Consider the following 55529-nt stretch of genomic DNA (forward strand, 5'->3'; position numbering starts at 1 on the left):
GTAGCTGTAGGAGTCGCGTGCCGCGGCCAGATACGGCCGGTGCCGCGACAGTGTCTCCAGGATGTCGAGGTCCGCCAGCGGGAGGCCGTTGTACTTGTCGGCCTCGCTGAACCACAGCGCCTGCAACTCCTCGAGCCTGTCGGGGTGTTCGGCGGCGAGATCCCGGCACTGGCTGCGGTCTTCGGCGATGTGGAACAGCTCCCAGCGATCGCGGTCGAAGTGCGACCAGCCGGCAGGCGACGCGGCGTGCACGGTGTTGGCGAACCACCCCCGGTGCCAGATGCCGCGGGTGCCGAGCATCGCGTAGAACTGGGTGTCCTTGCCGGTTTCGGCGGCCGGGTCGTCCAGCGCGGCGCGGAAACTGATGCCGTCCAAAGGTATCTGCGTCACGCCCTTCACCGTGTCCGGTGGCGTGATGCCGAGCAGGTCGTACACCGTCGGGGTGACGTCGCAGACGTTGGCGTAGTGGTCGCGCACCTCGCCGTGCGCGGCGATGCCCGCGGGCCACGAGACGATGGCGGTGTCGGCGATGCCGCCCTCGTGTGAGGCGTAGCGCTTGAACAGCTTGTAGGGCGTGTTGAACGCCATCGCCCAGCCGATCGGGTAGTGGTTGTAGGTCTGCGGGCCGCCCAGCCGGTCGAGGAACCGCATGCCCTCCTCGGTGGTGTCGATGTAGCCGTTGAAGAACTTGACCTCGTTGACCGAACCGTTCGGTCCGCCTTCACCGCTGGCCCCGTTGTCGGAGATGACGACGACGATCGTGTTGTCGAGCTGGCCGGACTCCTCGAGATAGTCCAGCACCCGGCCGATCTGGGCGTCGGTGTAGCTGAGGAACCCGGCGAACACCTCGGCCATCCGGCTGAACAGCCGCTGCTCGTCCGCGCTCAGCGAATCCCAGGGCCGCACGGTGTCCTGCTCGGGCCATGGCTGCCCGTCCGGACCGGTCACGCCGCGGTACGGGTTCATCGGTGACAGCTCGGTGTCGGGCGGGACGATGCCCAGCTCCTTCTGGTTCTCCAGCACGATCTCGCGATAGCGCTCGTAGCCCATGTCGAAGCGTCCGGCGTAGCGGTCCGCCCACTCCGGGGCGACGTGGTGCGGCGCGTGGCCGGCGCCGGGGCACAGGTAGGTGAACCACGGCTTGTCCGGGGCGATCACCTTGGCGTCGCGGATGAACTCGATCGTCTTGTCCGCCAGATCTTTCGACAGGTGGTAGCCGTCCTCGGGGGTGGCGGGCGGCGCGACGGGGTGGTTGTCGTAGACGAGTTCGGGATACCACTGGTCGGTCTCCCCGCCCATGAAGCCGTAGAAACGCTCGAACCCGCGTGACAGCGGCCAGTGCCTGCGGGTGGCCGCCACGTTGGACTCCTCGAGCGGCGTGAGGTGCCACTTGCCGATGCAGTAGGTGTTGTACCCCCGCTCGGCAAGCACCTCGGACAGCAGCGTGGTGTCGAAGGGGATGCGGCCGTTGCAGTTCGGGAATCCGTCGGTGAACTCCTCGATCGTGGCCATGCCGACCGTGGTGGCGTTGCGGCCGGTGAGCATCGATGCCCGGGTGGGCGAACACAGTGCGGTGGTGTGGAATTGGCTCATCCGCACGCCGCGTTCGGCGATCCGGCTCATAGCGGGCATGTCGACCAGGCCGCCGAAGCAGTCCCACGTCGCGATGCCGGTGTCGTCCCACACCAGGTACAGCACGTTGGGTGCACCCTCGGGCGCGGTCGGCGCGGCGTAGGGCCCCCAGTCCGGCTCCGAATCCCGGATGTCGAGGTCGATCCTGCCCGCGAATTCCGGCGCCATGGCCGGGACGCTACACCGGCGGTACGGCCAGGGACGGCGGAATTGACGACGGCGACATCGGCCTCACAGCAACGCGTCGCAGCAGATCGGCACGTCGGTGATGTCGCCCATTCCGGCCATATCGATCACCCCGGGCACCACTCTGAGGTATTCCTAAGCGGAAGAGTTAGAGAGGTGCCGACATGCCCGCTCCGCTGCTGCCACCCGGCTTCGACTTCACCGACCCCGACATCTACGTCCACCGGTTGCCCGTGGAGGAACTGGCCGAGCTGCGACGCTCGGCGCCACTCTGGTGGAATGCCCAGCCGCCCGACGTCGGCGGCTTCGGTGACGGCGGGTTCTGGGTGGTGACCAAGCACCGCGACGTGCGTGAGGTCTCGGTGCGCAGCGACGTGTTCTCCTCGGCGGAGAAGTCGGTGGTGCCCCGCTACAAGGTCACCGGCGGTGGCGGCCAGATCGAAGCCGGCCGGGCGTCGATGATCATGATGGACGATCCCGAGCACACGCGACTGCGCAAGATCATCTCCCGCGGCTTCACCCCAAGGGCCGTCGAGCGGCTACGCGCCGAACTCGATCAGCGTGCCCAGCGCATCGCGGCCGCGGCGGCCGGACTGTCCACCGGCGACTTCGTCCTCGACGTCGCCCGTGAACTACCGCTGCAGGCCATCGCCGGCCTGCTCGGCGTACCGCAGGAGGACCGCGAGAAGCTGTTCGACTGGAGCAATCAGATGATCGGTGACGAGGACCCCGAGTTCGCCGAATACGACTCGCTCGGCTCGGCGGCCGAGTTGATGTGGTACGCCATGCAATTGGCGCAGCGCAAGGCCGGGCAGCGAAGCGAGGACATCGTCAGCGCGTTGATGGACGCCGACGACGACGGCCAGCTGACCGACGCCGAGTTCGGGATGTTCGTCGTCACCTTGACCATCGCCGGCAACGAGACGACGCGCCAATCCATCACGCAGGGGATGATGGCCTTCACCGAGCACCCCGAGCAGTGGGAGCTGTTCAAGGCCCGCCGCCCGAAGACCGCAGCGGACGAGATCATCCGCTGGGCCTCCCCGATCAACGCGTTCCAGCGCACCGCGCTGCGGGACACCGAACTCGGCGGCGTCCGCATCGAGAAGGGGCAGCGGCTGGTGCTGTTCTACCGATCCGCGAACTTCGACGAAGAGGTCTTCGACGAGCCGTCCCGATTCGACATCCTGCGACACCCCAACCCCCATCTCGGATTCGGAGGCACCGGGGCTCACTACTGTGTCGGCGCCAACCTCGCGAGGATGACGATCGACCTGATGTTCAATGCGATCGCCGATCACCTTCCCGACCTCAAGCCGCTCGGAGATCCCGAGCGCCTGCGGTCCAGCATGATCAACGGCATCAAGCACTGGGAGGTCGACTACACCGGCGGCCGACGGACGGATCAGTCCGCGCCGGCGTGACGGACGGGCCGATACGTTCGGGACCGGACCGGCCGCTCCCACAGCGCTCCCCCGTCGGCGGTGACGCCGGCCTTGATCAGTTCGCGTTTGAGGATCTTGTTGGTGGCCGTCTGCGGCAGCGCGTCGTTGATGCGGACGAAGCGGGGCCACGCCTTGGGTGACAGATCCTGTTGACCCCCGAGAAAGGTCTCGAGCCCGGCCGGGGAGAGTTCGGCACCGTCGTTCAGGACGACCGCGGCCATCACCTGGTCGCCGACCTGCGGGTCCGGCACCGCGTAGACCGCGACCTGGTTGAGTGCGGGCAGCCTCAGCAGGATCCGTTCGATCGGTGCGGCCGCGAGGTTCTCGCCGTCCACGCGCATCCAGTCGGCGGTGCGGCCCGCCAGGTAGATCCACCCTTCGGCGTCACGGTAGGCGAGGTCTCCGGACCAGTACATCCCGTGGCGCATGCGTTCGTCGGTGGCGTCGGGGTCGTTGTAGTACCCGCCGAACGCGCCGCCGCCGGTGGTGTTGACCAGTTCGCCCACCGCGTCGTCGAAGTTGACCAGCGCACCGGTCTGGTCGAATATCGCTGTCGCGCATTCGGTCACGGTGTCGGGGTGGTAGACGGCGACGCCTTCCCAGCCCCTGCCGATGGACCCGGGCGGGGTTCCGTCCTCGCGGACCACGATCACGGCGAACTCGCTGGAGCCGAACCCGTCCATCACCCGGCACCCGAACCGCCGTGCGAATCCCTCGATGTCGCGGTCGGCGGCCTCGTTGCCGAACGCGACGCGCAGCGGGTTGTCGGCGTCGTCCGGTTGCTCCGGGGTGCCGAGCACCAGCGCGAGCGGCTTGCCGACGTAGTTCATGTACGTGGCGCCGTACCGCCGGATGTCGTCGAGGAAGCGTGAGGCCGAGAACTTGGCGGGCACCATCGCCGCGCCGCTGCAGACGGCCACCGACCAACCGCCCGCCACGCCGTTCGAATGGAACAGCGGCATCGACAGATAGCAGACGTCGTCGGGGGTGATGTCGTGTTGCAGCACCAGGCTGCTGCCGCTGAGCACCGCCATCACGTGGGCGAAGGGGACCGCCTTGGGGTTGCCGCTGGTACCCGAGGTGAAGATCAGCATCATCGGGTCGGTGGCCGCGACCTCGCGGTGCGGCACCAGGGGACCCGCGGCGCCGACCGCCTCGAGGTAGGCCGCTGACGTCACGTCGATGACAGTGACGCCGGTCAGGTCCAGCCCGTCCAGCAGCGGCCGGTGGTCGGGATCGATGAGCAGCAGCTGACAATCCGATCGGCGGATGTCGTCGAGCAGGCCCGCGCCGCGGCGGGTGGTGTTGATGCCGCACAGAACGTAGCCACCCAGTGCGGCGGCAGCCATGGACCGCAACATCGCCGGGGTGTTGCCGAGCAGCACGCCGACATGCAGCGGCCGGGCCGGATCAGCCGCCCCGATCATCGCCGACGCCTCGGCGGCGGCCTCCGCGAGATGCTCGCGCCAGGACCACGTCCGGTCACCGTGCATGACGGCGATGCGGTCGTCGTCCATGCGGTCGCGAAGAACCTGCTGGATGGTCTCATGCATGGGGCGTCCTCATCGCGACGTGAAAATCAGTCCGGCGTAGTCGTTCTCGGCGACGTCGTCGCACTGCCTCCGATAGTTGCCGAATCCCCCGACGTACGGCATGAACACCCGCTTCTTGCCCTCGATGTTCGCGCCGAGGTACCACGACGAGGCGGCGTGGACGAACAGCGTGCCCTCGGCCACCTCGGTGACGTGCCGGGTCCAGGCGTCGGCGGCATCGGCACGCGGTTCCACCTGGGTGACGCCCAGCGCGCGGGCCTCGGTGATCAAGGCGATCGCCCAGTCGACCTGGACCTCGGCGTGCAGGACCATGTTGGCCAGCACCGACGGGCTGCCCGGTCCGCTGAAGCTGAACAGGTTCGGCAGCTTCGGGACCATCATCCCGAGGAACGTGACCGGTCCGTCGGCCCACAGGTCACCCAGCCTGGCGCCACCCGCGCCGACCGGGTCGATGCGGCTCAGTGCGCCGGTCATCGCGTCGAACCCGGTGGCGAACACCAGGACGTCACAACGGTATTCGGAGTCGATCGTCCGCACGGCGTCGGCTGTGACGGCGGTGATCGGCTCGCGACGCAGGTTGACCAGGCTGACGTGCGCGTGATTGAACGTCTCGTAGTACCCCGTGTCGGTGCAGATGCGCTTGGTGCCGATCGGATGGTCGACCGGGATGAGGTCGTCGGCGACCGCCGGATCGGCGACGAGCTCCCTGATGCGTGCTTCGGCGAACTCCCTGGCGATGTCGTTCGCGGCCAGGTCGGTCAACTGGTCGGCGAAGGTCTTGCTGAACAGCACGCCGCCCTGGGTCCACCGCTGCCGCAGCGCCTCCTCACGCTCCTCGGGGCTGGTAGCGGCGGCGGGTCCGGCCGGGCTGGTGTGCGGCGTCCCCGAGGGGGCGTACGCCGACCGGCGGCGCCGCTCGGCGTACTCCGCCCGGATGGTGTGCACGTCGTCCTCGGTCCAGGGGTGGTTGGGCATCGGCACGCTGTAGTTCGGCGACCGCTGGAAGACGGTCAGTGACGCGGCCGACGCCGCGATGACGGGTGCGACCTGGATGCCCGATGAGCCGGTGCCGACGAGCCCGACGTGCTTGCCGGTGAAGTCCGGATCGCGCCGGGGCCAGTCCGCGGTGTGGTAGACCTCGCCGGCGAAGTCCCCGACGCCCGGCAGGTCCGGCCTGTTCACCGCGGACAGACAGCCGGTGGCGCACAGCAGGAATGCGGCACGGTGGTGCGCGCCGGTCGACGTACGCACCTCCCACGTTGCGGTGCGTTCGTCGAAGGCGGCGCCCGTCACGGCGGCGCCGAACACATAGTGGCGGGTCAGATCGAACCGGTCGGCGACGTGCTCGAGGTAGGCCAGGATCTCGGGCTGGGCGGCGAACCGCTCGGTCCAGGTCCACGACTGCTGCAGGTCGTCGTCGAACGAGTACGAGTAGTCGACGCTCTCCACGTCGCAGCGCGCGCCCGGGTAGCGGTTCCAGTACCAGGTTCCGCCCACACCGTCCGCGGCGTCGATACCCATGACGCTCAGACCGGCGAGGGCAGCGCGGTGCACCGCGTACAGCCCGGCGAAGCCCGCCCCGATCACGATCACGTCGAGCCGCTCGCCGGTCACGACACCTCCTCCGCGACGCGGGCGGCCAGCAGCGCACACATGTCCGACCACAGCAGCTCACGGGCGGCGACCGCAGGCGGGAAGGCCATCATGGTGAGAAAGCCGTGGAAGAGGCCGCGAAAGTCACGGTGCAGCACCGCTGTACCGTCGTCGCGCAGTCGCCGGGCGTACGCCACGCCCTCGCTGTGCAGCGGGTCGAGGGTGGCGGTGACCACGATCGCCGGAGGCAGCGCTGCCAGGGACGCCGCGCGCGCAGGCGCGACGAGGTGGGCCGGCTCGGGCAGCGCCGTTCCGCCGAGGTACTGCCGCCAATACCATTGCAGGGCAGCACGGGTGGTGGAGTACCCGGTGGCGCGCAGGCGCTGGCTGACACTGTCGCACGACGGGTCGATCACCGGATAGAGCAGGATCTGCGCGAGCGGCGGGACCGTACCCCGATCGCGGCACAGGATCGACGCGACCGCGGCGAGGTTGCCGCCGGCGCTGTCCCCCGCCACGGCGATGCGCTGGGGATCGACGCCGAGTTCCTGCGCATGGCGGGTGACCCAGTCGAACGCCGCGAACGCGTCCTCCGCGGCGGCGGGCGCCGGGTGCTCGGGTGCCAGCCGGTAGCCGACCGACACCACCACCGACCCGGTGTGGCGTGCCATCGCCCGGCAGAACCCGTCGTGGCTTTCGATGTCGCACAACACGAATCCGCCACCGTGGTAGAACACCACACCGGGGCGGCGCGGGTCGCCGAGGCCATGCGGCCGGTAGACTCGAACGCCGAGGGATCCGGCAGGCGTGTCGATGACCCGGTCGCGCGCGGCGGCGTCGTCGATGTTGGTCACCGCCTGGCGCCTGGCCGCCACGGCAGCGCGCGCCGCTTCGGCGGACATCTGCTCGACCGCCGGGAAGTCGTCGTCGAGCGTCCGCAGCATCGCGGCTACACCGTCGTCCATGGGCTCCTCGTGGGTGGTGACCTGTTTCTATCAGAAACAGAGAGGTGGCCGGGCCGGATTGTCGGCATCCCCGGGCTGCCCCTCATCTAGGGTGTCGCCATGGCCGACGACCACCCGGAGCCGGGCCCGCGCCTGCGGCCGACGAGCTACGCGGTGCTGGGCCTGCTCTCCTTCGGTCAGGAACTGTCGGGTTTCGACATGAAGCGCTGGGCCGACTGGAGCCTGAAGTTCTTCTACTGGGCGCCGTCCTACAGCCAGATCTACGGCGAGCTGCACAAGCTCGAGGCGTTGGGCCTGGTCGCATCGCGGCTGGACGACAACAGGAACGTCGCGCGCAAGCGCGGTGAGCGCGAGAAGCGGGTGTACCGAATCACCCCCGAGGGTGAACGAGCCGTCTCCGCGTGGACGGCCGAGGCGGCGCCCGAGCCCGCCGTGCTCAAACACGGCATCATGTTGCGGGCGTGGTTGGGCCACACCGCCGATCCGGCGGCACTGCGTGAGATGGTGCTGGCGCACCGTGCGCAGTCCGAACGCATGAGGGTGCTCGCCCAGGACCACGCCGACGGTGCGGCGCCCGTGCCCGAATGGGAGTACCCCGTGGCGGTGCTCAACTGGTCGGCCCAGTACTACGCCGACGAGTGCGCCCGCGCAGACACCCTGCTCGCCGAACTGGACCGGCTCGCCGCCAAACGCCGACGCAAGGCCCGACGCAAGTCCTGACGTCTCACGCCGGCCGGTACCGCAGCAGCGTGACGCCGGTGCCCGGCACGTCGTGGAACACCGGCGCGACCCGCATCCCGACCCGGATCTGCCCGGGTTCGACATCGACCAGTTCGGTGCTGACACGCGGCCCTTCATCCCACTGGACGACCGCGAGCAGTTGCGGCAGCGCGTCGGCCCACGGCGGACCCGTGGGCCGTTGCGCGACGGTGTAGGTGAACAGCTCACCGGCGCCGGAGATCTCGCGCCACTCCAGGTCGTCGGCCAGCGTCCCGGGCGCCAGGGTGCGGGGATAGAACACGTGGCGTCCCAGGGACGGGCTGTACTGGATCACGATGCGGTGCTGCGTCAGCGCGTGCCAGTACGGTGCGGACACCGGCGTCGGCTCGGGCAGCGGCGGAGCCGGCCGCGATTCAGTGCTCACGTCAGTCACCTTCCAGCACCAGTGCCACCTGCTCACTCATGATGCCGCCGGTGCCGGTGACGAAGGCCACGTCGCAACCCGCCACCTGGGCGTCGGCGCTGCGGCCCATCACCTGCCGGGCGGCGTCGACGACGTGGTGCATGCCGCCCGCCATGCCGGCCTGACCGAAGGACAGCTGGCCGCCTGCGGTGTTGAGCGGGAAGTCGCCCCGGTGGGTCAGATCACGTCCGTTGATCCACTGCGCCCCTTGGCCCTTGGGACAGAAGCCGGCGTCCTCCAGACTCATCAGCACGGTGATCGTGTAGCAGTCGTAGATCGACGCGACGTCGACATCGGCCTGGGTCAGGCCGGCCATCGCGAAGGCCTTCGCCGAGGACCGGGCCACCGGGGTCACCATCAGGTCGTCGGCGTAGGTCGGCGTCTTGAAGGCGATGTGTTCCCCGAAGCCCTTGATCCACACCGGCCGGTGCCTCGAACGCGCCGCGAGGTCGGCGTTGACGATCAGCACGCCCGCACCGCCCTGGACGCGCATCACCGTCTCCAGCATGTGGATCGGGTCGGCGATCATCGGGCTGCCCAGCACGTCCTCGACGGTGAGCGGCTTGCCGTGGAACACCGCGCCGGGATGAGCGCACGCATTGGTGCGCTGGTCGACGGCGATCTTGGCCAGTGCACCGGGATCGTATCCGTACAGTGCGGCGTACCGCCGGGCGATCTGGGCGTAGGGCGCGTTCTGGCCGACATTGCCGTACGGGATCTCGTATTCGGCCTGCGGCGAACCGAACTCGTTGCTCGACGCGCCGTACCAGGCGGGCGGCTGCGGCGGTCGGCGTTGTGACCGCGGCAGCATCGTCGACCCGGGGACGACGGCGAGCACCGCATCGCAGAGCCCCAGTTCGACCGCCACGGCCGCGCGCCACACCATGCCTGCCGACGTGGCGCCGCCCAGGTCGACCCGCTCACCGAAATCGATGGGTAGCCCGAGGTATTCGCTGAGGGTGGCCGGGGCGAACATGGCCGATTCGGCGATGCCGTGGCAGACGATGCCGTTGACCACCGTGGCGTCCAGGCCGGCGTCGCGGCTCACCATCGCGGCCAGCGCGGCGTACTGGTCGATGGTGAAGAGTTCGGGACGGGTCTGCTTGCGCTGCGCGGGCAGTTCCGCGATCCCGACGATCGCCGCTTCGCCACGCAGTCCCGTCACGCGCCGTCCCGCCTCGGCAGGGCCACCGTCGCCGTTCCCGGCATCAGCACCGTGTCCCCCCGTCGGCCCGCGATGTCGACGTCGACGAGGCCGACCCCGTCGTCGACCCGCTTGGCTGTCACGGTCCCTGCGAACGTCAGCTCCTCGCCGGGATAGGCGACGGCGCGGTTCTGCACCGAGTACCGGATCAGCCTGCCGCGGCCGCCGATCCAGTCGGTGAGGGCGCGTGCCAGCAGGGCGGACTGCAACGGGCCCTGCACCAAAACGTCGTCGTATCCCTCGACGGTCGTCGCCCAGTCCCTGTCGTAGTGGATGCGGTGACCGTTGTAGGTGGCGGCGCTGAAGAAGAACATCTGCGTCCGGTCCACGGTGACCGCGAGCGGGGCGATCGCGTCGCCGGGTTCGACGTCCTCGTAGTGCAGCTGCTCGTTCACTCGGGTCTCCTATGGCCGGGCGATCATCGACGTGGTGGCCTCGGCCAGCAGCGCGCCGAGCTGATTGCGGTAGCCGGTGTGCCACGTCACCAGCACGAAACGACCTGACCTGCCCTGCTTCTCGACGATCGACTCGATGGTGCGGACCATCTCGACCTCGTCGCGGTGGTAGGCGGGCAGATGGAATGTGGTGGACTCGCCGCCGGCCATCCGGCGCGGCGCGCGTGGGAAGGCGAGGCCGCCGGACACCGCTCCCGACGAGCCGTCGGGGCGCAGGTCGGCCAGCGCCGCGACGCCGAGCACCGCGTACTGCAGGTACAGGGGCGGACAGATCACGTCGTCGTACCCGTTGGCGCGGGCGTACTCCGGGTCGAACCACAGCCGATTGTGATCGCCCACCGAAGCGGCCCAGCGCTGCCACTGCAGCCGGTGCACCTCGCCGGTGGCGCGGGCGGCGACGGTGCCCACCCGGGCCGCCGATTCGGCGTCGATCAGGCTGTTCTCGGTCACGAGTCGCCTCCCTCCAGCCAGGTCGCTGCCACGTCGGCGCCGCCGCCGAGTGTGGAGAGCACCCGCGCCCGTTCGGAGTACCGGTGCAGGTCGGTGTCGACGACGTACCCCATCCCGCCGTGCAACTGGTGCGCGTCGAGAGTGGCGAGCTTGGCTGCCCCGGCGGCGTGCATACGGGCGACGGCGGTCCGACGGGTGGCGTCATGGCCGTCGTCGAGGAGTGACACCGCCGCCCAGCAGGCCAGGCGAGCCGCCGCAAGCGCGATGTGCATGTCGGCCACCAGGTGCTGGGCGGCCTGGAAAGACGCGATGGGCCTGCCGAACTGGTGACGCAGCACGGTGTGGTCGACGGTGCGCTGAAGGGCCGCCTCGCCGACCCCGACGAGGTCGAGGGACGTCAGCGCCGTGGCGACCGTGGCGAGCCGGTGCAGCTGCTCATCGGTCACTCCCCCGTCGGCACCGAACACCATCCGGCGGTCGTCGACCCTGACGCCGTCGAACTGCAGTCGCGCCGCGGTCTGCCCACCCATCATCGTCAGCGGTTCGGCGCGCAGCGACGGGGAAACGGTGGGCACCACGAACGCCAGTGATCGCGGTGCGACGGTGTCCGCGGCGGAGACGATGACGAAATCGGCGTGTGCCGCGTCGAGCACGAAGTCGGCGCGGCCGCTGATCGACCAGCCGTCCCCGTCGGGTACGGCCCGCAGCGTGGGCGTGACGATGCGTGCGTCCACGGCCGACCACAGCGCCGTTGCGTAGCGGCGTGATCCGGATGCGATGTCGGGTAGCAGCGCGGCGCGCTGTTCGGCGGTGCCGATGGCGTCCACGGCGAGGCCGGCGTGGATGGTGCTGTGCACGATCGTCGGGCACAGTCCGCGGCCCGCCTCCACCGAGAAGGCACCGAGGTCCTTCAGGGATCCGCCGGCTCCGCCGTACACCTCGGGCAGGGCGAGGCCGAAGATGCCCGCGTCGGCGAGAAGTGCCCACAGGCCGGGTGATTCGGAGCCCGCGGTGAAGAGCCGCCGCAGCATCGCGGTGAACTCGCGTTCGTCCTCATCGGGCAGCAGGCGCACGTCGGGTCTCCGGTCAGCGTCCGTAGGAGGGCATGCCGTGGCCGCGCTGGGCGATGACGTCGCGCAGCACCTCGTTCGTGCCGCCGCCGAACCGCATCAACGGCGCGGCTCGGTACAGCCGCTCGAAGACGCCGTCGGCGGGGGCGCCGGGCGTGCGGTGCGCCAGCAGGCCGTCGGGACCGAGCAGGTCGATGGCGAGGTCGGCGATCCGTTGGCGCAGCTCGCTGGTGAAGACCTTCTCGACACTCACCTCGACGGTGGGGATGACGCCGGTGTCGAGCATCGATGCGGCCTCCAGCCCCATCAGCGTCGCCACGTCGACGTCGGCCTCGGCCTGCAGGAGGCGCCGCACGAAGAACGGATTGTCTGCGGGCACCGATCCATCGCGACGAGGGAGCCGGGCATGGCGCTGCAGTTCGTCGAGCGCACGCCGCAGATCACCGGCGTTCGTGAGCGCGCCGCGCTCGAGATCCAGGGCGCCGGTGATGTAGGTCCAGCCGTGGTTCTCCTCACCGATCAGATTCGTTGCGGGAACCCGGACGTCGCGGAAGAACACCTCGTTGGTGCGGTAGCCGGACCACGCGGTCAGCGGCCGGATCTCGATTCCGGGCCGGTCGAGCGGCACGATGAGCACCGAGATCCCGCGGTGCCGCCGGGCATCGGGATCGGTGCGCACGCAGAGCCACTCGTGGGTGCTGCGCTGCGCACCGCTGTTCCAGATCTTCGACCCGTTGATCACCCACTCGTCACCGTCACGGATGGCGCGGGTGCGCAGGGCGGCGAGGTCGGTGCCCGCGTCGGGCTCGGAATAGCCGACGGCGCAGGTCAGCTCGCCCCTGGCGATCGGAGGAAGGAATTCGCGCCTGTTCTGGTCGGTGCCGTGACGCATGATCGTCGGCGCCACCGAGGTCACCGTCAGGTCCGGACCCGGGACACCCCAGTACTCGAATTCGCGCATCAGCAGGTGCTGGTGCATCGCGCCGAGCCCCAGTCCGCCGTACTCCTTCGGCCAGGTGACGCCGAACCAGCCCTTCTCGCCGACCTTACGGCGGAATGCCGACACCTCGCCGCCGATGCGCTCGAGACCGTGTTCGGCCAGTTCGGACACGAGCGCCGGTGTCACCGAGTCGCGCAGGAACGCCCGAACCTCGCCGACCCAGGCCAGTTGCGCCGGATCGAGGCCGTCATCCACGAGCGGCAGCCTAGCCGCAGGCGTGCCTCCCCGGACTATTTCGAAAAGAAAGAGTTTCGGTGGTACGGAATCCGCCCTGCGGCGTCACCACATCGTGCCGCGGAGGTGGTCGGCGGGCCTGAGGTCATGTGCGGCCAGGATGCCTGCCGGGGCGTCACAGACGGCGCCGACGGCGTTGACCGCGCGCGCGGCGGTGGCGATGACCCCACCCTGATTGTGGTCGATCCCGATCCCGACGTGGGCGTTGATCTCCACACCCGGGTCGCCGTGCACCACGACGCGGTGCACGCCGGGCCTGCCCTCCGGTGGATAGATCCAGTCCGGCGCGGCCGCCTGGGTGAGCCGGTTGACGTGCTCCATGGTGATCACCACCCGACCGTCGGCGACACCCTCGACCCCGAACCGCACCGCCGCGACCCGACCGGGCTCGACCGTCATCATCGTGCAGTCGATGGGCTGCGGCGTCACCCACTTCTCGTGCCGCTCGCGGACGTCGTCGAGCTCGACACCCAGGCCCTCAGCGAGGGTGCGCACCTGTCCGCCCCACAGCGACGTCAGTACCCCGGGTGAGAACATGATCGGCGTGTGGTCCGGCGTGGTGCCGAATCCGAAACTGACGCCGGTGAATTCGGCGTCGTCGTACGAGCCGTAGTCGAAGACCTCCTGCACGGTCACCGCGGTTGCCCTGGTCGAGAGGCTGAGCGCCGCGTGCACCAGGGTGTCCCCGGAGAACCCCGGGTCGATGCCGTTGACGTACAGGGTGGCGTCACCGGTGCGGCAGGCCCGCTCGAGCGGTTCCCGCAACCACGCGTCGGCATGCTGCGGAGCGACCAGCCAGACCAGCGACGTGCCGACGACGTTGACCCCTGCTGCGAGGAACGCGCTGAGTTCCTCGATCGCGTCCCGGGGCCGCGTCTCCGCCTGTGAGGTGTAGACGACGCAGTCGGCGTGCAGCGCCAGCAGCGCGTCGATGTCGTCGGTGGCGGTGACGCCGGTCGGCTCGGCCAGGCCGCACAGCTCGGCCGCGTCGCGCCCGATCTTGGCCGCACCGTTGGCGTGCACACCCACCAATTCGACGTCGGGCCTGCCGATCAGCGCGCGCAGCGCATGGACGCCGACGTTCCCGGTGGAGAACTGGATCACTCGGCGCTTCGCCGGCATCGCCTCTTTCCGTCCGCTCACAGCAGGTCGGTGATGGTCTTGAGGCCGGCCTCGTACAGCACGCCGGGCATCATGCCGCCGTCCACCTCGATCGTGGTGCCGTTGACGTAGTCGGCGCCGCCACCGGCGAGGAACACGCAGAGGCGTCCGACCTCGTCGGGCTCGCCACCGCGCCGCAGCGGGATCTTCGCGAAGTACTTCGCGCCGTCCGGGTCGTCGGCGGGAAGGACGAACGAACGGAGATTGTCGGTCAGGTGCGGGCCGAGGGCGAGCGCGTTGACCCGCGCGTGCGGTCCCCACTCCTCGGCGAGGGAACGGGTCATCTGGTTCAGTCCGGCCTTCGCCGCACCGTAGGACACCAGCGTCGGCGAACCCGCCGGATGCGACGCGCCGCTGGAGATGTTGATGATGCAGCCGGTGCCGTCCTGGCGCCGCATCTGCCGAAAGACCCTGACCGCGAACCACAGTGGGCTGATGAGGTTCATCTGGACGGCGAACGCATGGAACAGCACGGTGCGCTCGTAGTCGTCGTCGCTGCGGGGCGCGCCCTGGATCTTCTGCACCAGCTCGGGAATGTCCTCGGCGTGTGGCGCCGGAACCGTGCCGCCGGCATTGTTGACCAGGATGTCGATGCGGCCGTAGGTGTCGGCGACCTGCTGCACGAACGCGTCGATGGCGCGGTGGTCGCCCTGATCGCACACCAGCTGTTCCGAGCGCTCCGCCCAGCCGGGATGCTCACCGACGCCCGGGATCGCGTCGAGCGGTGTGCGCGAGCAGCCGATGACCGTGGCCCCGGCGCGCAACAACTCGTGGGCGATGCCGACGCCGACACCGCGGCTGGTTCCGGTGACGATCGCGATCCTGCCGTCCAGGGAACCCATCGATGTCTTTCCTCTCGCGGTCACATCGCGCAGGTGCGGCGGGCTGTCGCCCTCAGATGCCGGGCCCCGGCCGCGGTCGAACCATAAACAGCTCAATGTTTTGATGTCAATCCCCGTCGTGTGGTCCCCTTGTCCGCATGGCTCCCCGAGTCGCGCCGCGCCGGCCCGCGCACGGCAACCAGGCCCGCGCCGAGCGCACCCGGGCCAAGGCGATCGACGAGACGGTGCGGTGCGTGCTCGAGGAGGGAATCGGCGCGGCCAGCGCCAAGCACATCGCCGAACGGGCAGGCATGACATGGGGAGTCATCCAGTACCACTTCGGCGATCGGGACGGTCTGCTCATGGCGGTCGTCGACCAGGGCTTCGCCGAACTGCTTGCTGCGCTGCGGGAATTGCCGCCCGCCGACGCGACGACCGACACCCGGGCGCGGGTCGAACAGGTGGTGGGCGCGGCGTGGGCGGCGATGGCGAGTCCGACATCGCGGGCCGCGATCGAGATCCTGGTGGGCACCCGCGCCACCTGGGGCGCGGCGGCCGGCGACCACCTCGACCATCTGGCGAGGACCTTCGCCGGACTCGGCATCGGCGTGGGTGCGAATCTCGACGCCGTCCGCAGCGCCGCGCTGAGCCACCTCCTGCTCTCGACACTACGTGGCCTCGTCACCACCCAATTGATCATGGCTCGGCCGGTCGACACGGCGCGAGACAGGTCGATGCTCGTCGAGGTGATCTGCGCATACCTCGATCGGGTGTCCGACGCGGGCGGCTCCGGCGCCTAGGTCACCCGTCTAGGCCTCCGGCACCGGTTCGTTGACCCGGTACAAGCGCCAGTCCGGCTGGCTGTCACCGTCGTTGGGGATCGAGAGTTCGAGTGTCGCCACGTCGGCGCCCGTGTCGTACAGCGTCGGGTAACGCAGGTTCAGCGCGTCGGCCGCACCGCGGCCCTCCGGCGGCACCGCTAGCAGGTACCGGACGCCGTTCTCGGCGGGCGCGTTCAGCAACGCGGTGAAGTCGGGGTCCGACGGCACCACGAACGTCTTCGGCCGGTCCGACGCCGCGAGGATGGCGAACCCGTAGACGGTGTCGGTGATCACCGAACTCTCCGGCAGGCCGAGATCGTCGAGGTAGTGCGCGATCTCGCGTTCGGTGGAGAACGAGGCGGCGATGCGGTGCTCGATCTTCTTGCGGCCGCTCACACTGTCCGGGTCGGGCGCCAGCACGGCACCGAGGGCGTACTCCTGCGGTGCGTACCTCGGCAGGCTCATTCCCCACGCCGTCACCGGAAGGCCGAGCGCGAACACCAGTGCCAGCGCCGCATAGACCGGCCACGGCCGGCGCGGAGCCGGTTCGACAACCGGCGGTGCATACCGGCCGCGGCGCTTGGCAGGCAGCAGCGCGCCGTCGGGCACGGCGAGCATAGCCAGGCAGGCGGTCAGCGGAACCGCGATGACGTAGAACCGCAGGAAAGGGAACGTCGACCCGGCGGCGTAGCCCAGCGTCTGGAATGCCAGTGCGGCGCCGTAGACGGCCAGCGGCGGCAGCAGCACCTGCCAGTTCCGCGCACGCGCCCGTCCCGCCACCGCCCACAGCGCGATCGGCAGCAGCGCGGGGGCGAGCAGCAGGATGCACACGACCGCGAACAGCATCCCGGAACCGAAGGTCGGCACCGTCTGCCCCGACTGCTCCAGGATCGCGGTGTTGCCGTACTGGGAGGTGAACTGCGCGAACGCCTCTCCGGTGATCAGCCAGCTGATCACCGCCCAGCCGAGGAAGGCCGCCGTGCCCGGGCCGCTGACCATCAGCAGGTCGAGCAGTGCCCGGCGGAACCGCGGCGCGGGGGTGGCGCGCAGATAGGTGGTGACGCCGACGAGCAGTCCGGCCGCCGCGATGCACGCCACCGCGTCGTAGCGGGTGAGGTAGGCCAGGCCCATCGCGATGCCGCCCGCCGTGACGAGGTGGTGCACGTCGTCGTCGACCATCCACAGGATCAGCCTGCGCACCGCCCACGACATGAAGAACACGAACGGCGCCTCGCTCATCCCGTTCGAGCCGTAGAACACGATCATCGGATTCAGTGCGAACACGGCGGCGATGGTCAGCGCGTAGCCGCGCGGCAGTCCGCGGTCGGTGCCCATGGACAGGATCTGCACGGCCGCACCGGCCATGAACACCGCCGACATCACGCTGCCCGAGAACGCCCGCTCGGTCATCTCCGGCCACAGCGGGCTGGCCAGTACCGCGGGGATCTGCACCATGGCCGTCAGGGGCGTGAAGATGAAGCCGATCGCGGCGAGGTGCGGGTCGCGGCTGAACAGCACCGACTGCGCGGCCGAGACCCGGGACAGCGCGTCGCCGAGGATGAAGCCGTTGCGCACCTGCAGCCAGTATCCGACACCGAGGTAGATCAGCAGGGTCACGACGAACAGTGCGGCCTTGAGCCGGCGATCGGTCACGACGGTCCGGCCTGTTGCGCCTCGACGTCATCGGGCCGTTCCGACAGGCCGTGAAACGTCTTCTCCCAGTAGGACGGATTGCGGATCAGCTGGTAGCACCCCTTGGCCGCGGCCACGCTCATCATCACCCAGAAGGCGGGCACCGTCAGCGCGGCCACCAGCAGGTCGGAGCGATCGTCCTCGCGCAGCGCGATCAGGTTCATGTACAGCGTGGCGGCGTTGCCCAGGATCAGCGCGATCAGCGCCGGGAAGTAGATGTACATCGGGAAGATGTCCTCGACCACTGCGGGCTGGCCGAGGAACCAGACCAGGGTGATCAACCAGAACGCCAGGTTGAGCACCGCGATGATCGGCGTGCCGGCGAGCACCAGGTTGAAGCGGACGAAACTGCGGAATCCGATGGTGCGGTACAGCCGCACCGGCCTGCGGATCTGCACCAGCCAGGTCTGCAGATAGCCCTTGTACCAACGGGACCGCTGCCTGACCCAGTTGATGGGATCGCTGTTGGCCTCCTCCAGCGTGCGGGAGTCGATCACCGCGGTGTGGTAGCCGTTGGACGCGATGCGCAGTCCGAGGTCGGCGTCCTCGGTGACGTTGAACGGGTCCCAGGCGCCGATCTGTTCCAGCACGTCGCGACGCAGGTGATTCGACGTGCCGCCCAGCGGGATCGGTGACGTCGAACCCATCATGCCGGGCAGCAGGTAGCCGAACCACAACGCGTACTCGGCGGTGAACCACGCGGTGAGCAGGTTCTGATGGCCGTTGTGGTACACGAGTTTGGCCTGCACACAGGCGATGTCGTCGGGCAGCCGGCCGAATGCGGCCACCACCCGGCGCAGCTGCAGCGGCTCGGGCAGATCCTCGGCGTCGAAGATCGTCACGATGTCACCGGTCGCGAAGTACAGACCGTAGTTGCACGCCTTCGGTTTCGTACGGGGATCCGCAGGCGGCACAAGCACGATGGTGATGGCGTCGGACTCGGCGCAGTCGCGGGCCGCGGCGATGGTGACGTCGTCGTCGGCCTCCAGGAGCAGCAGCACCTGCAGCTTGTCGGACGGGTACTCCAGCGCCGCCATCGCGCCGATCAGGTCGCCCACCACCTCCGGCTCGTTGTAGGCGGGCACCAGGATCGTGTACGGCGGGAGGTCGTCGTCGGGGATGGCGCGCGCCTCCTCGTCGGAGACGACGATCGCCCGCGACGCCAGGCCCTGCCGGAAGATGAGCAACCGGTCGGCCATCGTGAGCAGGTAGCCCAGCGTGCACACTCCGATGAGGGCGACCGCCGTCGGCATGGGCTGCCAGACCGCGCACACCGCCAGCAGCCCCAGCAGCGCCCAGACCACCGCCTTCTGCCAGGGGAGGACGGAGATCGAGGCCGACCGTAGCGGATCATCCTCGCGCAGGCCGTCGATGGCCCGGTGCAGTGCGTACTGCTGCTCCGCCTCGGTGGCCGACTCCGGTGACGGACGGTCGGCGAACGTGGTCATCGCCGAGCTTCCGTAGCCGTGAACTGGGCGCCGACGAGTGCCCGTCCGAAGACGGTGAGCAGTTCGCCGTCCTTGAACGTCGGCGTGCGCTGGTCGAGCACCGCGTTGCCGCGGAACAGGAGCGTCAGCAGGGTCCGCAGGGTGGGGAACAGATTCCCTGACGGCACCGGGAACGGTGCGTCCGGCTCGTGGTTGTCCACCGCGAAGATCGTCACCCGCTGTGCGATCTGCTGGTTGCCCCAGGCGAACTGCAGCGAGTTCCACGTCACCAGCAGGTCGTCGTCGACGACGGAGAGCAGCTGACCGGTGATCCCCATTCCCAGGTCGACGGGACGCAGGGTGCTCAGCCGTGCCGCGGTCAACCCGTACAGCACCCGGCCCGGATACACCCCGAACGAGAACGGCCGCTCGCTGACGATGCTGTCCACAACGACCGTGCGCGGCCGGGACGCCTTGTCCCACCGAGGATTCCCCACATCGGCGGTCATGGTCTGACGCACCAGCACCGCGTGGTCGCCGTACAGACGCTGCACCTGCTCGTAGGTCTGCACGGCGGTGGTCGACCAGCCGGTCGGCGCGGCCAGCGGCTGGCCCGGCTCCAGGAAGCCGGGAGTGGATCTGCTGATCGGGGCGGTGGTGGTCACGGCGGGGAGGTGGAAGAACGAGAGCACCAGCGCGACGACGATCACCAGCGGTACACCGGACCACACCTGCTTGGCGGCAAGTGGTTCGACCGAGCGTTCGAGTATCCGTTTGGGTGCGCCGCGGCGGGACCGCAGATACATCACCATGCCGACCACACAGATCGCGGTCAGCGCAGGCACCTGCTGGTAGACCTGGACGGGCGAGTCCGGGAAGAAGACGCCGACCACGAGCAGCACACCGAACCCGACCACCCACGCCGCGGCGGAACCGATCGCACCGCGCCGGCGGGTGCGGCCGGTCGCGATGCCGGTGCCGAGGCCCGCGATGAGCAGCGTCACCGCTCCCGCCGCGAATTTCCCACCGCCGAACAGGATCACCGCGAGGTAGTACGGCAGCGAGAACCCGAGCAGCAGCATGAACCACACCCAGGCGAACCGGATCACCGGACGCAGTCCGAACAGCACGATGCAGCAGCTGACGATGAAGAACCACATCGCCACGAAGTCGAGCCGCAGCAGGTGGAAGAACAGGGCGTACCGCTGCAGCAGCACACCCTGCAGCAGCAGCGCGAGCACCAGTCCCATCGTCCCGACGATGATGTCGGTCTGCCGGTCGTGGATCGGCAGCTCGGTGCGGTTGCGGCGGGCGACCCCGATCGCCACCAGGACAGCCGCCGCAGGCACCGTCCACACGTAGGCGCCGATGCCGCCGGCCCGACTGGTCTGGGCGAGGCTCGCCAGGCTGTCCCAGAACGCCACGCCAGTGAGCGCCGCGATGAACGTCCACCTGATGATCAGCCGGTAGACCGGGTGGATCTCCTCGTATTTGGCGAGCAGTGCCGCCGGCCCGCGTGGGCCGGTCTCGGTCTCGACAGGTGCCGTCGCGGTCATGGACGTCGGCGGGACCGACTGCGCAGCAGCAGGATCAGGCCGACGGCGAGCACGGCAACCGCCACTCCCGCGGCGACGAGCACCCAGCGTGACCCGGACCCGCCCGTGTCGGCCGGTGCGGCCGCGACGTCCTGCCCACCGGCGCCGGACGACACCGACACCGGCGGCTCACCGGGCACCGCGATCACCGCGTCGCCGGTCAGCCGCGACCAGCGGTCCACATCGGCAGACAACCAGTCCAGCAGCCGGTCGAGCTCGCCCGGTGCGTTGTCCGACGTCGCCACCAGTACCGTGCGGTTGCCGTCGTAGGTGGTCTGCAGCGAACCGAAGGCCGGCGCGGGTGTGATGGTCAGCGAGCCGGATTCTCCCGTGCCGCGGGCGTTCTCGACGGTCAGCTCACCGTCGGCGTTCGCGGTGATCGGCAGGGTGATCCGGTCCTCGGTCCACTCGTCCGCGTTGATCAGCACCGCCGGATTGGGCGAAGCGGCGGCCTCGGCCACCGACGTCACCGCGGTGTCGACGGGCAGCCCGCTCAGTCGCTGCAGCCCCGCCAGGATCGCGACCGCGCGCCGGGTGTCGGCGAAGTCCTCACCGATACCGACCTCGACGCGTGGCATCAGCGCCTGGGGCAGCGCCTGGAAACCGCCGGGCAGCGGTGGCTGTGCGCGCTCGCTGCGGATCTCGCTGTCGCCGTCGATGGTCAGGGTGATCGGCTGGAACTCGCCGCAGCGGCCGACGTTGCCGCTGATGTCGAGCGCCACACCCAGGTTGGTGTAGCGCTCGAGCAACTGGTCGGGCACGTCGATCCACCGGTCGATGCGGCCCGAGCTCTCGGCAGGCCAGCTGTCCAGTGTCTCCGCGCCGATCGCGACGACCAGCTGGCCGCCGATCTGCGCCGGCAGTGGCGTGTAGGAGCCCTGCAGGTGAACGCGCACGTTGCGTGCGGATCGGCCGAGCCGGGTCTGGTCGAGGCCGATCGACACCTGCGGCGACAATCCCGTGGCGTTGACGCCGGGCTGCCCGAGGCGGCGCAGCGTCGTGCTGTCCGACGCCAGGACGGGACTCGACTGAACCGGTCCCACAACGGCTTTCGAGCTCAACGCCAGACGGTTGACGTCGCTGGACAGCAGCCGGGCCTGATTCGTCAGCTCCCCGCCCCGGCCGCTGATGAGCAGCGACGGCACCCCGACGGTGCCCAGCAGCGACACCCCCGCGTCGTCGCCCTCCCGGATCACGACCTGGCGCTGCATCGGCTGCGACGGTCCCGGTGGCGCGTCCTGGCCGTCGGCCAGCGCGGTGACCGACACCTCGGTGTCCTGTTTCCCGTACCGGGCGACCACCGCGGTCGCGAACCGGATCGCGGCGTCGGACTCGACGCGCGAGGGCACCGCCGGTACGAACAGGTCGATTCGGCGCAGGATCGGCGGCAGGAAGTCGGCCACCGTGCGCGGCGGTGCCTCGATGCCCTCGTACCGGACCGCCGCGTCGACCAGGCGCAGCGGATTGGACGGATCCAGGCAGTAGTCACCGGCGGGGGTCAGGTAGCTGCGAAGGGTGACCGTCACCGCGTTGTCGACGATCGCGGCGCCCGCGAGCGGGATCGAGATCGGCGCGCGGTCGACGATCGGCAACCCGGTCCGCGACAGCGTCCGGTCCTCCTGGGTGGCCGTCAGCGTTCCGGCGGCGACATTGACCGGGACCTCCACCGTGGCGTCGATCGACGCGGGCACCAGACCGGCCGGCACCGGGATGGTGAGCGAGGAGATGCCCTGGGTGCCGTAGAACGCGACCACGGGATCGGCGCCGACCTCGGCCAGGCGCAGGGTGGGTGCATCGGCGACCTGACCACCGTCTCCCGGCGCAGCCGTCGCTGGAAAAGCGAAGGCCGTCGGCATGGTTAACAAGACAAGACTTGCGCCGACGGCCAAATTCGCCCGAAATGCAGGCCAGATACCAACCCTCACAAGCCCGAGCGTAGACAATCCGGCGCTCAGGCAAACCCTTAATCGTTGATTTCACCAAAGACGCCGGTAGCCAATGGCACTCGCACGTCAGGCATGGAAAAGCCCCGCACGCGGTGCGTGCGGGGCTCTCGCCGTTGTCTTGCGGGTCGGCCTACTTGGCCTTCTCGAGCACGTCGACGAGGCGCCAGCGCTTGGTGGCCGACAGCGGACGGGTCTCCATCAGGGACACCCGGTCGCCGACACCGGCATCGCCGTTCTCGTCGTGCGCCTTGACCTTCGTGGTGGTCCGGATGATCTTGCCGTAGAGCGGGTGGCTCTTACGCGATTCCAGCTCGACCACGATGGTCTTCTGCATCTTGTCGCTCACCACGTAGCCGATGGCCGTCTTGCGACGTCCGCGCGGCTTCTCGGTGCGCGGGGTGCGCGCCGCACCTTTTTCGGTGGCGTCAGATTTTGCGTCTGCCATTACGATTCCTCACCTGCGGGCCCGGATGCCAGGCCCAGTTCACGTTCGCGCAGCACGGTGTACACGCGCGCAATCTCCTGTCGCACGACACGCAGCCGGCGGTTGTTGGCGAGCTGGCCGGTGGCCATCTGGAAGCGCAGGTTGAACAGCTCTTCCTTGGACTCACGCAGCCGGTCGGTCAGCTCGTCGTCGGTCAGCTCACGCAGCTCACCAGTGGAAACTCCAACGGCCATCAGAAGTTCTCCTCTCTGGTCACGATGCGCGCCTTGATCGGCAACTTGTGGATCGCACGGGTCAGCGCGTCGCGCGCGATCTTCTCGTCCGGGTAGCTCAGCTCGAACAGCACGCGGCCCGGCTTCACGTTGGCGATCCACCACTCGGGCGAACCCTTACCGGAACCCATGCGGGTCTCGGCGGGCTTCTTGGTCAGCGGGCGGTCCGGGAAGATGTTGATCCAGACCTTGCCGCCACGCTTGATGTGCCGGTTGATGGCGATACGGGCGGACTCGATCTGCCGGTTGGTGATGTAGGCGTGCTCGAGTGCCTGGATGCCGTAGTCGCCGAAGCTCACCGAGGTGCCGCCACTGGCGACGCCGCGCTGGCGGGGGTGGTGCTGCTTGCGGTGCTTGACCTTGCGCGGGATAAGCATGTCAGCTCTCCGTATTCTGGGTCGTCTCGGCGGCGGCGCCGGCAGCGGCTTCGGTGCCCACTGCAGCCTCGGCCGCAGCCGGAGCCTCTTCGGTGCCCGTCGCCGCACGACCCGCGTCGGTGCTCGTGGCGGTGGTGCCCGACGCCCCGCTGCGGCGCGGGCGGGTGCCCGACGGACGCTCGCGGCGCGGCCGGTCGGCGGCCGGTGCGGCGGCGGCCAGCTCACGCTTGCCACCGACGATGTCGCCCTTGTAGATCCACACCTTCACGCCGATCCGGCCGAAGGTGGTCTTGGCCTCGTAGAGGCCGTAGTCGATGTCGGCGCGCAGCGTGTGCAGCGGCACCCGGCCCTCGCGGTAGAACTCCGAGCGGCTCATCTCCGCACCGCCGAGGCGACCGGAGCACTGCACGCGGATGCCCTTGACGTTGGGCTGACGCATGGCCGACTGGATCGCCTTGCGCATCGCCCGGCGGAACGCCACGCGGTTGGACAGCTGCTCGGCGACACCCTGTGCCACCAGCTGGGCCACCGACTCCGGGTTCTTCACCTCGAGGATGTTGAGCTGGACCTGCTTCTTGGTCAGCTTCTCCAGGTCGGTGCGGATGCGGTCGGCCTCCGTGCCGCGGCGCCCGATCACGATGCCGGGACGCGCGGTGTGGATGTCGACGCGGACCCGGTCACGGGTGCGTTCGATCTCCACGTCGGCGATGCCGGCACGCTCGAGGCCCGTGGCGAGCAGACGCCGGATCGCGACGTCTTCCTTCACGTAGTCCTTGTACTGCTTGTCGGCATACCACCGGGACTTCCAGTCGGTGGTGATACCGAGCCGGAAGCCGTGGGGATTGATCTTCTGGCCCACTACTCTGAGCCCTCCTTCGCTTCGTCAGAAGCTTCTGTCTTCTTCGCGGCAGCCTTCTTGGCCGGCGCCTTCTCAGCAGTTGCCTTGGCAGGCGTCTTGGCGGCGGCGGCCTTGCTGCCCTGCGCGCGCCGCGAGCGGGTGTTCGCCGAAGCCTCGCCTGCGGCCTTGCCGCCACGGCCGCTGTCGCGACGCGGCCGGCTCTCGACGATCACCGTGATGTGGCTGGTGCGCTTGCGGATCCGGAACGCACGCCCCTGGGCGCGCGGGCGGATGCGCTTGGCGGTCGGGCCCTCGTCGGCGTGGATCGTGGCCACCACGAGGGTGGACGGGTCCAGGCCGTCGTTGTTCTGCGCGTTGGCCGCGGCACTGGCGATCACCTTGGCGACCGGCTCGCTGGCGTCCTGCGGTGCCCACCGCAGGATGTCGAGCGCCTCGGCGACCGACTTGCCGCGCACCAGGTCGATGACCCGGCGCGCCTTGCTCGCCGAGACGCGCACGAAGCGCGCCTTCGCGACGGCGGACGGATATTCAATCGTCGTAGTCATTACCGGCGCTTCGCCTTCCGGTCATCCTTGATGTGACCCTTGAACGTGCGGGTGGGGGCGAACTCGCCCAGCTTGTGCCCGACCATCGACTCGGTGACGAACACCGGCACATGCTTGCGGCCGTCGTGCACCGCGAACGTGTGGCCGATGAAGTCCGGGATGATGGTGGACCGGCGCGACCAGGTCTTGATGACCTGCTTGGTGTTCTTGTCGTTCTGGACGTCGACCTTCTTGAGCAGATGGTCGTCGACGAACGGGCCCTTCTTCAGGCTGCGTGGCATCGTTGGATCCTTCCCGGCCTAGCGCTTGTTCTTGCCGGTGCGCCGGCGTCGGACGATGAGCTTGTCGCTCGGCTTGTTCTTGCGGGTGCGGCCTTCCGGCTTGCCCCACGGGCTCACCGGGTGACGACCACCGGAGGTCTTGCCCTCGCCACCACCGTGCGGGTGGTCGACCGGGTTCATCACGACACCACGGACGGTCGGGCGCTTGCCCTTCCAGCGCATCCGGCCGGCCTTGCCCCAGTTGATGTTGGCCTGCTCGGCGTTGCCCACCTCGCCGACCGTGGCGCGGCAGCGCACGTCGACGCGGCGGATCTCACCGGACGGCATACGCAGGGTCGCGTAGGGACCCTCCTTGCCGAGCAACTGGATGCTCACACCGGCCGAACGGCCCAGCTTGGCGCCGCCGCCCGGACGCAGCTCGACGGCGTGGATCACGGTGCCGGACGGGATGTTGCGCAGCGGCAGGTTGTTGCCGGGCTTGATGTCGGCGTTGGCGCCCGCCTCGACGATCGCGCCCTGCTTGAGTCCCTGCGGCGCGATGATGTAGCGCTTCTCGCCGTCCAGGTAGTGCAGCAGTGCGATGTTCGCGGTGCGGTTCGGGTCGTACTCGATGTGCGCGACCTTGGCGTCGACGCCGTCCTTGTCGTGGCGACGGAAGTCGATGAGGCGGTAGGCCCGCTTGTGGCCGCCGCCCTTGTGCCGGGTGGTGATGCGGCCGTGCGCGTTACGACCGCCCTTGCCGTGCAGCGGACGGATCAGCGACTTCTCCGGGGTCGAGCGGGTGATCTCGGCGAAGTCGGAGACGCTGGCACCGCGACGACCGGGGGTCGTCGGCTTGTACTTGCGAATAGCCATGTCTACAAAGCTCTCTCTAGTCTCTCAGTCCCTGCCCCGGCTAGGCCGGCGCTCCGAACAGATCGATCGTCTTGCTGCCCGCGGCCAGTGTGACGATGGCGCGCTTGGTGCTCTTGCGCTGGCCATAGCCCGCACGGGTGCGCTTGCGCTTGCCCTGCCGGTTGGCGGTGTTCACCGAGTCGACCTTGACCTTGAAGATCTTCTCGATCGCGATCTTGATCTGGGTCTTGTTCGAATCCGGGTGCACCACGAACGTGTACACGTTGTCCTCGATCAGCCCGTAGCTCTTCTCGGAGATGACCGGAGCCAGGATGATGTCGCGGGGGTCAGTCACGGTCGCCATCAGGCCGACACCTCCTCGTCGTTGGCCGTCGCACTGCGGGTGGCCGTGGTGATGTAGGTGTTCAGCGCCTCGACGCTGAAGATCACGTCGTCGGCCTTCAACACGTCGTAGGTGTTGAGCTGGTCGGGCGAGATCACGTGCACGCCGGGCAGGTTCCGCACGCTGAGCGTGCCGGTCACGTCGGTCCGGCCGACGACCAGCAGCACCTGCGGGCGATCGGTCAGCGTGGCCAGGAACGTCCTGGCGCCCTTCGTCGACGGGGTCTGGCCCTCGACGAACTCGGTGACGGCGTGGATGCGGCCGTTGCGGGCCCGGTCCGAGAGCGCCCCGCGCAGTGCGGCGGCGATCATCTTCTTCGGGGTGCGCTGGCTGTAGTCGCGCGGCTGCGGGCCGTGCACGACGCCACCGCCGGTGAACTGCGGTGCGCGCGTCGAACCCTGGCGGGCACGACCGGTGCCCTTCTGCCGGTACGGCTTCTTGCCACCGCCGCGCACCTCGCCACGCGTCTTGGTGGAGTGCGTGCCCTGCCGCTTGGCGGCCAGCTGCGCGTTCACCACCTGATGCATGAGCGCGATGTTCGGCTCCACGTCGAACAGCTCGGCGGGCAGCTCCACGGAGCCGTCCTTCGTGCCGCCCGGGGTGAGGACGTCGATCGTCAATGTCTGCGTCTTGTCGGCCATTACTTCTCGCCTCGCTTGATTGCGCTGCGGACCATCACCAGGCCACCGTTGCGGCCGGGGATGGCGCCCTTGATCAGGATCACGCCGTTCTCGGCATCGACCTTGTGCACCCTGAGGTTCTGGGTGGTGATGCGGTCGTGGCCCATCCGGCCCGACATCCGCGTGCCCTTGAACACCCGGCCGGGGGTGGCGCAGCCACCGATCGAACCGGGGCGGCGGTGCACCGCCTGGGCGCCGTGCGCGGCGCCCTGACCCTTGAAGCCGTGCCGCTTCATGGTGCCGGCGAAGCCCTTGCCCTTGCTGGTGCCGGTCACGTCGACGAAGGCGCCGTCGGCGAAGATCTCCGCCGTCAGCTCCTGGCCGACCTCGTACTCGGCGGCGGCCGTCTCGTCGTCGAGCCGGAACTCGGCGATGTGGCGGCGCGGGTTCACCCCGGCCGCGGCGTACTGACCGGACACCGGCTTGTTCACCTTGCGGGGGCTGATCTCGCCGTAGGCGAGCTGCACCGCGCTGTAGCCGTCACGCTCCGGGGTACGGATCATCGTGACGACGTTCGGGCCGGCCTTGACGACCGTCACCGGCACGACCTTGTTGTTCTCATCGAACACCTGCGTCATGCCCAGCTTGGTGCCCAGAATGCTCTTTCTAGCCATTTCTCTTGGGTCTCCTACTGGATGTTGACGTCGACGCTGGCCGGCAGATCGATGCGCATGAGAGCGTCAACGGTCTTCGGCGTCGGGTCGAGGATGTCGATCAGCCGCTTGTGTGTACGCATCTCGAAGTGCTCCCGCGAGTCCTTGTACTTGTGCGGGGACCGGATGACGCAGTACACGTTCTTCTCGGTCGGCAGCGGCACTGGGCCCACCACGCTGGCACCGGTACGGGTGACCGTCTCCACGATCTTGCGCGCCGAGGCGTCGATCGCCTCGTGGTCGTAGGCCTTGAGCCTGATGCGGATCTTTTGTCCCGCCACGCTTTTCCTACCTCACTCCTGCTTGTGTTCCGACTGGGGGACCCAATCGGACCTGGTGTTGCTGCGCTCCGCCCGCAGGCATCGCGCTGGCTGTTGCCGCCGCTGTGTATCTGTCTCTGGTTCACCGACCCCCGCGCTCGGGTGTGTCGCCCTCGCGCACGCTCGCCCGCGCCGGAAAACCGCCACGATCGAGAGTTGGGACCGGATGCACCCCTTCGGGTGCCAGTCGCATGCCCGGCCAGGTGCGAACCCGGCTCAAGGCAACCCGAACAGTATGCCTCAAGAGCGGGCGTCATCCAAATTGCTGGCCGACCGCCCGGCACCTCGCCGGACGCGACCCGTGCACACGGTAAACGGGCTCGTCACCCACCTGATCACCACGGTCGGCGGCCGGTCAACTTACTCACGAGTAAGGTAGCGTCCATGAGCTCCACGACCAGCACGTACCGGGCCTGGCAGCGACTGGCCGGCGTGCCTGCGGGCAGCCGCCTGTTCTCGGCGGCGGCGATCGCGCGGGTGCCCTACTTCGCCTCGATCGCGCCGCACGTGGTGCGGATGGAGCCGGGCCTGGCCGAGGTCGCGGTCCCGAAGTGGTTCTTCGTCCACAACCACCTGCACACGGTTCATGCGATCGCGTCGTGCAATGCCGCCGAGATGGCGATGGGCATGTTGATGGAGGCCACCGTGCCCACGACCCACCGGTGGATCCCCAAGGCGATGACGGTGCAGTACCTGCAGAAGGCGACGACTTCGCTGCGGGCGACAGCCCGGCTCGACCCGCCGGACTTCGCGTCCATCGGCGAGGGCGCCGACCTCGTCGTGCCGGTCACGGTCACCGACCGCCAGGGCGTCGAGGTGGTGCACGCCGAGATCACCACCTGGGTGACGCCGGCCTGATCCGCCTCCCGCGCTATTCGATTCCGGCCCAGAACGGGCACTGGTGTTCGGCGTCGAAGGTGTCGACCATCTGGCTGCCTCCGGGCTGCAACGACATCCGTGCCGGGTCGGCGATCCCGTCGAGGGCGGGCCAGTCGGGCTGGCCCACCGCGTCGGGTTCGCCGGTGGTCACGAAGCGGCTCCAGTAGTCGATCATCTGGTCGGACAGCCGGCGCTGGTCGGCCGACAGCGGGGGCGCACCGCCGACGTCGAAGAGGTAGCGCAGCTCCAGGGAATGGCTGGCGCCGACCTTGAACGGCAGCGTCCGCAGCGGCTCGGGGGCGGGCGCGTCGCGGTCGTTGAACTCGTAGCCGTACACGGGTCCGCTGCGGGTCAGGCCGTCGGCCATCCGGTCGGCCACGCAGGCGAACGCCCCGTCGGTGACGGCCGCCGAGTACGCCAGTGCCGCGTCGGGATAGTCGGCGAGCGGATACCGTGCGGCCACCGCGGCGGCGTCTTCGCCGAACGTATCTCGAAGCAGCGCAGGGTATTCGGTGCCGGGATAGCGGACGCCCCGCAGATACTGCAGCGCGACGAACAGGGTGAACTCGTCGCGGGTGGTGCCGATCAGCACGGGCACCTCGAGCGCCCGGCCGTCGGCGATCGTCGGCACGGGGTCCACCGGCAGCACCTGTGTCCCGGTGACCGGACCGGTCAGCCGGTCCTCGCCGATGCCGGTGTACCAGACCGGCTCGCGGAGTTCGTCGACCGGCAGGTCGCGCAGGCACCGGGCGGCGGTACCCGGGTCGGGGCAGCCGGCGCCCGCCGCGTAGTCGAGGCTGGCGCGTTCGGCGGTGGGCAGGTCGGCCTGCACCTGACACGGGGCGCTCATGACGATCGCCGCCCGGAACAGGTCCGCCGAGCGGGGGGCGACGAGATGGTCACAGACCGACATGCCGCCCGCCGACTCGCCGGCCACGGTGACCCTGCCGGGGTCGCCGCCGAATCGGCTGATGTTGTCGCGCACCCATCGCAGCGCGGCCTGCTGATCGGCGAGCCCGTAGTTGCCGACGTCGCCTGCCGGCCCCAGCGCGGGGTGGGCCAGGAAGCCCAGGGTGCCGAGCCGGTAGTTCACCGTCACCACCACGATGTCACCGCGCGAGGCCAACCAGCTGCCGTTGTAGACACTGCCGCTGCCGTTGACGAAGGCGCCGCCGTGGATCCACACCATCACCGGCTTGGGCTCGGCCGACACCGGCGGCGTCCAGACGTTCAGCGTCAGGCAGTCCTCGTCGGTCTGCCTGCCGAATTCCAGGTCGGCGCTGGGGTTCTGGATGCAGCGGGGACCCGGGTGGGTGGCGTCGTGCACGTCAGCCCACGGCTCGGGCGGCGCAGGCGGTCGGAAGCGGAGCCGGCCGGTCGGCGGCGCGGCGTACGGGATCCCGGAGAACTCCCGGTGGCCGGCGGCCACCTCGCCGCGTACCCGTCCGGTGAGCGTCTGCACCTCCGCGGGGTCGCCCTGGGTCGCCGCGGCCGGCGGCGACGTGGCAGCCCGGTCGTCCCCGCGGCCGCAGCCCGCGAGCGTCAGGACCGGCACCAGGGCGAGGCAGGCGGCCCGCATCAGAGCCCGCCGCGACAGGCGAAGCGATGGGGGCACGATTGCGGAGCCTACCGAGGGACGGCAGAAGACCCCCGCGCATCGACCCGTGGCGCATTCCTTCCCAGCGTGGCCCGCGTCACATAAGCTGAGTTATGGACACCCGTCAAGACGAAGAGGAGCGCGGATGAGCACGCCGACGATGGATGACGCCGCGAAGGTGCTGGCCGATCCGGCCGCATACGCCGACGATGCCCGGCTTCATGCGGCGCTGGCCGACCTGCGGGCGAACAACCCGGTGGCATGGGTGGACAACCCGCCGTACCGGCCGTTCTGGGCGATCACCAAGCACGCCGACATCATGGCGATCGAGCGGGCCAACGACCTGTTCCTGTCCGAGCCGCGGCCACTACTGGCCACCGCGGAAGCCGACGACATGTTCAAGGCGCAGATGGAGGCCGGCATCGGCCTGCGCACCCTGATCCACATGGACGACCCACACCACCGCAAGGTCCGGTCGATCGGCGCCGACTGGTTCCGCCCGAAGGCGATGCGCGCGTTGAAGATCCGCGTCGACGAACTGGCCAAGCGCTACGTCGACCAGATGCGCGACATCGGGCCGGAGTGCGACTTCGTCACCGACATCGCCGTGCAGTTCCCGCTGTACGTGATCATGTCGCTGCTCGGCCTGCCCGAGGAGGACTACGGCCGCATGCACATGCTCACCCAGGAGATGTTCGGCGGCGACGACGAGGAGTTCCAGCGGGGCAAGAGCCCCGAGGACATGCTGGCGGTGCTGGCGGACTTCTTCAACTACTTCTCGACGCTGACCGCATCGCGCCGGGCCGCCCCGACGGCCGATCTCGCCTCCGCGATCGCCAACGGCCGCATCGACGGTGAGCCGCTGGGCGACATGGACACCGCCTCCTACTACGTCATCGTCGCCAGCGCGGGACACGACACGACCAAGGACGCCATCTCCGGCGGACTGCACGCACTGATCGAGAATCCCGGCGAGCTGGACCGGTTGCGCCGGAACCCGGAGCTGATGCCGACCGCCGTCGAGGAGATGATCCGCTGGTCAACGCCGGTCAAGGAGTTCATGCGCACTGCCGCCGAGGACACCGAGGTACGCGGTGTGCCGATCGCCAAGGGCGAATCAGTCTATCTCGCATACGTTTCCGGCAACCGGGACGAGGAGATCTTCGACGAGCCGTTCCGGTTCGACGTCGGCCGCGAGCCGAACAAGCATCTGGCGTTCGGCTACGGTGTGCACTTCTGTCTCGGCGCCGCGCTGGCCCGGATGGAGATGAACAGCCTGTTCACCGAACTGATCCCGCGACTCGAGTCGATCGAGTCGGCCGGCCCCGCGGAGCTGACGGCCACCACCTTCGTGGGCGGCCTCAAGCACCTGCCGATCCGGTACGCGCTGCGCTGACTCCCCCGTCGGCCGTCCTGGCGTGGGTGGCCAGGAAGCCGTCGACGGCCGCCTCGGCGCAGCCGCGGAAGTCGAAGTCGGCCAGCGTGCTCAGCCGGCCGAGGATCAGCGGCCCGATGAGCAGGGCGATGGCCCCGATCCGGTCGACCTCCACCAGCTCTTCGCGCGCCTGCGGGCTGTCGAAGATCGCGTCGAACGGCAACGTGTACAGCGCCATGATGCGCTCGCGCAGCGTGGCGACGGCCGTTCCGTCGCTGTCGACCGCACCCGATTCGCGCACCTCGGCCCACGGCCCGAGGTCGGGACCCGACGCCAGCCACGTCATCGCGGCCAGCGTCGTGGGCACCTCGGCGATCGCGTCTGCCCAGCCGACGACCACGGCCATCAGCTTGTCGCGCAGTTCGCCCTCGGCGGGCGGCATCGGCGCGGGCTGCAGCAGGCTCACGAACGCTGCGGCGAGAAGGTCGTTGGCACTGGAGAAGTGGCGGTAGAGGGTGGCGCGCGCGACGTTGGCGGTGCGGGTGACCGCGTCGATGGTCACCGCACTCGGACCACCCGAGCGCAGCAGCGTGGTCGCGGCCTCCAGCAGTGCGGCTCGGGAACGCGCCGGTCGCGGATCGGTACTACCGCCTGCCACCGTTTACACCACCTTCCGCGTGGGTACAAGACTGTCGGTCTCGCTCCAAGACCGTTAGTCTCAAAAGTCACTCTTCCGGAAGGAGAGGTCCATGGTCGACACTCTCGCCCGGCCCGGTCAGCCTACCGATGCGCGGCTGGGCGACGTGTCGGCGCGCACCAGGACATGGTTGCTCGCGGTGGCGTGCCTGGACGTGCTGCTGGTGATCTCGTCGATGGTCGCGCTCAACGCGGCCATGCCCGACATCGCCGTCAACACCGCCGCGAGTCAGACCCAGCTCACCTGGGTGGTCGACGGCTACACCCTGGTGCTGGCCTGCCTGCTGCTGCCCGCGGGCGCCGTCGGGGACCGTTACGGCCGCCGGGGTGCCCTGCTGGCCGGGCTGGCGGTGTTCGGTTTCGCCTCGGTGGCGCCGGTGTTCTTCGACGCCCCGCTGCAGATCATCATCGCGCGGGCGGTCGCGGGAGCGGGAGCCGCTCTGATCATGCCCGCGACGCTCTCGCTGCTGACCGCGGGCTTCCCGAAAGCCGAGCGCAACAAGGCCGTCGGCATCTGGGCCGGTGTCTGCGGGTCCGGCGCCATCATCGGGTTCCTCGGCACCGGCGGCCTGCTGCACTTCTTCTCGTGGCAGTCCATCTTCTGGGCATTCGCGCTCGTGGCCGTCGTCCTCTTCGGGCTGACGCTGACCATCACGTCCTCGCGTGACGAGTCGGGTGCGCCCGTCGACTGGGCGGGCGGAGTGCTCGTCGCCGCGGCGGTCGCGGTCTTCGTCTTCGGTGTCATCGAGGCGCCCGCCCGTGGATGGTCCAGTCCGGTGGTGTGGGGATGTGTCGGCGCCGGCCTGGGGCTCACCGCGGCGTTCGCCGCACTCCAGCTCCGGCTGACGCATCCGCTCCTGGACGTACGGCTGTTCCGGCGACCGGATTTCGCCACCGGCTCACTCGGCGTCACCTTCCTGTTCTTCGCGAACTTCGGCTTCTTCTTCCTGGTGATGCAGTACATGCAACTGGTACTCGGGTACAACCCCTTGCAGACCGCCTTCGCGCTCACGCCACTGGCCGTCCCGGTGCTGATCCTCAGCGCGCTCACACCGCTGTACCTCCCCCGCATCGGCTTGCGGCTCTCGGTGACCGTGGGTCTCCTTCTCATCGCGGGGGGCTTGGCGTGCATGCGCATCCTCGACGTCGAGTCGTCCTACTGGGATCTGGCCTGGCCGTTGATGATCGTCAGCGCCGGCATCGGGCTGTGCACGGCGCCGACGACGTCGGCGATCATGGGCGCGGCGCCCGACGAGAAACAGGGGGTGGCGTCCGCGGTCAACGACACCACCCGCGAGGTCGGCGCGGCCCTCGGCATCGCCGCGGCAGGCTCGGTGCTCGCCGCGCAGTACAGCAATGTGCTCGCCCCCGCCGTCGCCGCGCTACCCGAGGCCGTCCGTGGGCCCGCGCTCGACTCGCTGGCCCAGGCGCTCGAGGTCGCCGAACGCATGGGACCGCAGGGCGCCCAGCTCGCCGCCGAAGCCAACCGCGCCTTCCTGCAGGCGATGGACGGCTCACTGCTGGTGCTTGCGGTGGCGGTGACCGTCGCGGCGGTGTTCGTGGCGGTCTGGTCGCCCGGGCGCGACGGCAGGCAGTCGCGGTACCTGCGCCGGCTCGCGTCGATGCCGCGCGCCCGCCGTATCGCACGCCTGCGCGCTGTGCCGCCGGCCCGGCACGACTAATCTGGCGGCGTGCGCCTGCTGCTCGCCAATCCGAACACCACTGCGTCGATGACCCACGCCATCGCCGCGGGCGCCGCTGCGGTCGCGCGACCGGGCACCGTCGTCGAGGCGGTCAACCCGCAGGCCGGCCCTGTCAGCATAGAGAACGACGACGACGAACGTCGTTGCGTGCCGGGCCTTCTCGACTTGCTTCGCCAGGCAGAGCGCCGATCCGCCGGGGACCGGCCGGACGCGTACGTGGTGGCCTGCTTCGGCGATCCCGGCCTGGACGAGGCCCGCCGGATGCTCGCCGCCCCGGTGCTGGGCATCGCCCAGGCCGCGATGCACGCGGCAGCCCTTGCGGCAGGCAGCTTCTCGGTGGTGACGTCGATGTCGGCCACCGTGCCGAGGGCATGGCAACTGGCGAAGGCCTACACTCCGTCCGCGTGTTCGGGCGTTCACGCGTGCGACATTCCGGTGCTGCGCATCGATTCCGATCCGTCGACGATCGGACCGATCGGTGACCTGTGCGCGGCCGCGCTCGCCGGCGACGGCAGCCGGTCCATCGTGCTGGGCTGCGCGGCGATGGCCCGCTTCGCCGAACCGCTGCGGCACCGCCTCGGAGTCCCGGTCGTGGACGGCGTCGCCGCGGCCACCCTGCTGGCCGAGGCGATCGTCCCGCTGGTCACCCGCTGACGAACTCCGCAGCCCGGTGCCCGATCATCGCGATCGTGGCGTGCGGGCCGCGGCCGGTGATCACCGGCATGATCGAGCCGTCGGCCACCCACAGATTCTCGACGCCGCGCACCCGGCACTGCGGGTCCACGACCGCCACCGCGTCGTCGTCGGACCCCATCCTGGCCGATCCGCACAGGTGTTGCGAGGTCGACCACACGGCGGCCGTCGAGCTCCTCGCGTTACCGATGATCTCGGCGGCGAGCTCGGCTCCGGCCGCGAGTGCGGAGACGTCGGCCGGTTCGCTGTCATAGCGGTGCTCGATCACCGGGGCCACCGACGGGTCGTCGGAGGCCAATGTGATCCGTCCACGCGAGCGCGGCTTCATCAGCGCTATGCCGAGGTGCGGCCGGTCGGTCGGGTCGTGACCCGGGCCGTGCACCATGGCGGCGAATCCCGCTGTGTAGGGCCGGATCTCGACGTCCTCAGTGGTGAGCACCGCCTCCAGCGGGGGAAGGTCGTGGGTCGGCGTCCAGTCCACCGGGAGCACCCATTCCGGGTGGTCCGCCGTCGCGACGCCGACGGGCAGGCCGGCGGCCACGGGGATGCCCAGTGGCTCGAGAACCTCAGGCGGACCCACGCCGGAGAGCATCAGCAGTTGCGCGGTGCCGATGGCGCCTGCGCACAGCACCACCCGGTCGGCGGTGAGCAGTTCGTCACCGGCCGGTCCGCGGCACCGCACCCCGACCACCCGTCCCGCCGCGAGATCGAGACGCAGTACCCGGGTGTCGGCCAGCAGCGTGAGGTTGGCCCGGCCGAGAGCGGGTTGCAGGAAGGCGCCGCCCGGTCCCACCCGGGTGCCGCCGTGGATGTTGAGTGGTACGGCCCCCACGCCTCGCGGCGACGGCGCATCCGGTGTCGCGCCGTTCAGGTCATCGACCCAGGTGTAGCCGGCGTCGAGGGCGGCATTCACGAATGACGCCGTGCAGCCGTCGAATTCACGGACCCGGCGTACCACGATCGGACCCGTCGACCCGTGCAGCGGACCGGCCTCGTCGATGTCGTTCTCGATCGCCACGAAGTGTGGGAGGACGTCGTTCCAGGTCCAGCCCGGTTGTGCCCAGTCGGCGAAGTCGCCAGGCAGCCCCCGGCAGAAGTAGCCACCGTTCACCGCACCGGACCCACCCACCACCGCGCCGCGCATGATCGACGCCTGGCGTGGCGGCCGGTCGGTGAGCGTGGTCGAGAAGTGCCGCACCACCGAACTCGCCGCACCGATCGGCAGCCGCAGCCCGTCGCTGATCTGGGCCCGCACCCGCGGGTCGGTGGGGCCCGGTCCAGCCTCCACCACTGTGACCCGGCATCGTGGTTCGACGGAAAGACGCTCGGCGAGAATGGATCCGGCGCTGCCGGCGCCGACGATCAGGACGTCGCTGTGCAAGGCGGCGATCAGGTCCGGATCTGCGGCTTCAGCGCGCCGGCGTGCCGCTCGCGGAACACCCCGGTCCACAACCCCAGCCCGTAGGCGATGTCGTCGAGCCGCTTGAGCAGCAGGTATGTCAGCAACCCCACCGGTCTGGTGTCGTCGTCGGCATTGCCCTTGCGGGCCAGCCAGTCCGCAACGCCGTCCACCACCGCTGCCACCAGCACCGCCTGTCTGCACCGCTGCGACAGCAGCGCCGCGACCAGCGCCACCGGCCAGTAGTGCCGGCAGATCGCCGATGCCAGTTGCAGGGCGGCGGCCCACAGCCCGTGCGCGGCGACCGCGGCGACCTCCCCCGGTTCGGTGTGCACGGGACGCAGTGAGTTCGCGACCCGGCGGCCGGTGACACCGGCGACCAACAGCGAGGCCAGGAAGCCGGCGTAGGAACCCATCGCCAGCAGCAGCCAGGCCGCCAGACTCCAGCCGGAGATCACCAGCGGAGCGGTCTTGCCGGGATGGCGCACCGAGAGCGGCGCCGCCGACTCGCCGTAGAATGCCTTGCGGGAGAACCAGTCCCGAATATGCGTGCGATGATCGTGGCCCACCAGCGCGATCGGCTCGTAGCGCAGGCGGGCGCCGGCCTCGACCATCCGCCAGCACAGGTCGACGTCTTCTCCCGAGCGCATCGTCTCGTCGAAGCCGCCGAGCTCCGTCAGCACCGCCCGGCGGCAGATGATGGCGGCACTGGGAACGTAGGACACCGCCCCGTACGGCACCACCGGCGCCTCGCGCAGCCCGAGGTCGAGCGACGAACGCACCGCCTCGTACCGGGCGACCACGTTGTCGGGCTGGCGCAGGCCGACGATGCGGGGAGCGACGAGGGCCACCGCCGGATCGCAGAAGTGGCCGAGCAGCGCCTCCAGCCATCCGCGGCGCGGGACCACGTCGGAGTCGAGGAACGCGACGAAATCGGTGCCGCTCGCCACCAGGCCGGTGTTGCGTGCGGCCGACGGCCCCCGGCATTCGGGATGCCGGATGACCTGCACGTCGGAGTGCATACCGGCGAAGTCGGATTGCTGCACCGGCACGGCAGAACCGTCGTCGACGACGACGACACGCATGCCGCGCAGGGCGGCCACCAACCTGTGCAACCCAGATGGGTTGTCACGCACCGGGACGACCACGGTGACGTCGCGATGCGACGGTCCGCTGGCCGGCCGCGGATGTGCGACGGTCGCGTCAAGGAGGGTGCGGGCCAGCTGTGCGCTGATCGCGTCGTGCACCTCGAGGCGGCCGCCGGTGAGCATCGTCTGCGCCGTCGGGGCCAACCGAAGGAGTCTGGTAGGCGAGCCGCCGAGCAGGGCGGAGCCCTCGCCGAGCACCTTGACGCGCCGGTCCACCTGGACCGCGAAGCCGTCGGGAAGCCGCGGACCGGTCACCTCAGCCGCCCGTCCCGGTCGGGCTGCCACCGCAGCACCCGTTCGGCGCAGCCGTCGATCATCTCGGCGAAGATCCTGGCGCCCTCGGTCGCCGTCGCCGTCGTGGGGTCGCCGAGCACCCCGACCTCGCTGACGGCGGCCATCCCCCCGTTGCGCATGGCGGGCAGCAATTCTGCGAGCGGCGCGGTGTTGCCGGGGACGAGCTCGTCGACGCGCACGTCGCTCGGCGAAAGATGGAGTAGTACCGACGTTTCGGTGTGGCCTGCGTGTGCATCGGCGCCCTCGGCGCTGCACGGGCACCAGGCGACGTCGCGACCCTCGTAGCGGAGCAGAGCGACCGCGGCCGACAGCGCCTCCGTGTTACCGCCGTGCCCGTTGACGAACACGAGGCGCGACGCCCATCTCGCCGCCGACCGGCCGAACTCCACCAGCAGCAGCCGCAACGCCGAAGTGCCGATCGACACGGTGCCGGCAAACCCCTCGTGCTCCCCGCTCGCCCCGTAGCCGAGAGCCGGCGCCTGCAGCCACTGCCCCCCGGCCGTCCGGAGTTGCTCGGTTACGCCTGCGGCCACCGCGGTGGCGATCCGGGTGTCGGTGTCCAGCGGCAAATGGGGTCCGTGCTGCTCGATGGAACCGATCGGGACGATCAACGCCGGGGACGTGTGCTGCAGCCGCCTCGACGTTGAGTTCCCAAGCTCGCTGGGGGAAGCCACCCGCCGATGGTAGGCCGAATTAACCTGGTGTGCGCCGATTGTTGGCGTATGCGCAGCAATTGATTTCACAATCATTTTGCCCGGCGCGGATGTGCCCACCCCGTGAGCCTCTCAGGCCACCCCTGTCACAGCGGCGCAGCGGCCGGCAGCGGGCCCGCGTCAGGCGTCGTTACCAGCGGAGACGCCGAGTGCCCGGGTGAAGCCGGCCGGGATCAGGATGTCCTCGGGTGTCAGATCGTGGATCGAGGATTTGCCGAGCGCCATCAACGCCGAGTCGATCCCCCCGCGCAGGATGTCGAGCACGTTCTCCACACCCGCCTGCCCGTTGGCCGCCAGACCCCATAGATAGGCCCGGCCGATCATCACGGCCCTGGCCCCGAGGGCGACGGCCTTCACCACGTCGCTCCCACGCCGGATCCCGCCGTCCAGCAAAACCTCGACCTGATCGCCGACGGCGTCGGCGATGGCAGGCAGGCAGCGGATCGCCGCGGGCGTGCCGTCCAGGTTGTTGCCGCCGTGGTTGGACACCGTGATCGCCGAAACACCCGCATCCACCGCGCGTTTGGCGTCGTCGACGCGCACCATGCCCTTGAGCAGGAACGGGCCACCCCACTGCTCACGCAGCCAGGCGATGTCGTCCCAGGTGGGAGGTGGTGTGCCCATCCACTGCCCGTAGGCCTCGAAGAACGTGGGACCGGCCTCGCCGCGCCTGCCCTGATTGGGTACCCGCAGGTCCGGAGGCCGCAGGCCCTTGCCGAAACTCCACAGCCACCGCGGCTTGGTGATCACCTCGGGTGACATCCGCAGCATGGTGCGCAGGTCCATCCGCTCCGGGATCTTGGGACTACCCCAGTCGCGGCCGTGCGAGAAGCTCCAGTCCGTGGTGGCGATCAACCCGACCGCGCCGGCGTCCTTGGCGCGCTGCACCCGCTCGGCGATCTCGTCGCGGCTGCCCAGCCAGTAGATCTGGAAGAAGATCTTGTCGTTGACCGCGACGACCTCCTCCATCGGCTTGCTGGCGAAGGACGACAGCCCCATCGCCGTGCCCCGAGCCGCGGCGGCGCGCGCCACGGCGACCTCGCCGTCCGGGTCGATCGCCTGGACACCGGTCGGCGAGATGACGACCGGCATCGAGATGTCCTGTCCCATCACCGTTGTCGCCATGTCACGCTTCTCGGTGGCGCCGATGACGTGCGGAGCGAAGCCGAGCTCGGAGAAGGCCTCGACGTTGTCGGAGACCGACACGCCCTTCTCGCTCGCCGAGATCAGCGAGGAATACGCGGACTTCGGCAGGCGCTTCTTCGCGCGCTGCTGGGCGATGGCGACCGTTTCGAACCAGGTGTCGCGGGCCATGGCTTACACCGGACTTTCGTTACACAGCCGGGCGGGCGGCTTGGTCAGCAGTTTGAGCGGTATCGGGCCCTGACCGGACACCTGACGGGTGCCTCGGGAGTGGTCGCCGCTGGGCCGCGGCTTGACCCGCTCCTGGGCCAGCGCGGGCGCACCGAAGCCCTGCACACACTCCGGGTCGGGGCCGTCGAGCGGAAGGCCGGTGAAGAACTTGGCGGCCATGCAGCCGCCACGGCAGCCGTCGTAGTGTGCACAGCCCGAGCAGGCGCCCGCCGACTGCGGCTCGCGCAGTTCGCGGAACAGCGGCGCATTCTTCCAGACGCTGTCGAATCCGCCGTCGGACAGGATGTTTCCGGCCAGGAACTTGTCGTGGATCGCGAACGGGCAGGCGTAGACGTCGCCGATCGGATCGATCAGGCACACCACCCGGCCCGCGCCGCACAGGTTGAGCCCTGCCAGCGCGCCCGGCTCACCGAGCCCGGACAGGTGGAAGAAGGAGTCACCGGTGAGCACCCGCTCGCCCTTGGCGACCAGCCAGTCGTAGAGCTGTACCTGCTGCTCGGCGGTGGGGTGGAGCTCGTCCCAGACGTCGGCCCCGCGACCGGACGGACGCAGGCGGGTGATGCGCAGGGTGGCGCCGTAGCGGTCGGCCAGCGCCTTGAAGTCGTCGAGCTGGTCGACGTTGTGGCGGGTCACCACCACCGAGATCTTGGCGTCGGAGAAGCCGGCGGCCGCGAGGTTCTCCAGCGCGCGCACCGCCATCGCGAAGGAGCCCTTGCCGCGCACCGCGTCGTTGACCTCCGCGGTGGCGCCGTCGAGCGAGATCTGCACGTCGACGTAGTCGCTGGCGGCCAGCTTGGCGGCCACCTCCGGGGTGATGCGCACCCCGTTGGTGGAGAACTTCACCCCGACGTGGTGGGCGGTCGCGTAGTCGACCAGCTCCCAGAAGTCCGGTCGCACAGTCGGTTCGCCGCCGCCGATGTTGACGTAGAACACCTGCATGCGTTCGAGTTCGTCGATGATGTCCATGCACTGCCGGGTGGACAGCTCGCGCGGGTCGCGCTTGCCCGACGACGACAGGCAGTGCACGCACGAGAGGTTGCAGGCGTAGGTGAGCTCCCAGGTCAGGCAGATCGGCGCGTCCAGGCCGTGCTCGAACTGCTCGATGAGACGCGGAACGGGAACTGTGGATGTCACGGTGTCTGGCCCTCCCGGGTCACGAGCATCTTGGACTGGGCCAGCACGCCAAGGGCGTGCAGGTAGGGCGCCTGCTGCGCATCGTCGATTCCGGCTGCGCGGCAGGCGGATCGGATGTCGGGGTGGTCGTCGAGCGACGTGACCACCTCGACGATCGTCCGGTTCTTGAGGAACGACAGCTTGCGGGTGCCGAAGTGGTACAGCAGCGCCCCGAACGACTCCGGCCGCACCGCCACCTGGTGGTGCAGCCGCCACGCCACGTCCGGATCGAACCCCGGGGCGGGCGCCGGACCGGAGTACGTGCCCGTGCGGGGACCCGCAGCCGTCGTCATGATCAGTAGACCCCGCACATCCCGTCGATGGAGACCTCTTCGACGAGGGTCTCTGTGACGAGCTCGGTGTCGGCTTCGACGTTCTGATTCGGTTCCATTACCGCCGCCTTTCGTGTGGACTGGTTCTCGACAGGTGTGACCGAGATCGCAAGAATATGGCATCGAGTGCCGAAATGGAAGGGTGGGTCGGATGCGGGACCATTCGGCGCCCCTCCCCCAGGCCGGCGACGTCAAGCGCGGCGTGGGCAGGCGCCGCTCCACCACGGGTGACCACATCACCGACGTCGCGCTCGATCTCTTCGCCGCCCGCGGCTTCGACGAGGTCAGCGTCGACGACGTCGCCGCGGCGGCAGGCATCGCCCGGCGCACCCTGTTCCGCTACTACCCGTCCAAGAACGCCATCCCGTGGGGCGACTTCGGCGCGCACCTGGACCGGATGCGCGCCCTGCTGGACGCCGCCGACCCGCAGGTGCCGATCGGCGACTCGCTGCGCGCAGCGCTGCTGGCCTTCAACCGGTTCGACGAGGCGGAGACGCCGCGGCACCGGCAGCGCATGCGCGTCATCCTGCAGACCGATGCGCTGCAGGCACATTCGATGACGATGTACGGCGGCTGGCGGGCGGTGGTGGCCGATTTCGTGGCCCGCAGGCTCGGTGTGAAGACCGCCGACCTCATCCCGCAGACCGTGGCGTGGACGATGCTGGGCACCGCGCTGTCGGCGTACGAGCACTGGCTGGCCGACGAGTCGGTGTCACTGGCCGACGCGCTCGACGCCGCGTTCGACACGGTCAGCGACGGCCTGCGGGCCCTCGACCGCGATGCCGGAAGGCCGGCGAGGAAAAAATCGTGATCCGGGCGTCGGAGTACGGGCGCCGATGGCGACGTTGAGGGTGTGAGCGCCTCATCCGAGCGGGCAGATCCCGCTCCAGCGCCGCAGCGCCTGCTGGCGCTGTACGACGAAGCATTGCCGGCCGTGTACGGCTACTTCGTCCGGCGCTGCGCCGACCGCGGCACCGCCGAGGACCTGACGTCGGAGACCTTCCTGGCCGCCATGGACGCGGCCCGCAAGGATGTTCCACCGGCGATCTCGGTGCCGTGGTTGATCGGGGTGGCGCGGCACAAGCTCGCCGATCACTACCGCCGCCGGCATGACCGGTTCAGCGTGCCGGTCGCCGAGCTGCCGGAAGTCGTCGACGCGAGAGACGACTGGGACGCCGAACTCGACCGGATCGTCGCCGAGAGTGTGCTCGCCAGGCTGCCCGAACACCATCGGACCGTGCTGGCGCTGCGCTACCTCGACGACTGCTCGGTACCCGAGTGTGCCGAGCTGATCGGCCGTACGGTGCACGCCACCGAGGCGCTTCTGGTGCGGGCCCGCAGGGCGTTCCGCACGCAATATCCGGAACGGGAAGGAGGGACTTCGTGATGAACAACGATCACGATCCGTTGTCCGCGCTGCGCGGCGACGACGTTCCCGTGGCCCCCGATCCGGAGTTCGCGGCCCGGCTGCGCGCCCGCCTGGAATCGGCGGCGTCGCTGTTCGCGGCTCAACCCGACCGAACCGAAGGAGTTGTCATGAGTGGAACCGACACCGCAATCGCCGAACTCAGCGAAACCAGCGCCGCACCGGCGGCCGCCGCGGCATCGCCCCGGCCCGCGGCCCTGCCGTACCTCGCCGTGGTCGACGCGCGCGCGGCCATCGACTGGTACGTGGACGCGCTGGGCGCGACCGTGGTCGGCGAGCCGATCGTGATGGACGACGGCCGCATCGGCCATGCCGAGCTCGCCCTTGCGGGGGGTGTGCTCTACCTCGCCGACGAGTATCCGGAGCTGGGGCTCAGAGCGCCTGCGCCGCAATCGGTCTCGGTGAGCCTGATGCTGCAGGTGACCGACACCGACGCCGCACTCGAGCGGGCCCGCAGCCGCGGCGCGCAGGTGCAGCAGGAGGTCTACGAGGACCACGGCGCCCGCGGGGCGGCGATCGTCGACCCGTTCGGCCACCGGTGGATGCTGTCCGGGCCGCTGACCGGTGGCGCCACGCCGATCCGGCACGGTGACGTCGGGTTCGTCTCGTTGTGGACGCCGGACGCCGACCGCGCGGCCGCCTTCTACAGCCACGTGCTGGGCTGGGCCTACGACCCGGCGACCCACCGGGTCACCAACACCGGCCAGCGCATCGGCATCTTCTCCGTCGGCAACCGCAACACGCTGTTCTGCTGCTATGCCGTCACCGACCTCGCAGGAGCGCGGCAGTCGATCCTCGACGGCGGCGGAAGCGTCGACGAGGTGCAGCAGTTCGACTTCGGTGCGGTGCTCGGCGCCACCGACGCCTCGGGCATGGAGTTCGCGGTGTACCAGCCTGCGCCCGACGATCCCCGGCCCGAGCTCAACGGCGGTGGGCCGGGCGAACTCTCGTACATCACCTACGAGGTGGAGGATTCAGCGGCGTTCAAGTCGTTCTACAGCCGGGTGCTGTTCTGGACCTTCGAGCGGGGCCGCGTCGCCGACGGCTGGGGCGTCATGGGGGCGCACCCGATGTCGGGGATGGCCGGAGGAAACAGCACCGCGACCACCGTGCCGATGTGGACGGTCGCCGACGTCGACGCCGCCGTGCAGCGGGTCACCGAGGCCGGCGGCACCGTGCTCGACCAGCCTGCGCGGCAGCCCTACGGCGTCACCGCGCAGTGCACCGACGACCAGGGCGGCCGCTTCTACCTCGGCGAGTTCTAGGACTTGGGCAGGACGTCGGCGATCGGGGCGCCGTTGGCGATCTTGGCCCTGGTCTTCATCACCTTGCCGGGCATCCCGCCGCCGACCACACCCGCCACCACACCGTCGCGCTCGTAGAACGCCAGGAACTTGCGGCCGTCGTCCTCGACGACGTGCACGATGTCGTCGGCCTCGGGCTCGCCGAGGCACTGGATCTTCACGTCGTACTGGTCGCTCCAGAAGTACGGGACGCTGACCACCTGCGGCACATCCTGCCCGAGCATCGCGGGCACGAGCACCCGCGCCTGGTCGGCCACGTTGCTCCAATGTTCCACGCGCACTTGCTGACCCACGGTGTCTCGCCAAGAAGCCACGTCGCCGATGGCCCACACGTTCTGGGCGCTGCTGCGGCCTTGGGAGTCGCAGACGACGCCGTTGTCCAGTTCGATGCCGCTGCCCTCGAGCCAGCCCACGGCCGGGGTGGAGCCGATGCCGACGACCACCAGGTCGGCCTCGACCTCGGCGCCGTCGGCGAGCACCACCTTCTCGACCTTGTCGGTGCCGACGACCTCCGACACCCCGACACCGCACCGCACGTCGACGCCCTCGGCGCGGTGCACGCGGGCGACCAGCTCGCCGATCTGCTCGCCGAGCACGTTGGCCAGCGGCGCGGGCTGCGGCTCGACCAGCGTCACCTCGACACCCAGGCTCCGCAGGCTGGCCGCGACCTCGCAGCCGATGAAGCCGGCGCCGACCACCACCGCGCGCCGTGCGGATCCGGCCGCCTCGCGCAGGGCGAGGCTCTCGTTGAAGTTGCGCAGCACGTGGATGCCCGCCAGATCGGGGAACGACGGGATGCGCTTGGGCACCAGACCGGTCGCGATCACCAGCTCGTCGTAGCCGATCTCGCGCCCGTCGGTCAGCGTCAGCGTCCTGGCGGCGGTGTCGACGGACTTCGCCCCGGCGCCCAGCAACATGGTGATGTCGTTCTCGTCGTAGAACTCGGCCGGCTTGAGCGTGACGTCGTCGGTCTCGCTGCGGAGTACTTCCTTCGACAGCGGCGGCCGGTCGTACGGCAGATGGTCCTCGTCGCTGACGATGGACACCGCCCCGCTGAACTGCGAACGCCGTAGCTGCTCGGCGGTGCGCGCGGCCGCCAGGCCGCCGCCGACGATGACGATGCCCCCTGAAGTGCTCACGTGGGAGTTCTACACGATGACGCCCGCCACATGCACGTCACCCTGTGCCTTCGGACACCTCCGGAGCGGCGCGGTCGATCAGGTTCGACAGCACCACGATGCTCTCGCTGCGCTCGATGTCCGCACTGGCCCGGATGCGTTCCAGCGCCTGTTCCAGGTGTCGCATGTCGCGCGCCAGCACGTGCAGGATGGCGTCGGCGGTGCCGGTGACGGTGGCCGCGCTGACCACCTCGGGGATGTCGACCCACGCGGCCCGCAGTTCGTCGGGCGCAATTGTGCCGTGGCAGAACACCTGTACGAACGCTTCGGTGTTCCAACCGAGCGCGCTGCGGTCCACGACGGTGGTGAACCCGCGGATCACCCCGTCGTCGATCATCCGGTCGACCCGCCGCTTCACCGCGGGCGCCGACAGACTGACCCGCTGCCCGATCTCGGCGAACGTCGCCCTGGCGTGCTCGGCCAGCTCGGCCAGGATCCGCTCGTCGGTGCTGTCCAGACGTTCCACGATCACCTCCACGCAATGAATTGCTGTCATCCTAGCCTCAGCGCAACAGATCGTCGGTATACAAGCAAGAGCCAGCGATTGTTTGCATCATGGCGGGCTTATATCGTCGATTCATGACGTTGTCCGCCGCCGACGCCCCGGTCACCGCACCCACCGCGGCACGAATCGCCAGAACCCGCCACTACGCCATGACGGCGCCCACGCACTTCGCCGTCGAGTACGCCATCAACCCCTGGATGGACACCAGCGTTCCGGTCGACACCGCTGTCGCCGTCGCCCAGTGGGACACCCTGCGCCGGACCTACGAAAGCCTTGGTCACACCGTCGATCTCGTCGACGCCCGCCCCGGCCTTCCCGACATGGTCTACGCCGCCAACGGCGCGGTGGTGATCGGCGACACCGCGGTCGTGGCCCGGTTCGCCCACCCGCAGCGCGCCGCCGAGTCGGGCGCCTACGCCGACTGGCTGCGGGAGCGCGGCTTCGCACCGGTGCACACCCGCCACGTCAACGAGGGCCAGGGCGACCTGCTGATGGTGGGCCCGATGATGTTGGCGGGATACGGGTTTCGCACCGACCGGCGGGCGCACGACGAGATCGCGGCGATCCTCGACGTGCCGGTCCTGAGCCTCGAACTCGTCGATCCGCGGTTCTACCATCTCGACACCGCACTCGCGGTGCTCGACGACACCACGGTGGCCTTCTATCCGCCGGCGTTCGCCGACGCATCGCGGGCGCACCTGCTCGAGGTCTTCCCCGACGCGATCGAGGTGGCCACCGCCGACGCCTTCGCCCTCGGCCTGAACGCCGTGTCCGACGGACTCAACGTGGTGCTGCCCGCCGGTGCCACCGGCTTCGCCGGACAGCTCAGCGACGCCGGCTTCCGGCCGGTCGGCGTCGACCTCTCCGAACTGCTCAAGGGCGGCGGCTCGGTCAAATGCTGCACATTGGAGGTACACCCGTGACGATCGTGGACTTCGAGACGGAGACCGAGCGCGCCATCGCCCTCGACGACCGCCATGTCACCCACAACTACGCACCGCTGCCGGTGGTCGCCGCACATGCGGAGGGCGCCTGGATCACCGACGTCGAGGGCCGTCGCCACCTCGACTGCCTGGCGGCGTACTCGGCGGTGAACTTCGGGCATCGCCACCCGGAGGTGATCGCCACCGCGCACGCGCAGCTCGACGCGGTGACCCTGGTGAGCCGGGCCTTCCACTCCGACCGGCTCGGTCCGTTCTGCGCCGCGCTGGCCGCGATGTGCGGCAAGGACATGGTGCTGCCGATGAACAGCGGCGCCGAGGCCGTCGAGAGTGCGCTCAAGGTGTCCCGCAAGTGGGGCACCGACGTCAAGGGCGTCCCCGCGGGCCTGGGCAACATCGTGGTGGCCGCCAACAATTTCCACGGACGCACCACGACGATCATCAGCTTCTCCGACGACGAGACCGCCCGCCGCGGATTCGGCCCGTACACACCGGGATTCCGTTCGGTGCCGTTCGGTGACGCCGATGCGCTGGCCGCCGCGATCGACGACCACACCGTCGCGGTGCTGCTCGAGCCGATCCAGGGTGAGGCGGGCATCGTCGTCCCGCCTCCGGACTACCTGCCGCGTGCTCGGCGGATCTGCACCGACCGCGACGTACTGCTGATCGCCGACGAGATCCAGTCCGGGCTGGCCCGCACCGGCCGCACGTTCGCCTGTGATCACTGGGATGTGCGGCCGGACGTCTACCTGCTCGGCAAGGCGCTCGGCGGTGGCGTGGTGCCGCTGTCGGCGGTGGTCGCCGACCGCGATGTGCTCGGCGTGCTGCATCCCGGAGAGCACGGTTCGACGTTCGGCGGCAATCCGCTGGCCGCGGCTATCGGCAGCACCGTGGTGGCGATTCTCGAGCGCGGCGAGTACCAGGAACGCTCGGCGCAACTCGGCCGTGTGCTGCACGAGCGGCTGCGTGGGCTCATCGGCCACGGTGTCGTCGAGGTGCGCGGGCTGGGCCTGTGGGCAGGCGTCGACGTCGATCCGGCTGTGGGCAGCGGCGAGCAGATCAGCCTTCGGCTCGCGCAGCGCGGCGTGCTGGTCAAGGACACGCACGGCTCGACGCTGAGATTCGCTCCCCCACTGGTGATCACGGCCGACGAGATCCATTGGGCAGTCGACCAGTTCGCCGCGGTACTGACGGCCTGACCCGGGACGTCAGAGCGCCGTGGCGATCGGCATCGCGGACGACGCGATGCGGTCGAGCGCCTCGATGTTGTGCGCGACGTCCCGGCTCTCACGGGCGGCGACGGCCCGCACCGCCGAGGCCAGGACTCCGGTGAGACTCGGCGGGTCGTAGATCGCCGCGCCCTGGCCGGCCACCTTGTGATCCCGGAGCCGGACGCTGATCGGCCGGACGATGTTCGGCTGCCACGCGAGCCGGGTGGCGAACCGCCATGCGCTGTCGCGGTAGCCGCGGATCACCTCGTTGACGACGAAGACCTCGTGATCTCTCAGCACCGCGTACACGTCGGCCAGCGCCGGTGAGAGTTCGTTGAGCCGTTCGATGGTGCCTGCGATCTGGCTGGCGAGCACCGCGTTGATCGTCTGGTAGTCGGCGCCGAGCTCGGCCACCCGCCCGCCGGTGATCTGCTGGACGACGATGCCGAGGTCGAGGTCGATGTGCGCGTTCACCCCACCGAACATGTGCGCCACGATGATCGGATCGTCGCGTTGCGCCGCGTCGAAGGTCAGCTGCCACGAGCGGGTCGGCCTCCGATGACGGTCGGGGTGGAAATGGCCGTTGAGTGCGTCGAAGTAGCGCTGCGCGAACGCCACGTCGAATCGTTCCATTCGATCGGGATCCTCGAACGCACCGTCCGCGAGCGCGGTCTGCACGGCGATGGTGATCCGCTTGTACAGCGCCGCGAAGTAACCGAGGCGACTCTCGGCTCCTCTCGCCCAGAGGATCACCGAGTCGATCGCGTCCACGACGTCCCGGATGGTCTCGACATCGACGATCGGGGCAGGCACCGCTGGGGTCATGACCGAACCGTAGGGCCGCCCGCCGCCGTCGGCGCGCGTACCCGGCTACCTCACCTCGGCAGCCGGTGAGTCAGTACTTCATCACGCCGCGGTCGACGGCGATCTGACTGCCCGACAACGTCGCCGATCCGTCGCCCGCGAGCCAGGCCACCACGTCGGCGACCTCGTCGGGTGACATGAATTCCTGCAGACCCTTCTTGCCCTCGTGGTTGACCGGGTGCAGCGGCATCGGGGCGAAGCTGTGCAGGAAGCTCGGGTGCTTGCCGAACACCTCCATCATCGCGTCGCGCTCGACCATCGGCGTGTCGATGGAGTATGGGTGGATCGAGTTGACCCGGATGCCGAACTCGCCCGCCTCCAGCGCGAGGCCGTTGGTCAGCGCGGTGAGTCCGTGCTTGGACGCGGAGTAGTGCCCGTTGCCGGGCGTCGCCTTCAGACCGGCCGACGAGCTGACGATGATGACCGACCCGCCGTTGCCCGCCTCGATCATCGCGGGCAGCGCCGCCCGAATGGTCTTCCAGGTGCCGTTGAGGTTGACGTCGATGACGGTGTGCCACTGCTCTTCCGACATCTCCCACAGCCGCCCCCAACTGAGCACACCGGCGTTGGCCACCAGGATGTCGAGCCGGCCGAACTGTTCGACACCGTCGGCGACCACCTGCTGCAGGGCGGACAGATCACGGATGTCGACCTCGCGAGCGAGGACCTTGCGGCCGGTGGACTCGACCGCGCGCACCGTCTCCGCCAGCTCCTCCGAGGTGGCCGGCGGGTAGGTGATCGTGTCGGAGACCGGCGCGCAGATGTCGATCGCGATGATGTCGGCGCCGTCAGCGGCCAGCCGGACCGCGTGCGCCCGGCCCTGTCCCCGGGCGGCTCCGGTGATGAAGGCCACTCGCCCGTCCAGGGGTCCACCCGATGCAGTCACCGCTGCTCCTTTCGCGAATACGCGCTCAGGCTAACAGCCGAACTGGAACGTGTTCTAGGTACCGCCGGACTCAGAGGTCGGCGATGATCGCCTGGCGCTTGGCGGCGTACTCGTCCTCGGAGATCGACCCCATGGCGCGCAGCGTCTCGAGTTCCTGCAGGCGAGCGGCCGTCGACTGCTGCGGAGGGGCCATCGCCGCTGCAGGCGACGCGGATGCCGACGGTGTGGGCGCGGCGGACATGGTGGCCGGCGTGTGCGGCGGCGCCGCCGCGGGCGCCTGGCTGGCGGCCCGCCGGACGATGTCCTGCACCTGTTGGCGGGCGGCCGGATTCGAGCGCAGGTCGATCATGTTGTTCATGCCGATGTTGTGCGCCTTGAGGATCTGCAGGATCTCCATCAGCGGTGCTGCCTGACCGGTGAGGTCGTAGGTGCGATTGTCCTCGGCCACGGTGAACGTCGCCGGCATCAGCCCACCGATCAGACTGCTTCTGTCCCAGTCGATCTGGTACTCATTGGTGGCCGGGTCGACCAGCACGGCCAGCTTGCGGTTGGTGATCATCGGCAACCGGCCGATCGACGCGACCACCCGGTCCTGGCTGGCGAACGGTGTCAGTCCCGGTCCCGAGATCTGCAGGTCGAGCTTGACCAGCGGTTGCTCGTTGATCCGGGTGTTGGTGTCGTGGATACCGGTGATCTGGGCCAGCGCCAGCACACCGCCCGCCTCGAGCGCCTGCGTCTTCGCCGCACGCTGGGCGTTCCAGGACGCCAACGCCAACGCGACCAGGACGTCCACGACGGTGATCAGCAGGCCGGCCCAGAACATCCATGCAATGAGCTCGCTACGGCCCATCGCGAAGTACACACCGAGGAAGATCGGACCGACCAGGCCGCCGCACAGCAGGACCATCACCTGAGCTTTGATGTACCGCCACAACATCTGCCACACCCCTCGTCCGACATGTCGCGTGTCAGCGTAACGCTCACCGGCGCTTTCGAGTGGTGTCTTTTCAGGTGCCGACCGTCCTCCGCGCGAGCGCGTCAGGAGGGCAGCGAGACGTCCTGCACGGGGTTTTCCGGCACCGGCGCCGACGACGGCAACAGCTGGTAGAGCGGTGAGGTCCAGGCGTAGTCGCCGGTCGTCGTGCTGGCGTAGCTGGTGTGCACGGCCACCGCGAGCGGGTTCATGGTGTCCTCCGCGTCGGGGTCGTAGTCGCACACGGCGTCGCCGAGGTCGCACACGCTGATCGTCCGGCTGCCGACGGCGGGCGGGAGAGGCGCGGGGGCGTGCGCCAGGATCGGCCAGTCCTGCGCGACACCCTTGCCTGCGCCGGACACCGACGACACCGAGCCGAGGTTGAGCGTCGGGTCGGCGGGCAGCCGGTCCCCGTCGGCGATCAGCAGCGCCGCGGCGAGGTTCGGGCTGGCGGCCAGCGCGTGCAGGTTGCGGTGCACCACCATCGCGCCCTGCGAGTAGCCGGCGAGCACCACCTTGGTGGTCGGGCACTGCTGAACGAACGCCTCGTACTGGCTGCCGAGCGCTGCGGAGCCGTCGTCCACGCTGTCGATGAAGCCGGACCAGTCCAGGATCCCGCCGTCCTCGGGGACCTCGGTTGCCGGATACACGACGGCCTCGGCGGTCATGGTGCGACCGTCCTGCTGCAGCCGGCGGTTCAGGTCGAGCATCGACCGGTACACCACCCGCCCCATGCCCTCGTTCATGGCGACCTCGGCGCCGCGCTCACCGGAGCCGGCGGCACCCATCCAGTGCACATCCGGGCATGCGGGTTGCGCCTGGGCGGTACCGGCCAACCCGATGGCGGCGGCGCCTGCCAGAGCGGCGGCACAGATCACTGAAGCTGAACGACGAAACACGAAACCCCGACCCTTCCCGGCCGTCGCGGCGGCCACTGCGAGGTATATCGCCGGACGCGCGGGCGTGTTACAGGTGGGGCGAAAGCAAAGCGGCGCCCACCCTTTCGGGTGAGCGCCGCTCAGAGGCTTCAGATCGTCGGTAGGCGGACCTACTTGATGATCTTGGTGACCCGGCCGGCGCCGACGGTGCGGCCACCCTCACGGATCGCGAAGCGCAGACCGTCGTCCATGGCGACCGGCTGGATCAGCTTGACGCTGATGTCGGTGTTGTCACCGGGCATCACCATCTCGGTGCCCTCGGGAAGGGTCACCACACCGGTCACGTCCGTGGTCCGGAAGTAGAACTGCGGACGGTAGTTGTTGAAGAACGGCGTGTGCCGGCCACCCTCGTCCTTGGACAGGATGTAGACTTGGCCCTCGAAGTCGGTGTGCGGCGTGGTGGTGCCGGGCTTCACGACGACCTGGCCGCGCTCGACGTCCTCACGCTTGATGCCGCGCAGCAGCAGACCGACGTTGTCACCGGCCTGACCCTGGTCGAGCAGCTTGCGGAACATCTCCACACCGGTGACCGTGGTCTTGGTGGTGGTCGTCTTGATGCCGACGATCTCCACTTCCTCGTTCACGTTGACCACGCCGCGCTCCACACGACCGGTGACCACGGTGCCGCGGCCGGTGATCGTGAAGACGTCCTCGACGGGCATCAGGAACGGCTTCTCGGTCTCGCGGACCGGGTCCGGGATGGACTCGTCGACGGCCGCCATCAGCTCGACGATCGACTCGACCCACTTCTCGTCGCCCTCGAGCGCCTTGAGCGCCGAGACGCGGACCACCGGAGCGTCCTCGTCGAAGTCCTGCGCGGCCAGCAGCTCGCGGACCTCCATCTCGACGAGCTCGATGAGCTCCTCGTCGTCGACGGCGTCGGCCTTGTTCAGGGCGACCAGGATGTAGGGCACGCCGACCTGGCGGGCCAGCAGCACGTGCTCACGCGTCTGCGGCATCGGACCGTCGGTCGCGGCGACCACCAGGATCGCGCCGTCCATCTGGGCGGCACCGGTGATCATGTTCTTGATGTAGTCCGCGTGGCCGGGTGCGTCCACGTGCGCGTAGTGGCGCTTCTCGGTCTGGTACTCCACGTGGGAGATGTTGATCGTGATACCGCGCTGCCGCTCTTCAGGCGCATTGTCGATCTGGTCGAATGCGCGCGACTCGTTCAAATCGGGATACTTGTCGTGCAGAACCTTGGTGATTGCTGCAGTAAGCGTCGTCTTGCCGTGGTCAACGTGACCGATGGTCCCGATGTTGACGTGCGGCTTCGTCCGCTCGAACTTCGCCTTCGCCACTTCTGTGTCCTCCTGGACTTGTTGGTGCTTTGGTTAAAGCAGGTTGGTTTCTTCAGTTGTGGTCCGAGAAGAAAACGGGGGTTACTGACCCGTCGCCTTCGCGATGATCTCCTTCGACACGTTCGCCGGAACCTCGGCGTACGAGTCGAACACCATGGAGTAGTTCGCCCGGCCCTGGGTCTTCGACCGCAGGTCGCCGACATAGCCGAACATCTCCGACAGAGGCACCTGCGCCTTCACGACGCGGGCACCGGACCGCTCCTCCATGGCCTGGATCTGACCACGGCGGGAGTTCAAGTCGCCGATCACCTCACCCATGTAATCCTCGGGCGTGGTGACCTCGACCGCCATGATCGGCTCGAGAATCGTCGGCTGCGCGGCCTGCGCGGCCTTCTTGAGCACCTGCGAACCGGCGACCTTGAAGGCCATTTCCGACGAGTCCACCTCATGGTAGGCGCCGTCGAGCAGCGTCACCTTGAGGTTGACCAGCGGATAGCCGGCGAGCACGCCGTACTGCATGGCGTCCTGCGCACCCGCGTCCACCGAGGGGATGTACTCGCGGGGGATGCGGCCACCGGTGACCTTGTTCTCGAACTCGTAGGTGGCACCGTCCTCGCCGGTGAAGGGCTCGATGGAGATGAGCACCTTCGCGAACTGACCGGAGCCACCCGTCTGCTTCTTGTGGGTGAACTCGACCTTGTCGACCGCGCGCTTGATGGTCTCCTTGTAGGCCACCTGCGGCTTGCCGACGTTGGCCTCGACCTTGAACTCGCGCTTCATCCGGTCGACCAGGATGTCGAGGTGGAGCTCGCCCATGCCGCCGATGACGGTCTGGCCGGTCTCCTGGTCCAGGTGCACCTTGAAGGTCGGATCCTCTTCGGCCAGCTTCTGGATCGCGGTGCCCAGCTTCTCCTGGTCGCTCTTGGTCTTGGGCTCGATGGCCACCTCGATCACGGGATCGGGGAAGGTCATCGACTCGAGCACGACCTGGTGATTCGAGTCGCTCAGGGTGTCACCGGTGGTGGTGTCCTTGAGGCCGATCACCGCGTAGATGTGCCCGGCGGACGCCGTCTCGACCGGGTTCTCCTTGTTGGAGTGCATCTGGAACAGCTTGCCCAGCCGCTCCTTCTTGCCCTTGGTCGCGTTGATGACCTGCGAGCCGGAGTCGACCTTGCCCGAGTACACCCGGACGTAGGTCAGCTTGCCGAAGAACGGGTGCGTGGCGACCTTGAAGGCCAGCCCGGAGAACGGCTCCTCGGTGGACGGCTTGCGGACGATCTCCTCGTCCTCCTTGCCGGGCGCATGGCCGACGGCAGGCGGGACGTCGAGCGGCGACGGCAGGTAGTCGATGACCGCGTCGAGCATGGGCTGCACGCCCTTGTTCTTGAACGCGCTGCCGCACAGCACCAGGTAGGCCTGCGAGCTGATGGTCAGCTTGCGCAGCGCACCCTTGACCTCCTCGATGGACAGTTCCTCGCCACCGAAGTACTTCTCGAGCAGCGCCTCGTCGGTCTCGGCGACGGCCTCGAGCAGCTTGGTGCGGTACTCGTCGGCCCGCTCCTGGAGATCGGCGGGGATGTCGATGGTCTCGTAGGTCTCACCGAGCTTGGTCTCGCCCCGCCAGACCTTCGCGTTCATCTCGACCAGGTCGACGACGCCCTCGAACTCGCCCTCGGAGCCGATCGGAATCTGGATCGGGATCACGTTGGCGCCGAGACGGTCCTCCATGGTCTTGACCGAGAAGTAGAAGTCCGCGCCGATCTTGTCCATCTTGTTGACGAAGCAGATGCGGGGGACGTCGTACTTGTCGGCCTGCCGCCAGACCTGCTCGGACTGGGGCTCGACGCCCTCCTTGCCGTCGAACACGGCCACGGCACCGTCGAGCACGCGCAGGCTGCGCTCCACCTCGACGGTGAAGTCGACGTGCCCGGGGGTGTCGATGATGTTGATCTGGTTGTCTTTCCAGAAGCAGGTGGTGGCCGCGGAGGTGATCGTGATCCCCCGCTCCTGTTCCTGCTCCATCCAGTCCATGGTGGCGGCGCCGTCGTGCACCTCACCGATCTTGTAGCTGATACCGGTGTAGTAGAGGATGCGCTCGGTCGTCGTCGTCTTACCGGCGTCGATGTGCGCCATGATGCCGATGTTGCGGACCTTGGTCAGGTCGGTCAACACGTCCTTCTGTGCCACAGAAGTCATCTCTTTCGCTTGCGTGGTGGGTGTCTGTTCAGTGCGCCGGACCGCAACGCTGCCGCCCGGGGGCGGCTCCGGTGTGCCGCCGGCGCGTTAGGTCACCAGCGGTAGTGCGCGAAGGCCCGGTTCGCCTCGGCCATCTTGTGGGTGTCTTCCCGCCGCTTGACGGCGGCACCCAGGCCGTTGCTGGCGTCGAGGATCTCGTTCGCCAGGCGCTCGACCATGGTCTTCTCACGACGCTGCTTCGAGAAGCTGACCAGCCAGCGCAGCGCGAGGGTGACCGACCGCTCCGGCCGGACCTCGACGGGCACCTGGTAGGTGGCGCCACCGACGC

The 55529-nt window shown here is 69.2% G+C and carries 57 protein-coding genes (2 of these 57 running past the window's edge); 12 read left to right on the top strand and 45 right to left on the bottom strand.

Going from position 1 to position 55529, the window contains the following annotated elements:
• Window positions 1-1800, bottom strand: partial view of an arylsulfatase gene (locus tag ACPCHZ_RS13440; RefSeq protein ID WP_423485176.1) — the 5' portion only. The gene continues 552 nt to the left of window position 1, outside the view; 1800 of the gene's 2352 nt are visible here — the first part of the coding sequence; its start codon is at window positions 1798-1800; its stop codon lies beyond the left edge, outside the window.
• A 182-nt stretch (window positions 1801-1982) separates the two neighbouring features.
• Here ACPCHZ_RS13440 and ACPCHZ_RS13445 point away from each other — a divergent pair, with 182 nt between their 5' ends.
• Window positions 1983-3242: a cytochrome P450 gene (locus tag ACPCHZ_RS13445; protein WP_423485177.1), complete on the top strand. Its 1260-nt coding sequence runs from the start codon at window positions 1983-1985 to the stop codon at window positions 3240-3242.
• Here ACPCHZ_RS13445 and fadD1 read toward each other — a convergent pair.
• From fadD1 to ACPCHZ_RS13460, 3 genes are read right to left on the bottom strand one after another with little or no spacing between them, the layout of a single operon-like run.
• Window positions 3224-4816: a fatty-acid--CoA ligase FadD1 gene (fadD1, locus tag ACPCHZ_RS13450; protein WP_423485178.1), complete on the bottom strand. Its 1593-nt coding sequence runs from the start codon at window positions 4814-4816 to the stop codon at window positions 3224-3226. The two genes, ACPCHZ_RS13445 and fadD1, sit on opposite strands and share 19 nt — an antisense overlap.
• A 9-nt stretch (window positions 4817-4825) precedes the next feature.
• Window positions 4826-6430 (bottom strand): flavin-containing monooxygenase, encoded by a 1605-nt coding sequence (locus ACPCHZ_RS13455; RefSeq protein WP_423485179.1) that lies wholly within the window; start codon window positions 6428-6430, stop codon window positions 4826-4828.
• The gene (locus tag ACPCHZ_RS13460; RefSeq protein WP_423485180.1) at window positions 6427-7374 is read right to left on the bottom strand and encodes an alpha/beta hydrolase; all 948 of its coding nucleotides are present in this window, start codon (window positions 7372-7374) and stop codon (window positions 6427-6429) included. The genes ACPCHZ_RS13455 and ACPCHZ_RS13460 overlap by 4 nt, the downstream gene beginning before the upstream one ends.
• Before the next feature lie 99 nt (window positions 7375-7473).
• On the opposite strand from ACPCHZ_RS13460, the gene ACPCHZ_RS13465 reads away from it, so the two are divergent.
• A complete protein-coding gene (locus tag ACPCHZ_RS13465) occupies window positions 7474-8094 on the top strand; it encodes a PadR family transcriptional regulator (protein ID WP_423485181.1) in 621 nt (206 codons plus the stop codon).
• Window positions 8095-8098: 4 nt separating this feature from the next.
• On the opposite strand, the gene ACPCHZ_RS13470 is transcribed toward ACPCHZ_RS13465, so the two are convergent.
• From ACPCHZ_RS13470 to ACPCHZ_RS13505, 8 genes are all read right to left on the bottom strand, one after another.
• Window positions 8099-8518, bottom strand: coding sequence for a Zn-ribbon domain-containing OB-fold protein (locus ACPCHZ_RS13470; RefSeq protein ID WP_423485182.1), 420 nt, complete (start codon window positions 8516-8518; stop codon window positions 8099-8101).
• 1 nt (window position 8519) lies between these two features.
• Window positions 8520-9722, bottom strand: a complete 1203-nt coding sequence (locus ACPCHZ_RS13475) for a thiolase family protein (protein WP_423485183.1) — start codon at window positions 9720-9722, stop codon at window positions 8520-8522.
• Window positions 9719-10156, bottom strand: a complete 438-nt coding sequence (locus tag ACPCHZ_RS13480; RefSeq protein ID WP_423485184.1) for a MaoC/PaaZ C-terminal domain-containing protein — start codon at window positions 10154-10156, stop codon at window positions 9719-9721. Before ACPCHZ_RS13480 ends, ACPCHZ_RS13475 begins: the two co-directional genes overlap by 4 nt.
• A gap of 9 nt (window positions 10157-10165) precedes the next feature.
• The gene (locus ACPCHZ_RS13485; RefSeq protein WP_423485185.1) at window positions 10166-10666 is read right to left on the bottom strand and encodes a MaoC family dehydratase; all 501 of its coding nucleotides are present in this window, start codon (window positions 10664-10666) and stop codon (window positions 10166-10168) included.
• Window positions 10663-11739: an acyl-CoA dehydrogenase family protein gene (locus ACPCHZ_RS13490; RefSeq protein ID WP_423485186.1), complete on the bottom strand. Its 1077-nt coding sequence runs from the start codon at window positions 11737-11739 to the stop codon at window positions 10663-10665. Before ACPCHZ_RS13490 ends, ACPCHZ_RS13485 begins: the two co-directional genes overlap by 4 nt.
• A 13-nt stretch (window positions 11740-11752) precedes the next feature.
• On the bottom strand, window positions 11753-12931 hold the full coding sequence (locus tag ACPCHZ_RS13495; protein ID WP_423485187.1) for an acyl-CoA dehydrogenase family protein: 1179 nt from the start codon (window positions 12929-12931) through the stop codon (window positions 11753-11755).
• Between the two features lie 84 nt (window positions 12932-13015).
• Window positions 13016-14092: a dihydrodipicolinate reductase gene (locus tag ACPCHZ_RS13500; protein ID WP_423485382.1), complete on the bottom strand. Its 1077-nt coding sequence runs from the start codon at window positions 14090-14092 to the stop codon at window positions 13016-13018.
• A 17-nt stretch (window positions 14093-14109) separates the two neighbouring features.
• A complete protein-coding gene (locus tag ACPCHZ_RS13505) occupies window positions 14110-14973 on the bottom strand; it encodes an SDR family NAD(P)-dependent oxidoreductase (RefSeq protein ID WP_423485188.1) in 864 nt (287 codons plus the stop codon).
• Window positions 14974-15110: 137 nt separating this feature from the next.
• On the opposite strand from ACPCHZ_RS13505, the gene ACPCHZ_RS13510 reads away from it, so the two are divergent.
• Complete coding sequence (locus ACPCHZ_RS13510) at window positions 15111-15752, top strand: TetR/AcrR family transcriptional regulator (RefSeq protein WP_423485189.1); 642 nt, start codon at window positions 15111-15113, stop codon at window positions 15750-15752.
• A 9-nt stretch (window positions 15753-15761) separates the two neighbouring features.
• Here the strand turns inward: ACPCHZ_RS13510 and ACPCHZ_RS13515 are convergent, their stop codons facing one another.
• From ACPCHZ_RS13515 to rpsJ, 15 genes are all read right to left on the bottom strand, one after another.
• Entirely contained in the window at window positions 15762-17426 is a 1665-nt protein-coding gene (locus ACPCHZ_RS13515) for an ArnT family glycosyltransferase (RefSeq protein WP_423485190.1), read from the bottom strand.
• Window positions 17423-18913 (bottom strand): glycosyltransferase, encoded by a 1491-nt coding sequence (locus ACPCHZ_RS13520; RefSeq protein ID WP_423485191.1) that lies wholly within the window; start codon window positions 18911-18913, stop codon window positions 17423-17425. Before ACPCHZ_RS13520 ends, ACPCHZ_RS13515 begins: the two co-directional genes overlap by 4 nt.
• On the bottom strand, window positions 18910-20448 hold the full coding sequence (locus tag ACPCHZ_RS13525) for a hypothetical protein (RefSeq protein WP_423485192.1): 1539 nt from the start codon (window positions 20446-20448) through the stop codon (window positions 18910-18912). The genes ACPCHZ_RS13520 and ACPCHZ_RS13525 overlap by 4 nt, the downstream gene beginning before the upstream one ends.
• The gene (locus tag ACPCHZ_RS13530) at window positions 20445-22343 is read right to left on the bottom strand and encodes a hypothetical protein (RefSeq protein ID WP_423485193.1); all 1899 of its coding nucleotides are present in this window, start codon (window positions 22341-22343) and stop codon (window positions 20445-20447) included. The genes ACPCHZ_RS13525 and ACPCHZ_RS13530 overlap by 4 nt, the downstream gene beginning before the upstream one ends.
• Before the next feature lie 220 nt (window positions 22344-22563).
• Window positions 22564-22878, bottom strand: a complete 315-nt coding sequence (gene rpsQ, locus ACPCHZ_RS13535; protein ID WP_264011068.1) for a 30S ribosomal protein S17 — start codon at window positions 22876-22878, stop codon at window positions 22564-22566.
• The gene (rpmC, locus tag ACPCHZ_RS13540) at window positions 22878-23111 is read right to left on the bottom strand and encodes a 50S ribosomal protein L29 (protein ID WP_264011067.1); all 234 of its coding nucleotides are present in this window, start codon (window positions 23109-23111) and stop codon (window positions 22878-22880) included. Before rpmC ends, rpsQ begins: the two co-directional genes overlap by 1 nt.
• On the bottom strand, window positions 23111-23527 hold the full coding sequence (gene rplP, locus ACPCHZ_RS13545; RefSeq protein WP_264011066.1) for a 50S ribosomal protein L16: 417 nt from the start codon (window positions 23525-23527) through the stop codon (window positions 23111-23113). The genes rpmC and rplP overlap by 1 nt, the downstream gene beginning before the upstream one ends.
• Before the next feature lies 1 nt (window position 23528).
• Entirely contained in the window at window positions 23529-24386 is an 858-nt protein-coding gene (rpsC, locus tag ACPCHZ_RS13550; protein ID WP_364972748.1) for a 30S ribosomal protein S3, read from the bottom strand.
• On the bottom strand, window positions 24386-24931 hold the full coding sequence (gene rplV, locus ACPCHZ_RS13555) for a 50S ribosomal protein L22 (protein WP_423485194.1): 546 nt from the start codon (window positions 24929-24931) through the stop codon (window positions 24386-24388). The genes rpsC and rplV overlap by 1 nt, the downstream gene beginning before the upstream one ends.
• Window positions 24931-25212 carry a 30S ribosomal protein S19 gene (gene rpsS, locus ACPCHZ_RS13560; protein WP_260992268.1) on the bottom strand — a complete coding sequence of 94 codons (282 nt, stop codon included), beginning with the start codon at window positions 25210-25212 and terminating at the stop codon, window positions 24931-24933. The genes rplV and rpsS overlap by 1 nt, the downstream gene beginning before the upstream one ends.
• A gap of 18 nt (window positions 25213-25230) precedes the next feature.
• Window positions 25231-26067: a 50S ribosomal protein L2 gene (gene rplB, locus ACPCHZ_RS13565; RefSeq protein WP_264011063.1), complete on the bottom strand. Its 837-nt coding sequence runs from the start codon at window positions 26065-26067 to the stop codon at window positions 25231-25233.
• 40 nt (window positions 26068-26107) lie between these two features.
• A complete protein-coding gene (gene rplW / locus ACPCHZ_RS13570; protein ID WP_423485195.1) occupies window positions 26108-26410 on the bottom strand; it encodes a 50S ribosomal protein L23 in 303 nt (100 codons plus the stop codon).
• Window positions 26410-27090, bottom strand: coding sequence for a 50S ribosomal protein L4 (gene rplD, locus ACPCHZ_RS13575; protein WP_423485196.1), 681 nt, complete (start codon window positions 27088-27090; stop codon window positions 26410-26412). The genes rplW and rplD overlap by 1 nt, the downstream gene beginning before the upstream one ends.
• Window positions 27090-27743, bottom strand: a complete 654-nt coding sequence (gene rplC / locus ACPCHZ_RS13580; protein WP_423485197.1) for a 50S ribosomal protein L3 — start codon at window positions 27741-27743, stop codon at window positions 27090-27092. The genes rplD and rplC overlap by 1 nt, the downstream gene beginning before the upstream one ends.
• 14 nt (window positions 27744-27757) lie before the next feature.
• Window positions 27758-28063 carry a 30S ribosomal protein S10 gene (gene rpsJ / locus ACPCHZ_RS13585; protein ID WP_003883485.1) on the bottom strand — a complete coding sequence of 102 codons (306 nt, stop codon included), beginning with the start codon at window positions 28061-28063 and terminating at the stop codon, window positions 27758-27760.
• 423 nt (window positions 28064-28486) lie between these two features.
• On the opposite strand from rpsJ, the gene ACPCHZ_RS13590 reads away from it, so the two are divergent.
• Window positions 28487-28960 carry a hotdog fold domain-containing protein gene (locus tag ACPCHZ_RS13590; RefSeq protein ID WP_423485198.1) on the top strand — a complete coding sequence of 158 codons (474 nt, stop codon included), beginning with the start codon at window positions 28487-28489 and terminating at the stop codon, window positions 28958-28960.
• Between the two features lie 13 nt (window positions 28961-28973).
• Here ACPCHZ_RS13590 and ACPCHZ_RS13595 read toward each other — a convergent pair whose 3' ends face one another.
• Window positions 28974-30560, bottom strand: coding sequence for a carboxylesterase/lipase family protein (locus ACPCHZ_RS13595; RefSeq protein WP_423485383.1), 1587 nt, complete (start codon window positions 30558-30560; stop codon window positions 28974-28976).
• Between the two features lie 163 nt (window positions 30561-30723).
• Here ACPCHZ_RS13595 and ACPCHZ_RS13600 point away from each other — a divergent pair, with 163 nt between their 5' ends.
• Window positions 30724-31974: a cytochrome P450 gene (locus tag ACPCHZ_RS13600; RefSeq protein ID WP_423485199.1), complete on the top strand. Its 1251-nt coding sequence runs from the start codon at window positions 30724-30726 to the stop codon at window positions 31972-31974.
• Here ACPCHZ_RS13600 and ACPCHZ_RS13605 read toward each other — a convergent pair.
• Window positions 31940-32611, bottom strand: coding sequence for a TetR/AcrR family transcriptional regulator (locus tag ACPCHZ_RS13605; protein ID WP_364972768.1), 672 nt, complete (start codon window positions 32609-32611; stop codon window positions 31940-31942). The genes ACPCHZ_RS13600 and ACPCHZ_RS13605 overlap by 35 nt on opposite strands.
• A 91-nt stretch (window positions 32612-32702) precedes the next feature.
• On the opposite strand from ACPCHZ_RS13605, the gene ACPCHZ_RS13610 reads away from it, so the two are divergent.
• Both ACPCHZ_RS13610 and ACPCHZ_RS13615 read left to right on the top strand, forming a co-directional pair.
• The gene (locus ACPCHZ_RS13610; RefSeq protein WP_423485200.1) at window positions 32703-34331 is read left to right on the top strand and encodes an MFS transporter; all 1629 of its coding nucleotides are present in this window, start codon (window positions 32703-32705) and stop codon (window positions 34329-34331) included.
• A 9-nt stretch (window positions 34332-34340) separates the two neighbouring features.
• A complete protein-coding gene (locus ACPCHZ_RS13615) occupies window positions 34341-35006 on the top strand; it encodes an aspartate/glutamate racemase family protein (RefSeq protein ID WP_423485201.1) in 666 nt (221 codons plus the stop codon).
• On the opposite strand, the gene mftG is transcribed toward ACPCHZ_RS13615, so the two are convergent.
• From mftG to mftA, 7 genes are all read right to left on the bottom strand, one after another.
• Complete coding sequence (mftG, locus tag ACPCHZ_RS13620) at window positions 34996-36426, bottom strand: mycofactocin system GMC family oxidoreductase MftG (protein WP_423485202.1); 1431 nt, start codon at window positions 36424-36426, stop codon at window positions 34996-34998. The genes ACPCHZ_RS13615 and mftG overlap by 11 nt on opposite strands.
• 8 nt (window positions 36427-36434) lie before the next feature.
• Window positions 36435-37847, bottom strand: a complete 1413-nt coding sequence (gene mftF, locus ACPCHZ_RS13625; protein WP_364973732.1) for a mycofactocin biosynthesis glycosyltransferase MftF — start codon at window positions 37845-37847, stop codon at window positions 36435-36437.
• On the bottom strand, window positions 37844-38635 hold the full coding sequence (gene mftE, locus ACPCHZ_RS13630) for a mycofactocin biosynthesis peptidyl-dipeptidase MftE (protein WP_423485203.1): 792 nt from the start codon (window positions 38633-38635) through the stop codon (window positions 37844-37846). Before mftE ends, mftF begins: the two co-directional genes overlap by 4 nt.
• An 84-nt stretch (window positions 38636-38719) precedes the next feature.
• On the bottom strand, window positions 38720-39913 hold the full coding sequence (gene mftD, locus ACPCHZ_RS13635; RefSeq protein ID WP_423485204.1) for a pre-mycofactocin synthase MftD: 1194 nt from the start codon (window positions 39911-39913) through the stop codon (window positions 38720-38722).
• A gap of 3 nt (window positions 39914-39916) precedes the next feature.
• On the bottom strand, window positions 39917-41107 hold the full coding sequence (gene mftC / locus ACPCHZ_RS13640) for a mycofactocin radical SAM maturase (protein ID WP_423485205.1): 1191 nt from the start codon (window positions 41105-41107) through the stop codon (window positions 39917-39919).
• A complete protein-coding gene (mftB, locus tag ACPCHZ_RS13645; protein WP_423485206.1) occupies window positions 41104-41439 on the bottom strand; it encodes a mycofactocin biosynthesis chaperone MftB in 336 nt (111 codons plus the stop codon). Before mftB ends, mftC begins: the two co-directional genes overlap by 4 nt.
• 2 nt (window positions 41440-41441) lie before the next feature.
• Window positions 41442-41537: a mycofactocin precursor MftA gene (mftA, locus tag ACPCHZ_RS13650; protein WP_264011047.1), complete on the bottom strand. Its 96-nt coding sequence runs from the start codon at window positions 41535-41537 to the stop codon at window positions 41442-41444.
• 92 nt (window positions 41538-41629) lie between these two features.
• On the opposite strand from mftA, the gene mftR reads away from it, so the two are divergent.
• Genes mftR through ACPCHZ_RS13665 form a run of 3 tightly spaced genes read left to right on the top strand, consistent with a single transcriptional unit; the run spans window position 41630 to window position 44169 of the window.
• A complete protein-coding gene (mftR, locus tag ACPCHZ_RS13655) occupies window positions 41630-42289 on the top strand; it encodes a mycofactocin system transcriptional regulator (RefSeq protein WP_423485207.1) in 660 nt (219 codons plus the stop codon).
• A 42-nt stretch (window positions 42290-42331) separates the two neighbouring features.
• Complete coding sequence (locus tag ACPCHZ_RS13660) at window positions 42332-42865, top strand: RNA polymerase sigma factor (protein ID WP_423485208.1); 534 nt, start codon at window positions 42332-42334, stop codon at window positions 42863-42865.
• The gene (locus tag ACPCHZ_RS13665; RefSeq protein WP_423485209.1) at window positions 42865-44169 is read left to right on the top strand and encodes a VOC family protein; all 1305 of its coding nucleotides are present in this window, start codon (window positions 42865-42867) and stop codon (window positions 44167-44169) included. The genes ACPCHZ_RS13660 and ACPCHZ_RS13665 overlap by 1 nt, the downstream gene beginning before the upstream one ends.
• On the opposite strand, the gene ACPCHZ_RS13670 is transcribed toward ACPCHZ_RS13665, so the two are convergent.
• Together ACPCHZ_RS13670 and ACPCHZ_RS13675 are read right to left on the bottom strand one after the other, a co-directional pair.
• Window positions 44166-45347, bottom strand: coding sequence for an NAD(P)/FAD-dependent oxidoreductase (locus tag ACPCHZ_RS13670; RefSeq protein ID WP_423485210.1), 1182 nt, complete (start codon window positions 45345-45347; stop codon window positions 44166-44168). The two genes, ACPCHZ_RS13665 and ACPCHZ_RS13670, sit on opposite strands and share 4 nt — an antisense overlap.
• 37 nt (window positions 45348-45384) lie before the next feature.
• Complete coding sequence (locus ACPCHZ_RS13675; RefSeq protein WP_423485211.1) at window positions 45385-45852, bottom strand: Lrp/AsnC family transcriptional regulator; 468 nt, start codon at window positions 45850-45852, stop codon at window positions 45385-45387.
• A gap of 113 nt (window positions 45853-45965) precedes the next feature.
• Here ACPCHZ_RS13675 and ddaH point away from each other — a divergent pair, with 113 nt between their 5' ends.
• Together ddaH and rocD are read left to right on the top strand one after the other, a co-directional pair.
• Window positions 45966-46814 carry a dimethylargininase gene (gene ddaH / locus ACPCHZ_RS13680; RefSeq protein ID WP_423485212.1) on the top strand — a complete coding sequence of 283 codons (849 nt, stop codon included), beginning with the start codon at window positions 45966-45968 and terminating at the stop codon, window positions 46812-46814.
• Window positions 46787-48031: an ornithine--oxo-acid transaminase gene (rocD, locus tag ACPCHZ_RS13685; protein WP_423485213.1), complete on the top strand. Its 1245-nt coding sequence runs from the start codon at window positions 46787-46789 to the stop codon at window positions 48029-48031. The genes ddaH and rocD overlap by 28 nt, the downstream gene beginning before the upstream one ends.
• 9 nt (window positions 48032-48040) lie before the next feature.
• Here the strand turns inward: rocD and ACPCHZ_RS13690 are convergent, their stop codons facing one another.
• From ACPCHZ_RS13690 to rpsG, 7 genes are all read right to left on the bottom strand, one after another.
• Window positions 48041-48868, bottom strand: a complete 828-nt coding sequence (locus ACPCHZ_RS13690; RefSeq protein WP_423485214.1) for a DUF5995 family protein — start codon at window positions 48866-48868, stop codon at window positions 48041-48043.
• A 70-nt stretch (window positions 48869-48938) separates the two neighbouring features.
• A complete protein-coding gene (locus tag ACPCHZ_RS13695) occupies window positions 48939-49793 on the bottom strand; it encodes a mycofactocin-coupled SDR family oxidoreductase (protein WP_264011039.1) in 855 nt (284 codons plus the stop codon).
• 70 nt (window positions 49794-49863) lie between these two features.
• Window positions 49864-50730 (bottom strand): SHOCT domain-containing protein, encoded by an 867-nt coding sequence (locus tag ACPCHZ_RS13700; RefSeq protein WP_423485215.1) that lies wholly within the window; start codon window positions 50728-50730, stop codon window positions 49864-49866.
• Between the two features lie 101 nt (window positions 50731-50831).
• Complete coding sequence (locus ACPCHZ_RS13705) at window positions 50832-51644, bottom strand: cutinase family protein (protein WP_423485216.1); 813 nt, start codon at window positions 51642-51644, stop codon at window positions 50832-50834.
• 170 nt (window positions 51645-51814) lie between these two features.
• Window positions 51815-53005 (bottom strand): elongation factor Tu, encoded by a 1191-nt coding sequence (gene tuf, locus ACPCHZ_RS13710; RefSeq protein WP_264011645.1) that lies wholly within the window; start codon window positions 53003-53005, stop codon window positions 51815-51817.
• Between the two features lie 81 nt (window positions 53006-53086).
• Complete coding sequence (fusA, locus tag ACPCHZ_RS13715) at window positions 53087-55192, bottom strand: elongation factor G (RefSeq protein WP_364972815.1); 2106 nt, start codon at window positions 55190-55192, stop codon at window positions 53087-53089.
• Between the two features lie 101 nt (window positions 55193-55293).
• Window positions 55294-55529, bottom strand: the 3' portion of a protein-coding gene (gene rpsG, locus ACPCHZ_RS13720) for a 30S ribosomal protein S7 (protein WP_077077601.1). 235 nt of this gene lie beyond the right edge of the window; 236 of the gene's 471 nt are visible here — the last part of the coding sequence; its start codon lies off the right edge, out of view; the stop codon is at window positions 55294-55296.

The organism is Mycobacterium sp. NPDC050041, assembly GCF_049541695.1.
GTDB lineage: Bacteria > Actinomycetota > Actinomycetes > Mycobacteriales > Mycobacteriaceae > Mycobacterium.

Excerpts from the sequence above, each read along its gene's own strand:
- ACPCHZ_RS13445 (WP_423485177.1), top strand. The coding sequence starts at position 1,983 with ATGCCCGCTCCGCTGCTGCCACCCGGCTTCGACTTCACCGACCCCGAC.
- fadD1 (WP_423485178.1), bottom strand. The coding sequence starts at position 4,816 with ATGCATGAGACCATCCAGCAGGTTCTTCGCGACCGCATGGACGACGAC.
- ACPCHZ_RS13460 (WP_423485180.1), bottom strand. The coding sequence starts at position 7,374 with ATGGACGACGGTGTAGCCGCGATGCTGCGGACGCTCGACGACGACTTC.
- ACPCHZ_RS13465 (WP_423485181.1), top strand. The coding sequence starts at position 7,474 with ATGGCCGACGACCACCCGGAGCCGGGCCCGCGCCTGCGGCCGACGAGC.
- ACPCHZ_RS13500 (WP_423485382.1), bottom strand. The coding sequence starts at position 14,092 with ATGCCGGCGAAGCGCCGAGTGATCCAGTTCTCCACCGGGAACGTCGGC.
- ACPCHZ_RS13505 (WP_423485188.1), bottom strand. The coding sequence starts at position 14,973 with ATGGGTTCCCTGGACGGCAGGATCGCGATCGTCACCGGAACCAGCCGC.
- ACPCHZ_RS13510 (WP_423485189.1), top strand. The coding sequence starts at position 15,111 with ATGGCTCCCCGAGTCGCGCCGCGCCGGCCCGCGCACGGCAACCAGGCC.
- ACPCHZ_RS13520 (WP_423485191.1), bottom strand. The coding sequence starts at position 18,913 with ATGACCACGTTCGCCGACCGTCCGTCACCGGAGTCGGCCACCGAGGCG.
- ACPCHZ_RS13525 (WP_423485192.1), bottom strand. The coding sequence starts at position 20,448 with ATGACCGCGACGGCACCTGTCGAGACCGAGACCGGCCCACGCGGGCCG.
- ACPCHZ_RS13530 (WP_423485193.1), bottom strand. The coding sequence starts at position 22,343 with ATGCCGACGGCCTTCGCTTTTCCAGCGACGGCTGCGCCGGGAGACGGT.
- rpsQ (WP_264011068.1), bottom strand. The coding sequence starts at position 22,878 with ATGGCAGACGCAAAATCTGACGCCACCGAAAAAGGTGCGGCGCGCACC.
- rpmC (WP_264011067.1), bottom strand. The coding sequence starts at position 23,111 with ATGGCCGTTGGAGTTTCCACTGGTGAGCTGCGTGAGCTGACCGACGAC.
- rplP (WP_264011066.1), bottom strand. The coding sequence starts at position 23,527 with ATGCTTATCCCGCGCAAGGTCAAGCACCGCAAGCAGCACCACCCCCGC.
- rplV (WP_423485194.1), bottom strand. The coding sequence starts at position 24,931 with ATGACTACGACGATTGAATATCCGTCCGCCGTCGCGAAGGCGCGCTTC.
- rpsS (WP_260992268.1), bottom strand. The coding sequence starts at position 25,212 with ATGCCACGCAGCCTGAAGAAGGGCCCGTTCGTCGACGACCATCTGCTC.
- rplB (WP_264011063.1), bottom strand. The coding sequence starts at position 26,067 with ATGGCTATTCGCAAGTACAAGCCGACGACCCCCGGTCGTCGCGGTGCC.
- rplW (WP_423485195.1), bottom strand. The coding sequence starts at position 26,410 with ATGGCGACCGTGACTGACCCCCGCGACATCATCCTGGCTCCGGTCATC.
- rplD (WP_423485196.1), bottom strand. The coding sequence starts at position 27,090 with ATGGCCGACAAGACGCAGACATTGACGATCGACGTCCTCACCCCGGGC.
- rplC (WP_423485197.1), bottom strand. The coding sequence starts at position 27,743 with ATGGCTAGAAAGAGCATTCTGGGCACCAAGCTGGGCATGACGCAGGTG.
- ACPCHZ_RS13590 (WP_423485198.1), top strand. The coding sequence starts at position 28,487 with ATGAGCTCCACGACCAGCACGTACCGGGCCTGGCAGCGACTGGCCGGC.
- ACPCHZ_RS13595 (WP_423485383.1), bottom strand. The coding sequence starts at position 30,560 with ATGCGGGCCGCCTGCCTCGCCCTGGTGCCGGTCCTGACGCTCGCGGGC.
- ACPCHZ_RS13600 (WP_423485199.1), top strand. The coding sequence starts at position 30,724 with ATGAGCACGCCGACGATGGATGACGCCGCGAAGGTGCTGGCCGATCCG.
- ACPCHZ_RS13610 (WP_423485200.1), top strand. The coding sequence starts at position 32,703 with ATGGTCGACACTCTCGCCCGGCCCGGTCAGCCTACCGATGCGCGGCTG.
- mftE (WP_423485203.1), bottom strand. The coding sequence starts at position 38,635 with ATGATTGTGAAATCAATTGCTGCGCATACGCCAACAATCGGCGCACAC.
- mftD (WP_423485204.1), bottom strand. The coding sequence starts at position 39,913 with ATGGCCCGCGACACCTGGTTCGAAACGGTCGCCATCGCCCAGCAGCGC.
- mftB (WP_423485206.1), bottom strand. The coding sequence starts at position 41,439 with ATGACGACGGCTGCGGGTCCCCGCACGGGCACGTACTCCGGTCCGGCG.
- mftA (WP_264011047.1), bottom strand. The coding sequence starts at position 41,537 with ATGGAACCGAATCAGAACGTCGAAGCCGACACCGAGCTCGTCACAGAG.
- mftR (WP_423485207.1), top strand. The coding sequence starts at position 41,630 with ATGCGGGACCATTCGGCGCCCCTCCCCCAGGCCGGCGACGTCAAGCGC.
- ACPCHZ_RS13665 (WP_423485209.1), top strand. The coding sequence starts at position 42,865 with ATGAACAACGATCACGATCCGTTGTCCGCGCTGCGCGGCGACGACGTT.
- ddaH (WP_423485212.1), top strand. The coding sequence starts at position 45,966 with ATGACGTTGTCCGCCGCCGACGCCCCGGTCACCGCACCCACCGCGGCA.
- rocD (WP_423485213.1), top strand. The coding sequence starts at position 46,787 with ATGCTGCACATTGGAGGTACACCCGTGACGATCGTGGACTTCGAGACG.
- ACPCHZ_RS13690 (WP_423485214.1), bottom strand. The coding sequence starts at position 48,868 with ATGACCCCAGCGGTGCCTGCCCCGATCGTCGATGTCGAGACCATCCGG.
- ACPCHZ_RS13700 (WP_423485215.1), bottom strand. The coding sequence starts at position 50,730 with ATGTTGTGGCGGTACATCAAAGCTCAGGTGATGGTCCTGCTGTGCGGC.